This is a genomic window from Spirosoma agri (assembly GCF_010747415.1).
GTDB classification, from domain to species: domain Bacteria; phylum Bacteroidota; class Bacteroidia; order Cytophagales; family Spirosomataceae; genus Spirosoma; species Spirosoma agri.
Genome location: NZ_JAAGNZ010000001.1, coordinates 3,229,598 through 3,287,268 on the forward strand (window position 1 = coordinate 3,229,598; position 57,671 = coordinate 3,287,268).

52 protein-coding genes and 1 tRNA gene (2 of these 53 running past the window's edge) are annotated in these 57,671 nt (G+C 50.0%); 26 read left to right on the forward strand and 27 right to left on the reverse strand.

Annotated elements, in window-relative coordinates; genetic code table 11:
• A protein-coding gene (locus tag GK091_RS13430) for an ABC transporter ATP-binding protein (protein ID WP_164038751.1) crosses the window boundary here: on the forward strand, positions 1-1,640 show its 3' portion. 199 nt of this gene lie to the left of the window's left edge; the window shows 1,640 of its 1,839 coding nt (coding positions 200-1,839); its start codon lies beyond the left edge, outside the window; the stop codon is at positions 1,638-1,640.
• Positions 1,641-1,657: 17 nt separating this feature from the next.
• Here the strand turns inward: GK091_RS13430 and GK091_RS13435 are convergent, their stop codons facing one another.
• Together GK091_RS13435 and GK091_RS13440 are read right to left on the reverse strand one after the other, a co-directional pair.
• Positions 1,658-2,902, reverse strand: a complete 1,245-nt coding sequence (locus GK091_RS13435) for a glycosyltransferase family 4 protein (RefSeq protein ID WP_164038754.1) — start codon at positions 2,900-2,902, stop codon at positions 1,658-1,660.
• A gap of 88 nt (positions 2,903-2,990) precedes the next feature.
• Positions 2,991-5,273, reverse strand: a complete 2,283-nt coding sequence (locus GK091_RS13440) for a mechanosensitive ion channel family protein (protein WP_317166315.1) — start codon at positions 5,271-5,273, stop codon at positions 2,991-2,993.
• Positions 5,274-5,484: 211 nt separating this feature from the next.
• On the opposite strand from GK091_RS13440, the gene GK091_RS13445 reads away from it, so the two are divergent.
• Complete coding sequence (locus GK091_RS13445; RefSeq protein WP_164038763.1) at positions 5,485-5,796, forward strand: hypothetical protein; 312 nt, start codon at positions 5,485-5,487, stop codon at positions 5,794-5,796.
• A gap of 65 nt (positions 5,797-5,861) precedes the next feature.
• Here GK091_RS13445 and GK091_RS13450 read toward each other — a convergent pair whose 3' ends face one another.
• Complete coding sequence (locus tag GK091_RS13450) at positions 5,862-6,863, reverse strand: LacI family DNA-binding transcriptional regulator (protein ID WP_164040797.1); 1,002 nt, start codon at positions 6,861-6,863, stop codon at positions 5,862-5,864.
• A 329-nt stretch (positions 6,864-7,192) separates the two neighbouring features.
• Between GK091_RS13450 and GK091_RS13455 the strand changes: the two genes are divergently transcribed.
• The 4 genes from GK091_RS13455 (at position 7,193) to GK091_RS13470 (ending at position 13,081) form a co-directional block, all read left to right on the forward strand.
• Complete coding sequence (locus GK091_RS13455) at positions 7,193-8,722, forward strand: tagaturonate reductase (protein ID WP_164038766.1); 1,530 nt, start codon at positions 7,193-7,195, stop codon at positions 8,720-8,722.
• Positions 8,719-10,380, forward strand: a complete 1,662-nt coding sequence (locus GK091_RS13460) for a UxaA family hydrolase (RefSeq protein ID WP_164038770.1) — start codon at positions 8,719-8,721, stop codon at positions 10,378-10,380. The genes GK091_RS13455 and GK091_RS13460 overlap by 4 nt, the downstream gene beginning before the upstream one ends.
• Positions 10,381-10,700: 320 nt before the next feature.
• Positions 10,701-11,990 (forward strand): nucleoside hydrolase-like domain-containing protein, encoded by a 1,290-nt coding sequence (locus GK091_RS13465; protein WP_164038772.1) that lies wholly within the window; start codon positions 10,701-10,703, stop codon positions 11,988-11,990.
• Positions 11,991-12,097: 107 nt separating this feature from the next.
• Positions 12,098-13,081: an alpha/beta hydrolase gene (locus GK091_RS13470; RefSeq protein WP_164038774.1), complete on the forward strand. Its 984-nt coding sequence runs from the start codon at positions 12,098-12,100 to the stop codon at positions 13,079-13,081.
• 35 nt (positions 13,082-13,116) lie between these two features.
• Here GK091_RS13470 and GK091_RS13475 read toward each other — a convergent pair whose 3' ends face one another.
• The 11 genes from GK091_RS13475 to GK091_RS13525 all read right to left on the reverse strand — a co-directional run bounded on the left by GK091_RS13475 (position 13,117) and on the right by GK091_RS13525 (position 29,122).
• Entirely contained in the window at positions 13,117-14,121 is a 1,005-nt protein-coding gene (locus tag GK091_RS13475) for a hypothetical protein (RefSeq protein WP_246202229.1), read from the reverse strand.
• A 15-nt stretch (positions 14,122-14,136) separates the two neighbouring features.
• Entirely contained in the window at positions 14,137-15,348 is a 1,212-nt protein-coding gene (locus tag GK091_RS13480; protein ID WP_170312653.1) for a glycoside hydrolase family 88/105 protein, read from the reverse strand.
• A gap of 38 nt (positions 15,349-15,386) precedes the next feature.
• Entirely contained in the window at positions 15,387-17,114 is a 1,728-nt protein-coding gene (locus GK091_RS13485) for a glycoside hydrolase family 43 protein (RefSeq protein WP_164038778.1), read from the reverse strand.
• Between the two features lie 10 nt (positions 17,115-17,124).
• A complete protein-coding gene (locus GK091_RS13490; protein ID WP_164038784.1) occupies positions 17,125-18,132 on the reverse strand; it encodes a pectinesterase family protein in 1,008 nt (335 codons plus the stop codon).
• A 4-nt stretch (positions 18,133-18,136) separates the two neighbouring features.
• Positions 18,137-18,892 carry a rhamnogalacturonan acetylesterase gene (locus tag GK091_RS13495; RefSeq protein ID WP_164038787.1) on the reverse strand — a complete coding sequence of 252 codons (756 nt, stop codon included), beginning with the start codon at positions 18,890-18,892 and terminating at the stop codon, positions 18,137-18,139.
• Between the two features lie 10 nt (positions 18,893-18,902).
• Complete coding sequence (locus GK091_RS13500; RefSeq protein ID WP_164038793.1) at positions 18,903-20,558, reverse strand: glycoside hydrolase family 28 protein; 1,656 nt, start codon at positions 20,556-20,558, stop codon at positions 18,903-18,905.
• A gap of 181 nt (positions 20,559-20,739) precedes the next feature.
• On the reverse strand, positions 20,740-22,383 hold the full coding sequence (locus GK091_RS13505) for a RagB/SusD family nutrient uptake outer membrane protein (protein ID WP_164038796.1): 1,644 nt from the start codon (positions 22,381-22,383) through the stop codon (positions 20,740-20,742).
• A gap of 21 nt (positions 22,384-22,404) precedes the next feature.
• The gene (locus GK091_RS13510; protein WP_246202230.1) at positions 22,405-25,722 is read right to left on the reverse strand and encodes a TonB-dependent receptor; all 3,318 of its coding nucleotides are present in this window, start codon (positions 25,720-25,722) and stop codon (positions 22,405-22,407) included.
• Positions 25,723-25,935: 213 nt separating this feature from the next.
• Complete coding sequence (locus GK091_RS13515) at positions 25,936-26,964, reverse strand: FecR family protein (RefSeq protein WP_164038799.1); 1,029 nt, start codon at positions 26,962-26,964, stop codon at positions 25,936-25,938.
• A gap of 166 nt (positions 26,965-27,130) precedes the next feature.
• Positions 27,131-27,709, reverse strand: a complete 579-nt coding sequence (locus GK091_RS13520) for an RNA polymerase sigma factor (RefSeq protein ID WP_164038802.1) — start codon at positions 27,707-27,709, stop codon at positions 27,131-27,133.
• A 378-nt stretch (positions 27,710-28,087) separates the two neighbouring features.
• Entirely contained in the window at positions 28,088-29,122 is a 1,035-nt protein-coding gene (locus GK091_RS13525) for a LacI family DNA-binding transcriptional regulator (protein ID WP_164038804.1), read from the reverse strand.
• A 354-nt stretch (positions 29,123-29,476) separates the two neighbouring features.
• On the opposite strand from GK091_RS13525, the gene GK091_RS13530 reads away from it, so the two are divergent.
• The 5 genes from GK091_RS13530 (at position 29,477) to GK091_RS13550 (ending at position 32,782) form a co-directional block, all read left to right on the forward strand.
• Entirely contained in the window at positions 29,477-29,848 is a 372-nt protein-coding gene (locus tag GK091_RS13530; RefSeq protein ID WP_164038809.1) for a hypothetical protein, read from the forward strand.
• 55 nt (positions 29,849-29,903) lie between these two features.
• Positions 29,904-30,215, forward strand: a complete 312-nt coding sequence (locus tag GK091_RS13535) for a hypothetical protein (RefSeq protein ID WP_164038813.1) — start codon at positions 29,904-29,906, stop codon at positions 30,213-30,215.
• A 104-nt stretch (positions 30,216-30,319) separates the two neighbouring features.
• Entirely contained in the window at positions 30,320-30,586 is a 267-nt protein-coding gene (locus GK091_RS13540; protein WP_164038817.1) for a SemiSWEET family sugar transporter, read from the forward strand.
• Between the two features lie 742 nt (positions 30,587-31,328).
• Positions 31,329-31,748, forward strand: coding sequence for a hypothetical protein (locus GK091_RS13545; RefSeq protein ID WP_164038823.1), 420 nt, complete (start codon positions 31,329-31,331; stop codon positions 31,746-31,748).
• Positions 31,749-32,032: 284 nt separating this feature from the next.
• Positions 32,033-32,782 carry an acyl-CoA desaturase gene (locus GK091_RS13550; protein ID WP_164038828.1) on the forward strand — a complete coding sequence of 250 codons (750 nt, stop codon included), beginning with the start codon at positions 32,033-32,035 and terminating at the stop codon, positions 32,780-32,782.
• 36 nt (positions 32,783-32,818) lie between these two features.
• On the opposite strand, the gene GK091_RS13555 is transcribed toward GK091_RS13550, so the two are convergent.
• From GK091_RS13555 to GK091_RS13570, 4 genes are all read right to left on the reverse strand, one after another.
• Complete coding sequence (locus GK091_RS13555; RefSeq protein WP_164038832.1) at positions 32,819-33,991, reverse strand: MFS transporter; 1,173 nt, start codon at positions 33,989-33,991, stop codon at positions 32,819-32,821.
• A gap of 267 nt (positions 33,992-34,258) precedes the next feature.
• Positions 34,259-35,323, reverse strand: a complete 1,065-nt coding sequence (locus GK091_RS13560; protein WP_164038836.1) for a response regulator — start codon at positions 35,321-35,323, stop codon at positions 34,259-34,261.
• The gene (locus GK091_RS13565; RefSeq protein WP_164038839.1) at positions 35,301-36,914 is read right to left on the reverse strand and encodes a sensor histidine kinase; all 1,614 of its coding nucleotides are present in this window, start codon (positions 36,912-36,914) and stop codon (positions 35,301-35,303) included. Before GK091_RS13565 ends, GK091_RS13560 begins: the two co-directional genes overlap by 23 nt.
• A gap of 366 nt (positions 36,915-37,280) precedes the next feature.
• On the reverse strand, positions 37,281-37,889 hold the full coding sequence (locus GK091_RS13570; protein WP_164038841.1) for a hypothetical protein: 609 nt from the start codon (positions 37,887-37,889) through the stop codon (positions 37,281-37,283).
• 459 nt (positions 37,890-38,348) lie between these two features.
• On the opposite strand from GK091_RS13570, the gene GK091_RS13575 reads away from it, so the two are divergent.
• Entirely contained in the window at positions 38,349-39,038 is a 690-nt protein-coding gene (locus GK091_RS13575; RefSeq protein WP_164038846.1) for a TlpA family protein disulfide reductase, read from the forward strand.
• 92 nt (positions 39,039-39,130) lie between these two features.
• Here GK091_RS13575 and GK091_RS13580 read toward each other — a convergent pair whose 3' ends face one another.
• The 8 genes from GK091_RS13580 to GK091_RS13615 form a co-directional block, all read right to left on the reverse strand.
• Positions 39,131-39,799, reverse strand: a complete 669-nt coding sequence (locus tag GK091_RS13580; RefSeq protein WP_164038849.1) for a porin family protein — start codon at positions 39,797-39,799, stop codon at positions 39,131-39,133.
• 172 nt (positions 39,800-39,971) lie between these two features.
• Complete coding sequence (locus tag GK091_RS13585; protein WP_164038850.1) at positions 39,972-42,083, reverse strand: FG-GAP-like repeat-containing protein; 2,112 nt, start codon at positions 42,081-42,083, stop codon at positions 39,972-39,974.
• A gap of 587 nt (positions 42,084-42,670) precedes the next feature.
• Positions 42,671-42,757: transfer RNA gene (locus GK091_RS13590), tRNA-Ser, on the reverse strand.
• 539 nt (positions 42,758-43,296) lie between these two features.
• Complete coding sequence (locus GK091_RS13595) at positions 43,297-44,046, reverse strand: hypothetical protein (protein WP_164038853.1); 750 nt, start codon at positions 44,044-44,046, stop codon at positions 43,297-43,299.
• 6 nt (positions 44,047-44,052) lie between these two features.
• The gene (locus GK091_RS13600; RefSeq protein WP_164038856.1) at positions 44,053-44,967 is read right to left on the reverse strand and encodes a hypothetical protein; all 915 of its coding nucleotides are present in this window, start codon (positions 44,965-44,967) and stop codon (positions 44,053-44,055) included.
• 69 nt (positions 44,968-45,036) lie between these two features.
• A complete protein-coding gene (locus GK091_RS13605; RefSeq protein WP_164038858.1) occupies positions 45,037-45,678 on the reverse strand; it encodes a hypothetical protein in 642 nt (213 codons plus the stop codon).
• Positions 45,679-45,760: 82 nt separating this feature from the next.
• Positions 45,761-46,747 (reverse strand): DUF2806 domain-containing protein, encoded by a 987-nt coding sequence (locus tag GK091_RS13610; RefSeq protein WP_164038860.1) that lies wholly within the window; start codon positions 46,745-46,747, stop codon positions 45,761-45,763.
• 37 nt (positions 46,748-46,784) lie between these two features.
• Positions 46,785-47,603: a S24 family peptidase gene (locus tag GK091_RS13615; RefSeq protein ID WP_164038862.1), complete on the reverse strand. Its 819-nt coding sequence runs from the start codon at positions 47,601-47,603 to the stop codon at positions 46,785-46,787.
• Between the two features lie 354 nt (positions 47,604-47,957).
• Here GK091_RS13615 and GK091_RS13620 point away from each other — a divergent pair, with 354 nt between their 5' ends.
• The 14 genes from GK091_RS13620 to GK091_RS13685 all read left to right on the forward strand — a co-directional run bounded on the left by GK091_RS13620 (position 47,958) and on the right by GK091_RS13685 (position 56,374).
• Positions 47,958-48,131, forward strand: coding sequence for a hypothetical protein (locus GK091_RS13620; RefSeq protein ID WP_164038864.1), 174 nt, complete (start codon positions 47,958-47,960; stop codon positions 48,129-48,131).
• On the forward strand, positions 48,128-48,313 hold the full coding sequence (locus GK091_RS13625) for a hypothetical protein (RefSeq protein WP_164038867.1): 186 nt from the start codon (positions 48,128-48,130) through the stop codon (positions 48,311-48,313). The genes GK091_RS13620 and GK091_RS13625 overlap by 4 nt, the downstream gene beginning before the upstream one ends.
• A 213-nt stretch (positions 48,314-48,526) precedes the next feature.
• The gene (locus GK091_RS13630; protein WP_164038870.1) at positions 48,527-48,772 is read left to right on the forward strand and encodes a hypothetical protein; all 246 of its coding nucleotides are present in this window, start codon (positions 48,527-48,529) and stop codon (positions 48,770-48,772) included.
• A gap of 77 nt (positions 48,773-48,849) precedes the next feature.
• Positions 48,850-49,116, forward strand: a complete 267-nt coding sequence (locus GK091_RS13635; RefSeq protein ID WP_164038872.1) for a hypothetical protein — start codon at positions 48,850-48,852, stop codon at positions 49,114-49,116.
• Positions 49,117-49,118: 2 nt separating this feature from the next.
• Positions 49,119-49,619, forward strand: a complete 501-nt coding sequence (locus GK091_RS13640) for a YopX family protein (protein WP_164038875.1) — start codon at positions 49,119-49,121, stop codon at positions 49,617-49,619.
• Positions 49,616-50,248: a hypothetical protein gene (locus tag GK091_RS13645; RefSeq protein WP_164038878.1), complete on the forward strand. Its 633-nt coding sequence runs from the start codon at positions 49,616-49,618 to the stop codon at positions 50,246-50,248. The genes GK091_RS13640 and GK091_RS13645 overlap by 4 nt, the downstream gene beginning before the upstream one ends.
• A complete protein-coding gene (locus GK091_RS13650) occupies positions 50,245-50,691 on the forward strand; it encodes a hypothetical protein (RefSeq protein ID WP_164038882.1) in 447 nt (148 codons plus the stop codon). The genes GK091_RS13645 and GK091_RS13650 overlap by 4 nt, the downstream gene beginning before the upstream one ends.
• Positions 50,692-50,757: 66 nt before the next feature.
• Complete coding sequence (locus GK091_RS13655) at positions 50,758-51,432, forward strand: hypothetical protein (RefSeq protein WP_164038885.1); 675 nt, start codon at positions 50,758-50,760, stop codon at positions 51,430-51,432.
• Positions 51,429-52,193: a hypothetical protein gene (locus GK091_RS13660; protein WP_164038887.1), complete on the forward strand. Its 765-nt coding sequence runs from the start codon at positions 51,429-51,431 to the stop codon at positions 52,191-52,193. Before GK091_RS13655 ends, GK091_RS13660 begins: the two co-directional genes overlap by 4 nt.
• Positions 52,190-53,590, forward strand: coding sequence for a replicative DNA helicase (locus tag GK091_RS13665; protein WP_164038890.1), 1,401 nt, complete (start codon positions 52,190-52,192; stop codon positions 53,588-53,590). Before GK091_RS13660 ends, GK091_RS13665 begins: the two co-directional genes overlap by 4 nt.
• 86 nt (positions 53,591-53,676) lie before the next feature.
• The gene (locus GK091_RS13670; RefSeq protein WP_164038893.1) at positions 53,677-54,156 is read left to right on the forward strand and encodes a hypothetical protein; all 480 of its coding nucleotides are present in this window, start codon (positions 53,677-53,679) and stop codon (positions 54,154-54,156) included.
• A 13-nt stretch (positions 54,157-54,169) separates the two neighbouring features.
• Positions 54,170-54,718 (forward strand): terminase small subunit, encoded by a 549-nt coding sequence (locus tag GK091_RS13675; RefSeq protein WP_164038896.1) that lies wholly within the window; start codon positions 54,170-54,172, stop codon positions 54,716-54,718.
• Between the two features lie 12 nt (positions 54,719-54,730).
• Entirely contained in the window at positions 54,731-54,874 is a 144-nt protein-coding gene (locus GK091_RS13680) for a hypothetical protein (RefSeq protein WP_164038900.1), read from the forward strand.
• A gap of 9 nt (positions 54,875-54,883) precedes the next feature.
• The gene (locus GK091_RS13685; protein ID WP_164038904.1) at positions 54,884-56,374 is read left to right on the forward strand and encodes a terminase large subunit domain-containing protein; all 1,491 of its coding nucleotides are present in this window, start codon (positions 54,884-54,886) and stop codon (positions 56,372-56,374) included.
• A gap of 1,230 nt (positions 56,375-57,604) precedes the next feature.
• Here GK091_RS13685 and GK091_RS13690 read toward each other — a convergent pair.
• Positions 57,605-57,671: the 3' end of a hypothetical protein gene (locus tag GK091_RS13690; protein ID WP_164038905.1), read on the reverse strand. Its footprint extends 143 nt past the window's final position; only the last 67 of its 210 coding nucleotides appear in the window; the start codon falls outside the window, past its right edge; it ends in the stop codon at positions 57,605-57,607.

Below are 57,671 nucleotides of genomic sequence, written 5' to 3' on the forward strand. Positions count from 1 at the left end.
CGCCATCGTACTTTAAGGATCTGTTTTACAGCCAGATTTACCAGTTCAAAACCACGAAGCCGATCTACGCGCTTTACTTTCTGGCGGGCATGATCGTGGTGGCCGTTATTCTCACCAACCTGTTCCGGTTTCTGGCTCAGCAGTGTCTGCTCAGGGCGCGAACCTTGCTGGTCAAACGACTCCGGGAGGCTTTGTTTGCCAAGATCAACCACCTGCACCTGGGCTATTTTACCAAAGAGCACAAGGGCGATCTACTGTCCCGGCTCAATGGGGATGTCTATGCCATTGAGAGTGTAGCCGGGAGTTCCATTGAAGTTGTGTTCAAGGAGCCCTACGTATTCATCGGCTACTTCATTGCCCTTTTCGCAATATCGGTCAAGCTGACGCTGTTCACCCTCATCATCATTCCGATCTCGGCGGTTGGCATTGCAGCCGTAACGAAAAAGCTCAAGAAAGAGGCTCAGGACGTACAATCATCAATGGGCCGAATGCTGACCATCATGGACGAAACGCTGCTCGGGATGCGTATTCTACGGTCGTTCAACGCCACTGATTTTGTGCTTAAACGCTTCAGCCGGGAAAACGATTTTTACCGGCAGGCGAGTCTGGAGAGTTTCAAACGACGCGAATTGGCCCCCGCTTTTTCAGAGGCATCGGGTGTGTTCATCGTGGCCTGTATTCTGGTCTACGGGGGCGGTCTGGTGCTGACCAAGGATAATAATTTGCAGGCGGGGTCATTCATTACGTTCATCGCCATTTTTTCGCAGGTGATCCGGCCCGCGAAAGCGATCGTCGTTGCCCTGACAAACATTCAGCAGGGCCAGGCTGCGGGCGAACGCATTCTGGAACTACTGGATAAGCCCATCGAAATCGAAGACAAGCCGGACGCCAGGGTGCTGGACAGTTTCCGCCGGGATATTGTTTTTGAGAATGTAAGCTTCCAGTATGGCGATAAACCCGTCCTGAAGACCATCAACTTCCGGATAGCCAAAGGCAAGAAAATTGCCCTGGTGGGGCCTTCCGGCGTCGGAAAATCGACCATTGCTGACTTGATTCCTCGTTTTTATGAGGCCACGCAGGGCAGCGTCAAACTGGATGGTATCGATGTCCGGGATTATTCGATGGAGTCGTTGCGGAAACAGATGAGTTTTGTGACGCAGGAGATCATTCTGTTCCATGACACCATCTTTAACAATATCGCCCTCGGAAAGCCCGATGCCAGCATGGATGACGTGATCGAAGCGGCCAAAGTGGCCAATGCGCACGCCTTCATCATGGAAACCGAAGACGGTTATAATACCGTGATCGGCGACCGGGGTATTCGCCTGAGCGGTGGTCAGCGGCAACGGTTGAGCATTGCGCGGGCGGTGTTCAAAAGGCCCTCTATCCTTATTCTGGACGAGGCTACTTCGGCCTTGGATATCGAATCGGAGAAATCAGTGCAGGAAGCGCTGAACAACCTGATGGAAGGTCGCACGACGCTGGTGATTGCCCACCGTCTGAGCACCATCAAGGAAGCGGACGAGATCCTGATCATGGAGGGCGGAGAAATCATCGAACGGGGCAATCACTATGATCTGATCAACAGCGAGGACAGCGTATACAAACGCCTGAACATGATGCAGGAGTTAGTGCAGTAAGGTAGCTGACGAGTCGCTTAGGCCCGGTTCGACACATAATCAACGGCTTTGCTGAACCGGGCCAGCACCTTATCCCACGTGTAATTCTGCTCGACGTAGGACCGGGCATTCTCGGCCATTGGCTCCGGATTCTGGGCCAGGAGCTGCTGAACGTCGTTTTCAAAACTACCGTAATCCGAGAATAACAGACCGCCCTGACTAAGCTCAATGTGGTCTTTGAGCACTTCGCATTTTTCGTTGGCAATCACCGGGATGCCGTGAGCGAAACTTTCCAGCGTAACCATCGACAGGCTCTCATGCTGTGACGGGATGACCAGCGCCTTCGCCCCTTTCAGGAGCGAAACCTTCACGCCTTCGTCGACAAACCCGGCCGATACAAAATCGGGGTGATCAGGAATCGGCATGAATGTCTGCCCAACCAGCACCAGCTTCAGACTCGACGGGTGCATCTCCTTATACTGAATAAAATAATCGAACAGCATCTCACAGCCTTTCGCTTTATCGATTCGACCGATGTAGATCAGGTACGGTTCATTGGCCGTCAGCTTCAGCACCGTATCGGCCGCATCGGCAGGGGCTTCGGTCGTGTCGATGCCGACACCCGCGATGTCGCTGTAGATGGGCTGGTTGTGAAACAGTTGCTGAACAAAGCGTTTTTCGGCGGATGTGAGGTATAAAATGGCACGTGGTTTGCGAAATAATGACCGGAATCCGGGCAGGTAAATCGGAATTTCGTCGTGCGCCGTCGGAATAAAAATCGACTTTCGGGGTGCTACGTTCATCCCGGCAATCGTCGGGTAATAGAGGTAAGTGATGAAGATAAGGGCGTCATACTGGCGGTGGTTCCGTTTCAGATACGTGATCAGATCGGGCGTGTAGGGGCCCTGGTGCTGCGCCCACATCAGACTGTATCGCCGAACCGTTTTGCCAACCAGCGCGCGTCCCCACATTTTCAGCCAGCCCATTCCCTGCCATTCTTCGGGTCGCGACCATTTCTTGATTTTCCGCTCCGTTTCATACTGCAAATGATCCTTCGCCTGCCGCTCATACTCTGTCGGGAACCGGTGCACGTTCACCCCATTGATCGTAGTAGTAGCCGCCGGATACCAGTTGGCCCAGGTGACGTACTCCAGCGCGCAACTGGTCAATACGTCGACTTCGTAGGTACCGGTCAGTCGTTCGGCCAGTATGCGGCAATAATACTCAGCGCCACCGTTAACTTCTTCGCCATACCGCTGAACAATAAAGGCTATTTTTTTCATGTACGTTAGTCCAATACTCGTGAGATGCGTATACAGGTCGTGTTCGCAAAGATAACGTAGCGGTCGTCGTCCGGAACCACATCCCGATCTACATAATTTTTACGTTTTCTTCTCTGAATTTCGCGAGCAGATGCTGCAACAGCTGACTTTTTATGCCAGCCTCTGCGTAAATGCTGCGGATGAACACCAGCACTTTCAGCTCGACGCTATCCGCGCTGATCGCCGTAAGCAGTATCTCAGGTGCTTTGTTGACAATGGCCGCTTCCAGCTTACTGACTTCATCGGTTATCAGCTGCCGGACAGCCTGAAGATCCGTATCCGCGCTCAGTTTCAGGGTAAGCTCGGTTTTCAGGTAGGTTTCCCCCGACGTCCAGTTGACCAGTCGATTCGACAACAGGTCGCTGTTGGGAATGATCACTTCGGAGCCCTGTATGGTTACCATTTTGCTGGAACGAATACCGATCGTCTGGATACGCCCTTTCCGGTCGGCCAGCTCGACATAATCGCCAATCTGGAACGGTTTCTCGAAAATCAGAATGATACCTGACACAAAGTTGCTGACGATGTTTTGCATACCCAGGCCAATACCTACGCTGAGCGCCCCCAGTACGACCGTAAATTTGTCGATCGAAACGCCCGAGGCCGCAATAGCCAGCAATAGTCCGGCAATGATGATGACCAGTCGAACCAGCGCCAGCACCGAACTGATCTGTCCCACCGACTCATTATCGTCCGCGTTTGGTAGCTGGCTTTCACCGAACAGCAACCCGATGTTCCGCTGTAACAGGCTCGACAGATAGATAATGACCGAAAAGGACAGCACGTTGCTCAAGGTAAAGCTGATGCTGCCGAATGAGCGCGGTCTGGACAGAAATTGATACGCCAGGTTGAATAAGCTATCGGCAACGCCCAGGTTTATAAAAAAGACGAGCAGCCACAAGCTGATAGCCACAAAAGCCAGACCTTTTTTGAACGACCGGCGTGTATGGTTTACGTTCACCCGGGAGAAAAGCCCTTCCGAACAGGCACTGATTTTTATCTGCAACTCCAGCGCTTCCAGTACAATCTCGATAAATACCCCCAGGCTGGTGAGTTGGATCAGGCCAACGACAGCGGTGATGGTGAACGTCTTCGCCAGCGTAATCCGGCCAAAAATGTTCAGCAGAATGGCCAGTACCTGCAACGCCAGGCACAGTTTACTGACTGGTCCGAGAATACGTTTGCTGATATGACGGTGGGGAAATTGATGGAAAAAGACAAACCCGACGTATAAAAAGGCCGCGTTGAGCGCCATCAGTCCAAGCCGCATGAAGACAGAAACGCTGACCGTTGCATTGATGACAATAAGGGTAATGAATAAGGCTGCCGTCAGTGACCACATCCATTTATCATGCCTGGAGAACCGCGTCCATAGTTGAACCGTTAGAATGGCCAGCAGCAAAAACTGGGTGATCTCGACATACAGCGACGGTGAGTTAGGCTCAAATAAGGGGGTTAAGTTGAGCAGTACCAGTAAAGAGGCAACCACCGGTACGGGTCTGAGGGCATCGACATGAATCGGTCCCAATTTCTGACGCAATACAGGTTCATTCGCTTTTTTGAGATTCGTAAATACCCACACGAAGAACAAACCCGCTACCAATAGCAATAGAAACCGGTCATCCCAGTTAGAGGTAAAAAAGTACCTGAGAATCTGATCCTGTCCCTGAAAACTCGACGTGAAAGCGGTGCCCAGCTGATTGACATTGAGGGAGGCCGGTGCATTCCACAGAAAGGGCGACTCACGCTGAAACGCGCTTTCCGTCGACTTTTGCAACCGCTCATTGATGTTCGCCTGTACGTTGCTGACCCGCAAATACGTACCAGAAACGTCAGCCAGTAAACGGCTCACGGAATCCAGTTGGGCACTGGTACGCGTACCAGCCTCCTGCAACTGTACTTTAAGATTGCCCAACTGATCGGCGTAAAGCTTTTTCTCCGTTGTATCGTTCCCGGCTACCGTCAGCAACGAATCAGAGCTCAGGGCCAACACCTGATTGAGCGTGTTTTGTAAATCGTTGTTCGATTTGGACAGAACCGTTCGCCAGTCGGTCAGCTTTCCGAGGGCGCCATTCAGTATCAAGCCGTAATTGGACAGGCTTTTGGCATCGATCGTTTTTCCATTCGTGAGCACATCGGCCGCAACAGGATCGACATTCGCCTTTACATCGGCCAACCCGGTGCGTATGCGCTCAATCCCAAACCGCTTTTTATTGGCCGATTTCAGTTCACTGATAACCGACTGCGCCTTTTGTATCTTAAAGAGTAATGTATCCGGTATACTTTCGGCTCTACTGACGATTCGGGCCGTATCCTGCGCCGTTGACAACACCGGCAAAACGAGTACTAAAAAACTAACTAGCAGAGCATTACGACATAATTTACCAACCATATAACCGCGCAAAGAGTGATCAACTAACCTGACAATAAACAATGGCTTTTCGGCCAGTGGATCAACCGAAATAGACTATGATCCTACTCTGTCAACGCCTGACTGGCGCTTATGTTATTTTACTTATCGAGTATACCCCCTATAGTTCTCCATGTTGAGAACGCCTGTCCACGCTGGTGAGCCGTGTTTTTTTACCACATTACCAGCTGTTTATACGGCCGCTATCCTGTCCCCAATCCGTCGTTTGTGCCGACTGCCAATACTGCCTGGCGGCCATGACAAGATCGCTCCTTTTCCCATTTCGGGCGCAAAGGCAGTCATCTCGTTAAGGCATGGAGGACTGATTTCGTGTCCGGGATTCCCGCATCGCATACCCATTGCCAAAGCAGCCACCAACGCAGACCTGCCGGCTTTTCGTAAGCCACAGTCGATCAATAGCCTCCTCCATTCGAGTGGTCAGTAGAACTCGCGACGGCCCGTTTACTGCGTTGACGGGTGAAAGCAGAACTTTTCTGGACAACCTGGCGATCAGGAAGACGCTCGCAGGATCAGTCGGGTCGGGATTCGGACCGTTTCCGAGTTGAGCTGGCCGGATTTGCCTTCAATCAGGTCGATGAGGTGTCCCGCAGCCGTCTGGCCAATCTCCAGCGCGGGCTGCTCGACCGTACTCATCGGCGGGGCCAGCAGGTCGGCCAGGGGCGTATTGGTAAACCCGATAAGGGATACAGCCTCAGGAATGGCAATGTTCCGCTTTTTCAGGGCAGCCAGACAGCCAATGGCTAACCGGTCGCTGGCGGCAAAAAAAGCGTCGGGTGACTGCGTTAGCAACTCGTCGATGATCGGCCCTATTTCACTCTCCCCAAAGCTGGCATACCGAACCAGCTGTTCATCGTAGGCAATGCCATACTTCTCCAGGGCGGCCCGATACCCGGCCAGGCGTTCCTGCGTGATGGAGATATAGGGTGGTATCGTTACGTGAGCAATGCGTCGTCGCCCGGTCAGGATCAGGTGTTCGGTAGCCGCAAAAGCACCCCCGAAATTATCGGCGGTTACGCTCGGAATAGCCAGTTCAGACGAGACACGGTCGAACAAAACGATGGGTAGCTTTTTCTCCTGTAAAAGCCGCAAATGCGACACGTCTGATGTACTGCTGGAAAGCGAAATCAGCAAACCGTCCGCTTTTCGATCAACGACCTGCTGCACCGTAGCAAGTTCCCGTTCGTAGGATTCGTGGCTTTGAAAGATAATGACGTAATAGCCCCGGCTGTAGGCGATGGCTTCGATGCCGTTGATCACGTTCGAGAAGAAATTATTGGCAATCTGCGGAACAATGACCCCGATAACCCGGCTGCGGTTTTCTTTCAGGCTAAGGGCAATCGGATTGGGTCGGTAATTGAGCCGCTCAGCATACTCGATCACCAGTCGCTTCGTCTCCGGATTGATTTCGTAGCTATCCCGCAGGGCGCGCGAGACAGTCGACGTCGAGAGATTTAGCGCACGGGCAATATCTTTTATCGTAATGGCCTCCAAAATCGTATCCCGGTAAAATGCAAAAAGCAAGCAAACGACTCAGCCGTTCTGATCATAAGAACAAACGACTGACAACTTACTCATTATACCAATCGGACTGGCTAAAGGTAAGGGTGGCAACGTTCCCGATAACGTTTGCGTGAATAAATAGCGGCAAACATTTCCCGATCAACCCCAAACGCCCTAAACTTAATCAGGCAACACACCAGTGAACGCAATCGCCGGGGAATGGACTCTCCGTGAAAAAGACAATTCGGGCAACATCCAGTCTACGATTCTATTCGATTGACGGCCCAGCAGGGCTTGCCTGATTAACGTACGTATAGCCAATGAATTCTTTATCCAGACAAACGTTACCGCTCATCGACTCGCGGGCAATGATACGCATCCCGACCTTGCCGCTGGCCCATCTGCCGGAGCGGGTACTCCAGTTTGGAACGAGTGTTCTGCTGCGCGGCCTCCCCGATTATCTGATCGACAAGGCAAACCGGCAGGGGATTTTCAACGGTCGGATTGTTGTCGTGAAATCGACGGACGGGGGTGATATGAATGCGTTTCACCAACAGGACAATCTGTATACGCTCTGCATTCGGGGGGTAGAAGACCAGCAGCTTGTCGAGGAAACTATAGTCTGTTCGGCCATCAGCCGGGTCTTATCCGCCAAACAGGATTGGGAAGACATCCTGACGCTTGCCGCCAGTCCTGATCTTCAGATCGTGATTTCAAATACGACCGAAGTGGGTATTCAACTGGTGCAGGATGACATTCGGCAGGCCCCACCCCTATCCTATCCCGGCAAGTTACTGGCCGTACTCTACGCGCGGTATCTGGCCTTCGATGGTGACCCCGGCAAGGGACTCGTGATCGTACCCACCGAGCTTATTCCTGACAATGGCACCAGACTGGAAGCCATTCTACTCGAACTGGCGCACCGGAATGCGCTGGAAAGCGAGTTTATCGACTGGATCGAAACAGCCAATACCTGCTGTAATTCCCTGGTCGATCGTATCGTACCCGGTCGTCCGGACCCGGCCACACAGCGCGCCCTGAGCGAACAGCTTGGCTATACCGATGAGTTGCTGACGGTTTCGGAAGTGTATAGTCTGTGGGCCATCGAAGGCGATGAGCGTGTGCAACAGGTACTATCCTTCGAGCAGGCTGACGAAAGCGTAGTGATCCGCCCCAACATTGATCTTTTCCGCGAGTTGAAACTGCGCCTGCTCAACGGTACGCATACGCTCAGCTGCGGGCTGGCTTTTTTGAGTGGCTTCGATACGGTGCGGGAAGCAATGGACGACAATCGACTGGCTGCGTTCATTCAAACGATGATGCTGGCCGAACTGATTCCCGGTATACCGTACGCAGTCGACGTAAAAACGGCACAGCGCTTTGGTTTTCAGGTACTGGACCGCTTCCGAAATCCGTTCGTCGAACACCGCTGGCTGGCCATCACGATGCACTATTCCATGAAAATGCAGATGCGGAATGTCTCGGTACTGCTTCGCTACTACGAGACATTACAGGCTACACCTCGTTACATCGCCCTTGGTTTTGCCGCTTACCTGCTGTTCATGCGCGCTACGGTGCGGCAGGATGGAATTTGGTACGGCGACCGCAATGGAGAGACATATCCGATTCACGATGATCAGGCGGGGTATTTCGCTGACCTATGGGCGCGGCTGACTCCTTCGGAAGTGACTCAGACAGTTCTTCAGAATACGACGCTCTGGGGGCACGATTTAAGCCAGTTGCCGGGCTTTTCGGCGGCTGTTGCGACCTACCTAACTCACCTGATCGAACAGGGGGCACTGTCCACCATTCGTTCCCAGTTCGAGCCGTATCAAGTCGTTGCCAGATGAAACAGACCGTCTTAAAAATACATCCCGACGATTCCGTACTGGTCGCGCTTATAGATTTAGAACCGGGTGATCGGGTCTACTACGATGAGGCAACACTGCTCGTAACGGAAGCCATTCCGGCCAAGCACAAACTCGCTATTCACGATTTGGCCAGTGGGGACGCGATCACTATGTACGGGGTGCTAGTTGGCCAGGCAAAGCAGCTCATACCGGCAGGCGGTCGTTTGACTACGTTCAATGTCATACACGCCACCAACCGCTTCGATGTGCATCGGTCCACGTATTCGTGGACGCCACCCGCCGTTGATCAATGGCAGCACCGATCGTTTATGGGCTACCATCGGTCGGATGGGCGGGTCGGAACGGCTAACTACTGGCTCGTGGTACCGCTTGTCTTCTGCGAGAACAGAAATATCGAGGTATTGCAGACGGCACTGATCGATGATCTTGGCTACGGACGACACCGTTCGTATCAGCACCAAACGCGGGAATTGATGGCGATGGTACAGGCAGGGCGCACCGTAGAAGACGTGCTACGGGCGGATCTGGAACCTACCGAACAATCGTCCGATAGTCGAAGGCCACTGCGTCTGTTTCCAAACGTCGATGGGGTGAAGTTCCTCACGCATGAAGGCGGTTGCGGGGGTACCCGGCAGGATGCTCAGGCACTCTGCGGACTGCTGGCGGGCTACATAACCCACCCGAACGTAGCGGGTGCCACGGTGTTGAGCCTTGGGTGTCAGAACGCTCAGGTGGGCCTGTTGCAGGACGCGATTGGCGAGCGAGATCCGCACTTCGATAAGCCCTTGTTTGTGCTGGAGCAGCAAACCATCGGCACCGAAGAATCCCTGATCAGTCAGGCCTTACGGCAAACCTTCGCCGGGCTGATGCAGGCCAACGCCTGTGTGCGGCAGCCCGCTCCACTGAGCAAGTTGACCATCGGCCTGGAATGTGGGGGGTCGGATGGGTTTTCGGGTATTTCGGCGAATCCCGCACTGGGCCACGCGTCGGATTTGCTGGTTGCGCTGGGCGGCACCGTGATCCTGGCCGAATTCCCCGAACTATGCGGAGTGGAGCAGGAACTGTGCGACCGTAGCGTCGATGCGGAAACGGCGGGCCGATTCCGGGATTTGATGACTACCTATGCGCAGCGCGCCCGAGAAGCCGGCTCGGGTTTTGACATGAATCCCTCGCCGGGTAATATCCGCGACGGCCTTATAACCGACGCCATGAAGTCAGCCGGTGCTTCGAAGAAAGGTGGTACGTCACCCGTCGTAGCGGTGCTCGATTATCCGGAACTGGTCACTAAACCTGGTCTGAATCTGCTTTGTACGCCGGGCAATGACGTTGAATCGACAACGGCGGAAGTGGCGTCGGGGGCGACCGTGGTTTTGTTCACAACGGGACTCGGCACCCCCACGGGCAACCCCATTGCCCCCGTCGTAAAAATTGCCAGTAACACGACCCTGGCCAATCGAATGCCCGATATTATCGACATCAATACGGGAACCATCATCGACGGCGACGAAACCATTCAGCAGGCGGGCGAACGACTCCTCGAACAGATCATCGGCGTAGCAAGTGGTATTATCGACGTGGCCGCCGTCCGGCATGGTCAGGACGATTTTATTCCCTGGAAACGGGGTGTCTCGCTGTAAGCAGCGAGCGAACGGGTGGATGGATAGTAGCCCGTTGACTGTCAGACTTTTCTAGGTGCTTTTTTCATCATTGAGCGGCAAAAAAAAGCTGAATTTCCTGACATCCTGTTGGCCGCTACTTTTTATGATTGTCTGATTTGATTATAATGGCAAGCCGATAACAATGAGAAAAAACGCCTGTTGCCCCGCTGAATCAGCGAAGTCCTTACCAATCATGAGAATCAGTATCCGCCGTAGTTATCGGCAAATCACCAGCTGTTTTGTAAAGGATCTTTTCTGACAATCAGCCCTAGAATCAACCAAACCCTAGTCAGGCCGTTATGAAAACCGTGTTTTTGAGTTACCTGCTGGCCCTGCTTCCCGTTACGCTCATGGCGCAGAAACCGGTACCGGTCAAACCGCGCATCCTCATCAGCACCGATATCGGGGGCACGGACCCGGATGATAATCAGTCGATGACCCATTTCCTGATGTATAGCAATCTGTTCGAGACGGAGGGTCTTGTCTCATCGCCGTCGTACGGCTACGGTACCAAACGGCACCTGCTGGACATGATTGACCTCTACGAGAAAGACCTCCCCAAACTGAGCCAACACCTGACAGGCTATCCCACCCCGGATGCATTACGGACTGTGTGCAAGCAGGGGCGTCAGGGCGCGGCACCGGTCAAGGGCTACACTACGGCCACCGAGGGATCGGACTGGATCATCAGCTGTGCGAAAAAGATAAGCGAACAGCCGCTCTGGGTACTGGTCTGGGGCGGCCTGGACGACCTGGCCCAGGCACTGCACGACGATCCCACGATTCAAACGAAGATCAGGGTGTACTGGATTGGAGGTCCCAATAAAAAGTGGAGCGCCAACAGCTATGCCTACATTGCTCAGAACTTCCCAAACCTGTGGATCATCGAAGCGAACGGCTCTTACAACGGCTTCTTTTCGGATAATGGCGTGCCCGACAGCCTCCGTAATCACACCTACCACGACCGCTATATTCGCGCTGCCGGACACCTGGGCAAAGACTTCAGGAACTATTACAAAGGCAACATTAAAATGGGCGATACGCCGGCCCTGCTCTATATGATGGATGGCGACCCCACTGATCCAGGCAAAGAAAGCTGGGGCGGCAGCTTCGAGAAAGTTGACCATAGCCCAAGGCGCATCTTTACCACCGGCACCACGCTTGCCGATACGGTAGGCGTCTATTCGGTCATGGAGTTTCACCTCAAAGGCCCCAAAGCAACCATTCCGGCAGATTCGGCTTGTTTTACCATGACCGTCCAAGCCCAGATTGGCGAGCAGAAATGGCCGGGCTATTACCTGGGCAATGGTAACTATGTGATCCTGTACATTCCCAAACAGACCGAAACGCTGACCTATACGATCCGTTCAGTGATTCCGGGATTCCCCCAACAGCACGGAAAATTCGTCGTGAACAACAACTGGCCGGGCAAACGGGGTGCTGCGGACTATAAACTGGGACCTAACTGGTACACCGACCGGGATAACCCATCGCTTTTTGATGGCAGACAGCAAGGTGGCAAAACAGTGCTCAAGTGGCGTAGTGCCGTGTTGCTGGATTGGGCCAAACGATGGGCATGGCTGTACTGAGCCGCTGATGCTTCTTATGTACAGCATAGACCGGAAACGTATCACGGTTTCAACCCGTTGGTCCACTCAACCGCCAGCGATTCTGAAGACTCCCGACCGAAATCACCATGCGCCAGCGCAGTAATCTTATTCTTGTGTTCGCCTTATCGGCAACCGTCACGTATGCCCAGTTGAAACCGACTGGCGGAAAGGATACGTCGTTCACAGTACAAGGGTCTTACCTGCGCGAGAAAAAATACCACCCCGACATTACGCTGGCCGATTCAACGTTGCCAGCCGGAGTCCGTATCGACAAAGCGATCACGTTCAGTACACCCAGTGCGGAGCGAAATCTTAAGCTGGATGTCTACGCTCGACCAGCCGCTTCCGGGAAAGCTCGTCCGGCGGTGATCATGGTTCACGGGGGAGGCTGGCGGTCGGGTGATCGATCCCATAACAACACACTGGCCGGACAACTGGCCGCCAACGGATTTGTGGCTATCCCGGTTGAGTATCGCTTATCGACCGAAGCCTTGTACCCAGCCGCCGTGCATGACGTTAAAGCGGCCATTCGCTGGATTCGGGCCAACGCAAAGCAATACGCCATCGACCCGAACCGGGTGGCGGTGCTGGGGTTTTCGGCGGGTGGCCAGTTGGCCGCGCTGGTGGGCACCACGAACCAGAACAAAGATTTTGACGGATCGGGTGGCAATTCCGGGGTTTCGAGTGCCGTTCAGGCCATTGTCGATATTGATGGGGTACTGGCCTTTATCCATCCCGAATCGGGGGAGGGTGACGACTCGAAGTCAACATCGGCGGCAACGTACTGGTTGGGCTATTCCAAAACGCAACGCCCCGACCTGTGGCAGGAAGCCTCGGCGCTCAACCACATCGACAAGCAGACACCCCCAGTTTTATTCCTGAACAGTTCGGTAGATCGGATGCACGGTGGGCGTGACGATCTGATCAAAAAACTAAATGAACTGGGCACCTACTCCGAAGTCCACACCTTTCCCGACGCGCCCCATACGTTCCTGTTTTTCAACCCGTGGTTTGCGCCAACGCTGACCTATATCACCGAATTCCTGAACCGGGTATTCCCCGCAAACTAAGACAGCGACCGCGCGCCAACCGGAACACATACCCGTCAATTCGGAACCAGTCGCCCCTGCGCGTCCTCTACGTGCAGCCGGTTCAGATCCAGCCCATCCAGAACTAGTACGCCCTGTATGGATGACTGCTTTTTAGGGTCCTGCTTCCACGACCACACCAGCTTGCCCGCCGGGGTGTACTCCAGCACCTGCGTCCCACTGGCCCCATGATCGGGACCGTGTCCCTGCCAGTTAGCGACGACCCAGTTCCCGCTCTTCAGTATCTGAAATCCAGCAAAAAAATGAGGGTTTACCATGGGCGGACCACTGATGCTATCTACCCAAACGCCTTTCCGGTCGAACCGCTGAAAATTAGCCGAGTAGCCGCCACTCACCAGCGTATAGCCGTTACCCAGTCGTTGGGCCTGCCACGCATGTTGTGCTTTTTTCTGGTTGGTAAGCTGAGCCTGCCACACGATGGAGCCGTCTGGTTTTCCTTCAAACACCTGATCGTTGGCGGTAAGCAGAAAGTTACCATCGACGGTTTCCCGAATCAGTCGGACGTAGGTAAAATCGGGATAATTGATGGTTCGTTGAACGGTCTGGTTCTGATCCAGTTCGAGCAGCACGATGCCTTTTTTCCCCTGCCAGTTCAACCCAACAAGCAGTACGCTTCCATTGCGCAAGCGTCGGGCGGCAATGGTTCCGTCGAATGTCGTTAGCTCGGCTACTTTGGCTCCCGTCTTAATGTCCCGCTCTTCATAGCCCTTGCCGGTACCGATCATCACCCGCCCCTGCCCTACCAGTTGCAGATCCCGACCAGCCGGAATAGCGACGACGTAATTTCGTTCGGGATGCGCCAGATCGACGAAGTTTAAGGTAGAGCGGCCCTCATCGCGCAACAACAACTGCCGGGATGGGTAGCTAGTGGATGAGGGTTGTGCAGTACTGTTCAGCTGAAGCAGCAACCCGAGGACCGTAACTAGACTACTGACGAGATTCCTGTTCATGCGTTTTGACACGTTGTTTTTATAGCGCGGTTGTGCATTGAGCTTGCTCATTCGACAAGCAGGTTTTTATTCTTTTTTTCGCTTCGTTTCTTCAAACTCAAGCGCCAGCATGATAAACGGCCCAACAGATTTGGGGTCGTTATCCCGTTTGGCTTCCTGGCAATAGTACTCGTATGTACCATCCCGGTAAGGCGTACCCCCCAAACCAGCACCGGCGCAGGCATCCGTAATGGTGACTTGCCCCGAAGGCTCCGTTTTGATAAAATGGGTCAAAATACCCTCGTATCCTTTTCGGGCTACAGTCGCGTATTTTTGGTCAATATAGCCCTTCTTAGCCGCTTTGATCAGGAAATAAACGAACATCGTGGAGGCTGACGATTCCAGGTAATTGCCATCCTGTTTGCCGACATCCATCACCTGATACCAGAGACCCGTTTTGGGGTCCTGATAGGTAGCCAGCGTTTGGGCCAGTTGATTCGTGATGGCGACAATCTGCTTTCGTTGCGGGTGGTCGGTCGGAAAATAATCGAGTACATCTACTAACGTCATGGCGTACCAGCCCATACCGCGCCCCCAGACGTGTGGCGATTTGCCGGTTTCCTTATTAGCCCACCGCTGCTCTTTGCTTTCGTCCCAACCGTGATAATACAAACCCGTTTTCGGGTCTTTGTTATGCTTGTCGATGAGCTGAATCTGATTGGCGACGTCGGCGAACAGCGCGGGCTCCTGGAAGATCTGCGCATACTGGGCCAGAAATGGCGAGGCCATGTACAACCCATCGAGCCACATCTGATGCGGATAATGCTTTTTGTGCCAGAAACCGCCTTCGCTGGTGCGCGGATGGGTCAGCATCTGGCTCCGCAGCAACCGGATGGCTTTCTCGTATTTCGGGTCATGTGTTTTCTCGTACAGGGCAAACAGGAACTTGCCGGAGTTGACCGCATCGATGTTATACTGCTCCAGCGTGTAGGTCTTTATCGTGCCGTCCGGATTGATCATATCGTCGGCATATTCCTTGATGTAGGCGTAGTAGGTCTCATCACTCGATTCTTTCCACACCTGTTCGAGCGCGCTGCATACCAGACCATGACAGTAATTCCAGCGGGGCGCTTTGGAAAAGTCGAGCATCCACCCTTTCGGATTGCGCATCCGATCCGAATCGGCCATCCGAACCGACCAGGGTTTGTCGGACATACCTGTTTTTTCGGCGGGTTGTGCCCAGGCAGCAGGCGTCAGTAGGGTCAGTAGAAGCGTCGCGGCACGTACGGTTCGTCTCATTCGATACATTGTTTTTGATCTGACTAAACGTGTGGTGATCAGGGCTGTGCATTGGCTACCGCTTCCACCCGGAACCAGTCGAAGTCGGCGTAGCCTGAGTCATTGATCTGCGTGGTGCGGGTGCAAAAGATGCCCATTTTAGCCCCAATCCAGCGGCCTACTTCGGCCTGAAATTCATCGCCAGTTTTGGTAAAACTCAGTCCGTCCAGGCTGTAACTGAACTGGCATTTTGCCCCGTTCGTCACGGTAACGCGCAGGTAAACCGGCGTACCCGGATTGATTCGGGTGATGACCGTTTCGGCTTCTGCTTTTCCGTCAGCGGCTTTTTTACAGACCCCATACACCAGCGCCAATCCTTCCTTATTACTTTTCAGGAACAGGTTGGCGTAGCTTAATCCCATGATAATCAGTCCCGCCTTTTCATTCTCCAGTTTTGGATTCGGCTTGAACAGCACCTTGGTGGTAGCCATGAAGGTTTCGGCGGGAAATTTCTGCATCAGCAGATTTGGCACCTCCCAATTATTTTTCGCGTCTTCCGGTGCTTTGTAGGAATACAATCGCAGAAACCCCGTATCACTCCCGGATCGCCGGCCGACCGTATGCCAGATGCCTTTTGGATTCGCCTGCCACTGCCATTGCAGGCCAAGTTTTAGGCTATTGAACTCATCGGATTCGGCGGGGGTAGCCATCGGATAGGATTTGCCAGCCTTCACCGGGCCACTAGTTGCCGGGCCAACGGTCGGTTTTTTGTACGTCAGCACCGGTTCTCCTTTACCATCGCCATCGGGGTCTGCGCCGATGACCGGCCAGTCGTTGACCCACTTCATGGGTTGCAGATGTACCACCCGACCGTAGGCCTCTTTGTCCTGAAAATGAAGAAACCAGTCTTCACCGGGTTTTCCGTTGACCGAGTTTGTGGTCACCCACGCGCCCTGATGCGGCCCGTTGATGGAGCTTTTCCCCTGATCCATCACGACTTTCCGCTCATAAGGGCCATAGATGTTTTTTGACCGTAACACCAGTTGCCAGCCCGTCGAAACACCACCCGCTGGCGCAAACAGGTAGTAGAACCCATTGCGCTTGTAGGCTTTTGGCCCCTCGATGGTTGGGTCCGTTTCGTGACCGTCATACACAACGACGCCTTCATCCAGCACCTTCGTACCGGCGGCATTCAGCTTTTTAACGGTGAGAATACTTTTGATACCAGCCCGGCTGCCAGCCCATCCGTGGACCAGATACACATCGCCATTGTCGTCCCAAAGTGGGCAGGGATCGATAAGTCCTTTCCCTCCTTCGACCAGGATCGGCTCCGACCACGGACCCGCCGGATCGGTCGCTTTGGTCAGGTAAATGCCAAAGTCAGGGTCAGGATAGTAAATATAAAACTCGTTGTTGTGATAGCGAATGGCCGGTGCCCATACCCCGTTGCCGTGCTGCGTTTTCTCGAAGTGTTCAATCGGCGGCTGTCGTTTCAGCGCGTGACCGATCAGAGTCCAGTTGACCAGATCGTTCGAGTGCAAAACAGGCAGGCCCGGAATGGCGTCGAAGCTGGACGACACCAGGTAAAAATCGTTGCCGGCGCGGCACACATCCGGGTCCGAATAATCGGCGTTCAGAACGGGGTTCTTGTACGTGCCATTGCCCTGATCGGAAACCCACACGGTCGACACCGACGGCGTTGGGGAAACAGGTTTCAACCGGGTAGTCTGTGCGACAACGGGCAGTATCGAAACGAAAAGAAGTCCAGCTAACGGAATCGAATTCATACAAACAAACTTAGTTGGCAGCAGGTGACCAGGCCGATTTTTCGGAGAAGATGGTTTTTACGGTGTAGCGTTGAGCCTCTTTGGCCGACAACTGTTTCGACCACGCGGCTCGCTTCGACGGATTTCCACCCGGTCCGGTGCTGCCCTGTTCGGCGTAGACTACCGTTTGCTCGTTCGCTGCATTACCCCAGTTGTCCCAACCGGCGGGCAGAACGTGACTTCCCATCTCGGTCCGGATAAAAATCGTTTTGGCTTTGTACCGCCAGGGTCGCCCCAGGTAGACTTTTTGAGCAGCGGAATCAGCAATCAGGTTGCAGTCCAGAAAAACAAATCCGTAGGTCTGGTAATCAGGCGTAGCAGCCGCTGTGATGAACGAGTCGGACAGGCTTTTGATCGTGCAGGACTGAAAAACAGCGATCGACTTACCAAAAATGAAATCGGTGGTTCCTTCGATAAAACAGTTTTCGTAATACTGCCGACTGCCTTCGGCGGCCGCATAGAGCGTATCCTGATTCCCCAGCAACTGGCAGTTTTTGCACACGAACCGGTCGCCATCGACGTGCAGCGCCACTGCTTGCCCTACGCGACCCGCCGTGTTTCGGATCGTCAGATTTTCCAGTATCGTATCCGGCGCATCCACGAACACCGTATACGATGTATACGTGCTGTATTTGCTCGCACCCGTCCAGTCTTTCCCGCCCGGAAACGCCTTGCCCGAATAATCGTCGCCCGTTATAATGACCCCTTCCTTGCTTTCGCCAATGATGTGGATGTTTGGTTTCCAGGACGGAATGACCAGCTTTTCGGCATACACACCGTTCCTGACGTAGAGCGTAACCCGCACCTGCATATGATCGCGAAAGCTGTTGACGGCCTCCTGAATCGTTTTGAAGTTACCACTCCCATCCTGGGCCACGGTTACCGAAGCGGGAGCCGTTGGAGAGGCAGGCGGAGGGGTCTGGGCAACGGCAATGAGTGCCACCAGAAACAGGCAACTCGTTATCACTAGTTTACGCATTGTCTTACTTGGTTTCACGCTTTACGATCCGATCGGCCAGTTCCAGTTTCAGGCTTCTTATGTTGGCCAGCACTACCTCGGCCATTTTTCGGGCACCGAGTTCATTGAAATGCGTGTTGTCCTCTTTACCTTCAGGATAGTTCGGGTGTTCGCCGGGAGTCAGTTGCAGATACAGAAGCTTGGACGTTTCAGCCCCAAGCGTTTGCAGGAGTTGCTGACTTTGCCGGTCCAAATCGATCAGTGGCGTTGCGTATTCCGTCGCTACAGTGCGCACCAGTTCAGCGTACACCGCATGGGTTTCCTCGATTTTTCCGGCGGCATCGAATTGTCGCCGGGCCACGGGTGTGATGAGTACGGGATTGGCTTTTCGGGCCCGGCTTTCGGTGATAAACCGGATCAGATTTTTTCGGAAGTCGTCTTCGGTCGTGTAGCTTTTCTTGGTCTTCACCTCGTCGTTGTGCCCGAACTGAATCAGCACGTAGTCGCCTTCGTGCAGGTTATCGGCCACCGGTTGCCAGCGATTTTCCTCGATAAACGTTCGGGTACTTCGTCCGTTCTGCGCCCGGTTATCGACGGTTACGCTTTCATCGAAGAAGTGGGCGAAGGGCATTCCCCAACCCGTTTCGGGGTAGGCTTTCACCTGCTTGATGGACATCGTCGAATCGCCGATCAGATACACAGTAATCTTGTTGGTGGGTGGGATAAAAGCGAAAAGCAGCAGCAGGCTAAACAATAACCCACCTCTTCCAAATACACGCATGATCAGTAGGTTAGTTAGTCGACGATAGAATCAGATTCTTTTCTAGTGCCCCCTTGCTAAACTCGGCTCTGGTTTTGGCCTTAGCCACATCGGTGTTCGTCACCTGAATAGCCTGACTGCGTTCACCGTTGATGGAGAAAAGTAGACTGGCCTGCGGATCGTACTGAATGGTGTCGAAGGTCAGGTTACTGCTGTTATCGACCAGAATAACGGGCTTCGTGCTTTTGGTGATGAGCCGGACATTGGTAAACCGAATGCCACTCGCATCGATCAGCTCCACCCCCTTATCGGCCTCCAGCACCATCTTTTCCATCGTGATATTTTTGACCGCCATTTCGGGCAGACCCCGAATGAACACGCCTTTCTTAGCACCGGTACAGACGATGTTTTCAAACTTCATATCCCGAAAAATCGGCGTTCCGTCGTTGACAACCGGGCGTTCGTCGCGCTGGCCGTCGGTCGCGAATTTGACGAAGTAATACAGGTCGAAGAAGATGGCTTCCCCGGCGATGTCTTTCATAAAAATATCTTTGGCGTAGATGTGCTCAACCACCCCACCCCGACCCCGTACGGATTTGAAGCGTAAGCCTTTGTCGGTGCCCATGAACGTACAGTTCGACACGAAAATGTAGCGGGCTCCCCCACTCATCTCACTCCCGACAACGAAACCTCCGTGCCCATTATAAACCGTATTATTCCGGATAATGCCGTTTTCGGTCGGCATGCCCCGCTTGCGTCCTTCTTCATCTTTGCCCGATTTTATGCAGATCGCATCATCGCCCACATCGAGCGTACAGCCTTCGATCAGGAAATTTTTGCAGGATTCGATGTCCATGCCATCACCGTTCTGGGCGTATTCCGGATTTTTCGTGGTCACATTCCGTATCGTCAGATCCTGACACATCAGAGGATGCATACACCAGGCGGCTGAATTCTGGAACGTAACGCCTTCCAGCAGCACCTTTTTGCAACCGGTCAGCACCACCAGATTTGGCCGAAGAAAGTCTTTCATGTCCTCAAAACTCGCCAGCGGCTTCTCGGATGACAGAAGCATACTCCGGCCCTCGGTGCTCACCTTTTTGAACTGCTCACTGGGATACCAAGTCGTGCCATCGTCTTTCAGCACCCCGCCCGAGGCCACTTTCGCCTTCCACTGGTTTTCGGTCAATTGCCCTTTGTTAACGGCCCGCCACACATCCCCGTTTCCATCCACGATTCCCTGTCCGGTGATGGCAACATTCTCCAGATTCGTACCCGAAACCGGCGATTGGTTACGGGCGGCCCGCTTTCCTTCATAGACGCCTTCCACCAGTACATACTGACTTTTGTCGGTGGTGAACAGCAACGTAGCCGCCTTTTTCAGATGCAGATTAACGTTACTTTTCAACTCGATCGGGCCGGTCAACCACAAACCGCTCGGCACCAGCACAACGCCCCCTCCTTTCTGGTTGCAGGCGGCTATAGCCGCGTTTATCGCTTTGGTATTCAAGGTGATGCCATCGGATTTTGCCCCGTGAGCGAGAATCGTTATCGTGTCTTTCCGAAACGTCGGCTGGGCAATTTTCGGGAGATTTGTCCAGCTGTACGTGGGAGTAGACTGGGCCTGAATAGCCAACGGAACCAGCGTGGTGAGCCAAAGGCTGAGAAATCGATACCATTTAATCATTGTCTTTTATGGACGGTTTTGTCGTGGGTAGTCGTGTTGAGTCAACAGGTTATTCGCGCATCACTAACTGGCCTTTACCTCCCCCCGTCCCCTTTCCTGTTTTCAGGAAAGGGGACGGGGGGAGGTAACAACCGCTCCCCTTGTTTCGGGGGAAGGATTGGGATGGGGTAAAGCCTATAGCCTACTGATAACCCTGGTTTTGCGTGAACTCCGTTTTGTTGCTGATGGCGTCCAGTTGGGTTTGCGGAATCGGGCGCAACACCTGAAAGTCCTGGAGGTTGACCGCGTTGTCGGGCGCGTTGGCCCGAATGCGTTCCAGCAGTTTGCCGGTACGTTTCAGGTCGAACCAGCGAAGTTGCTCGCCAGCCAGTTCACGGGCACGCTCATCCAGAATGTAGTCGAGTGTTACCTGAGCGGCTGTAATTTGCATAGCGGCTGCCTTACCCGCTTTGGCAGCACGGGTGCGGAGTACGTTAATGTAGTCAGCCGCAGCCTGCAAGTTGCCCAGTTTCATCTGAGCCTCAGCGGCAATCAGGTATACCTCGGCCAGCCGGATCACAAACACATCGCGGGCACTCTGGGCTTCGTTCAGGCTGGCGCGGGTGGGGTCCATGAACTTCGACAGAGTTGGATAGCGCAGGTTGTCTTTCACCGTTCCGTTGGCGTTATAAATCTTGCTCCGATCATACGTCTGGTATTTTCGCGTAGCCTCGAATGCATCCGGAATCTCCTTCCGGGTGCAATACACCGCCGTGTCACCCAGGTTCATGCCCGCGGGCCGGGAGGTTGAATTCGCCAGCCATACCTGCTGAAACGACCCTTCATAACGGGCATCGTCATCTGTGTATAAGTCCATGAGAAAACGCGTGGGCATGTACCGGTTGAACGGTCGTCCGTTGAGGATATCACGCGTCATGCCGGGCCGGTCGTCGTACTTCATCAGAAACAGCAGGTGCGCGTTGTTGCTGCCCCGACCGTGACCGTAGGGGTTGAAGGTGGTATTGACCAGGTCATTGAGCGCCAGATTCACGGAGTAATCCACCACGTAGATGGCTTCTCTGGTTTTCAGATTACTCATCTTCCACAGATCGGCGTAGTTGGCTTCCAGCTTGTAGTTCGTATTCGCCAGAACGGCCTGCGCCATCTCCAGCGCTTCTTTGTTCATGCCCCGCGTCAGGTACATACGGGCCAGAAACGCCTGAGCGGCCCCTTTCGTCACTCGTCCGTATTGCGGCTGTGTAGTGGGCAGATTCGCCACGGCTAGTTTCAAGTCCTCGAAAATCTGGTTGTAGAACGTTTCTACAGGCGTCCGGTTGGCCGTGGAAATAATACCGTTCGTTTCCTGCGTCGTAAAGTGAACGCCACCCCAGCTTTCGACAATATGCCAGTAATAAAACGCCCGCAGGAACCGCAGCTCCCCTTCACGGATGGGCCGTAACGTAGCCGACAACCCCGCTTTATCGATCCGACTAATGCCGCCATTGCATAGATTGATGGCCGCGTAAAACTCCCGCCATTCGCTGGTCAGCGCCGTATTGCTTCCCTGAAGGTTCAGGTATTGGGTCAGGTCGCGGAAAACCTCTCCCGATCCACTCGTCCAGATATCCGTGCCCGTTTCGGCGATGTTATAGCCTTCTTCTTTCCCGTACCACCAGCGCTGATACGAGTAAGCTGCATTGACCAGCGTTTCGAAGCCTTCGGGTGTGGTGTACACCGTTTCGGCGGTCAGCCCGCTGGGGTTGTATTCTTCCAGCGCATCGTTGCACGAGAAAAGGGTAAGCAGCGACAGTGTCAATACCCCCGTTTTTAAAAGAAATGCGTTCATGATCGATTCGATGCGTTTGGGTTATAGATTGACGTTCAGGCCAAATACGTAGAGTTTGGTCATCGGGAAGTTCTCCGAACCACCCCGCTCCGGGTCGTAGTTTAGTTTGGTGAACGTGAACAGATTCTTGCCCGTTACGTACAGCCGAACTCCGCGGATAGCCTTTGGCAATACCTTCACGGGCACGTTGTAGGCCAGGGTAATGTTCCGAATCCGGGCGAAGGTGCCATCCACGTACCCCAGGGTCGACAGGTATTTCAGCCCCCCGTTTCGGTTGGGCCGTGGATACGCGTTGGTCGGATTTTCGGGCGTCCAGTAGTCCAGACCGGCCGTACTGTTGCCAACGCCCTGCTGATCGAAACGGGCCGAACGGTCGGAGTTGATCATCTGGCCAATGCGGGCGTAGAGGAATACGTTCAGATCGAACCCTTTGAATTTGACGGTATTATCGAAACCACCACTCCACCTGGGACGGGGTGTTCCCAGAATGATCCGGTCGTTGACGGCATCGATCTTGCCATCGCCGTTCTGATCTCTGACTTTGATTTCGCCCGGTAGTTGCGTTGGCGACAGTTTTGCGGCTGCTTCCGCTTCGGACGTTTGCCAGATGCCCAGTTTTTCGTAATCGTAATACACGCTGATCGGCGAACCGACAAACCAGCCATTGCCAATATCGTTGCTACCCGTAACCAGTTCGGTAATCTCTTCCTTATTTTTTGTGAACGTGACGTTACTGGTCCAGCTCAGGTTTGGCGTCCGGATGTTGGTGCTTCCCAATGTGATCTCAAGGCCCCGGTTGCGCGTTTTGCCGATGTTCTGCTTTACCGTCGTTACGCCGGTCGTTGGCGGCAGACCCCGATCCAGTAACAGATCCTGCGTGCGGGTATCGTAGTAATCGACGGACGTATTGATCCGACCGTTGAACAAGCCAAAATCGAGCCCTATATTCTTCGTGTACGACAACTCCCAACCCAGGGCCGCGTTGCCCACGTTCCGGGAAAACGTGTAGGCGGGGGCGGCTGCTTCGTCGTAGCCAAAGGCGATCCGGGTCAGCGTTGTCTGGGTCGCGTAGGGGCCCGATGGGTCATTGCCCGCCACCCCGTAGCTGGCTCGTAGTTTCAGATCACTTAGCCCTTTGACATTCTGCATAAACTTCTCTTCGATAACGCGCCACGCCAGAGCCGCCGACGGGAAGAACGTCCATTTATTGCCCACGGCTAGCTTCGACGAACCGTCTTCGCGAGCCGTTACCGTTAACAGATACCGATCGCGGAAGGCGTAATTCAACCGACCGGCAAAGGACACCAGATTGTTCTGCGAGTAGGCCGAATTGATCTTGATTTCCTCGGTGGCGCTGCCGATGGAGTAAAACAGCTGCGACGGCAGTAACTGGTTGACACCCGACGCCGATGCATTGTCGGATGAATTGCTCAGGTAGCTGGCAATCCCGGTCAGCGTCAGGGCGTGCTGACCAATGGTTCGCTGGTAGGTGACTACGTTTTCCCAGTTAAGGCTCCGTCCACTGCTGGTGTTATAGGTCGCCAGCGATTTGCCGGTGAGTGACCGGTCGATGGATTTCGGCGATGAGTACGCGCCATCCCGTACAGAAGCCAGATTAACACCCAGCGTGCTCCGGATCATCAGGCCTTTCAGGGGTGTTAATTCCAGGTAGCCGTTCGTCAATACGCGGGTCGTCAACACGGTGTTATTGAATACATTCGGCTGCTCGTCGGAGAGTGGGTTCGCCGTTTGACCATCCAGCATGATGTAGTTAAAATTACCGTTGGCATCATACAGCGAACCGAGCGGGCTGATTTTGTTGGCCTGGTTCAGCGGATCTCTCCGCACGCTCTGGTTATAATACGTAAGCTGACTTTGCAGGCCGATTTTCATCCAGTCGTTGATCGTAAAATCGACATTGAGTCGTCCCGTATAGCGTTTCAGTTCATCCAGTTTCAGAATGCCTTTCTCATTAAAATAATCGACCGATACATATGACTTCAACCGATCGGTGCCGGCCCGAATACCAACCTGGTAATCCTGTTGCAGGCCATTGTGAATGAGCGCATCCTGAAAGTCGGTCCAGACGCCTTTCTGTAAGGCGTCGTATTCCGCCACGTTCGTAAAGATAGCTGCGTCATCGGCTGGACTTTTCCAGACACCACCCGCTCGCCAGGCTTCCCGTTTGAAATCCCGGAACGCGTTAATGTCCATCGCTTTCGGATACATCGTTGCCTGCGAAATACCGGAGTACGCATTGAAGGAGATATCCGGCTTGCCCGAACGACCTTTTTTCGTGGTGATCAGAATAACCCCGTTCGACCCGCGCGACCCGTAGATCGCGGTCGATGAGGCATCTTTCAACACATCCATCGTTTCAATATCGTTGGAATTGATATCCTCCAGATTGTTATACTGAATGCCATCCACGATGATCAGCGGGGAGTTGTTACCGCCAATGGAGCGATTACCGCGAATCGAGATGTTCACGCGGGCACCCGCCTGGCCGCTGCTTCGGGTAATATCGGCACCGGCAATTTTGCCCTGAGCCGCTTCCAGCACGTTGGCCGTCGGCACTTCCTTTAGTTGCTCACCTTTGAGTTGAACAACGGAGCCGGTCAGGTCTTTTTTCCGAACAGCGCCGTATCCGATCACTACCACTTCTTCCAGTGCGGAAACGTCGGGGACCATCGACACGTTGATACTCGACTGACTGCTTACGGGTACGTCCTGACTCTGGTAGCCGACAAACGAAAACGTCAGCACGACGCCATTGCCATCCGGTATCGTTAGTTTAAATTGCCCATTCGCGTCCGTTGTCGAACCGCGATTCGATCCTTTCACAACAACACTAACACCCGGCAATCCTGCTTTTTTCTCGTCGGTTACCGTACCCGATACCGCCCGGTCAGCGGCTTCGCTCCCTACGCCGATACTGGTGTGTGAGTCGGAATCGGCTTCCAGCACAATTTGTCCGCCGACCAGTCGATACGTTAGTTTCAGCGGTTTAAGCAGCTCGTTCAGGGCTTCGTTCAGGCGTTTCTCCGTAACGGCAATCGTGATGGGCTGATTGACGTTGATCGACTTCGAGCTGTAGACAAAGCGGGCAGCCGTTTGCTGTTCAATTTGGGACAGTACCGTCCGGAGTCGCTGGTTGTCGACTTTGAGCGTAACGGTTCGGTTCATCAATTCCTGCCCATGCCCATCGAAGGCGAACGAAAAACTCGTACAGGCTACCAGCAGAAAAAGTGGGGCAAGCGATCGATTCATGAGCCGCATCAGCCAATTAGCCGGGCGGCCCGGCGAGTAGCCTGCACATACAGGTTCTCTTTTTTTCATACCTTTAAGGGTTTTGTTAGATGGTCAATCGACAAAATAATCCGGTTTATCGGCGCACGATTCGCAGTCGGTCCGATAAGAGCTGGAGTAAATCAGCGCTGGTTCATGTTGGTCGCATGGCCAGCGTTTTTTAAAAAACGGGTGAATTGAAAACAGTCAGGTCATAGGCTAGCGGGGTAAGAGGATCGTTAAAACAGACGGGTACTAAATCGGTTACTGCACACATCCTTTTCCACTGATCAGGATTGTGGTTCCATGCACTTCGTAGGTAGATCGTAACGCTGCGCAGATAATATCCAGTTGTGTGTAAAGTGGCTGACTGGTCAGATTCGCCGTAAGCGGACAGTTTTTCTGCTGCTCGTTGTCAACGTCAATCTTGATTCCATACGCCTGTTCGAGCGTTTTCAGCACCTCGGCCAAGGGTGCATCATCGAACTGAAACGTCAATGGTGTCTGGTCACGAACGGCGGGCTGAATGAGTTGGGGTGCGTCGACAAGTCCCGTGACGAAGTGTTCCTCCTTACTGAAAAACGTGGCCATCTGATTGGGACTGAGCACCACCCCGTTGGGTGAGGATTGCTTCTCCTTCCCCCCTCCCTCTTTATAGACCGTAACGCGACCCGTAACGACCTCCACCCGTATTTGCCTATCAGCCAGTTGTGTTCGAACGAAGAAGCTTGTCCCTAACACCTTGGTCACAACCTTGTCGGTGTGGACATAGAACGGGCGGGACGACATCTTTTGAATCGAAAAAAACGCATCGCCCGTTAAATACACCGTTCGCTTTTCTGGGGCAAAGTGGTTAGGGAACCGAAGTGAACTGTGAGCCGCCAGCTGCACGGTACTCCCGTCTTCCAGGCGTATGACCAGGGGCTTGCCCGAAGGGTTCGATCGCTCGGTCCAGTCCGTTTGCGTATCGGCCGAGAGTGACTGCATAACTAGTAGATCAACAGGTGGCTTCACGTAAAACCAAATGCCGACCAGAAGAAGTGATGCTGCAATGCCAATCCACCGGTAGCTACGGGTTCGGATCGGAATAACCGGCGTTTCATCGGTCTCCATTTTTTGCTGGATCTGGTTCCAGAGACGGCCTTCTAATTCAGCCGGATCAAGTTCCTGCCTCGATTCACCCGTTTCCGTTTCCAGTAAGCCGTACCAATGTTCGACAAATTGCTTTTCCTGGGGGGTACATTCACCGCGTAGATACTTTTGTAAAAGTTGCCCAAATTTCTTCCGGCTCATGACCTGTAGTCCTAGTTTCTACCAGGTAAGTCAACGAAGTGGGCCGGGTGCCGCAAATAGTTTTATTGGATAGTCAAAAAATACAATATAATAACCCAAAAAGATAGCTATTCCCCGAAAAAATTATAGTATATATTGATATGGTTTGATGCTCAGCGAGGCTTCCTCACAGAAAAAGATTCATAAACAGGCCGGCCAGCAGGTAATCACGGAGGTAATGACGAAGGGTTTTGATCGCCTGGCTGATGTGGTATTCGACCGTCCGCTCCGGAACGTTCAACTGGGACGAGATTTCTTTGACGGTCTGGCATTCCAGCCGATTCAGGCGAAATATCTGGCGGGTCTTCTCGGGTAACTCATTCAGATGTTGCTCTACAGCGTTGATCAATTCGTCCAGGTCCAGTTGCTCGTCCGTGATGAACGACGCTTCGGTGTAGGCAGCAAACGCATGACCGGCGTATTTTTCCTGAACCAGCGTCGCTTTGTAGTGATTGATAATGGCATAGCGGACAGCCGTGGTCAGATAGGCATCCAATCGATCGATTCGCAGTGATTCCCGGCGTTCCCACAAGCGCAGGAAAATGTCCTGAACGAGCTCTTCTACAGACGCAAGGTCCTGAACCTTATGCCGGGCGATGCTGTACAGTTTTTTCCAATATCGCTGGTAAATTTCCCGAAAAGCACGTTGATCTCCGTTCCTGAGGTAGATGACCAATAATTCGTCGGGTAGCGATTTGTAATTCACAGCAGTAGAAGAAAAGAGGATGCCTAGATCAATTATATTCCTGGAATGGCACTTGAGAACGGTGTACTACTACCTTTTGTACTTTAGCAACAAATTGGTTGCTTCTCTATTGTTGGTAAACTAGTCTTGTGTCTATTAATATCGACCTATTTATTAAACTTAACAAACATTTTATTGGTTTTTTTCTTTGCAATCGTTACCGGGAACGTTGCCGACGATTCGATTGGATCGTTTTCAGTCTGCTATTGGGCCAAGCATCTACGAGAATATAGATTAAACACTGGCACGCAGTCCTGCTTTTTTGTTGTATTTTTTCAATATGCAATTTACCTTAACGCTTGATTCGTTGCGCTACGTTGATGGCACGTAGGACAGGGGTTAGCCATCTTTCCGAATCAGCCCGACTGATTGCGTTGAGGCCCGGATCACTAATTCGCTTTCCAGATTCACCTGGGTTGTAGTGCCAGTTTTCTGAATGGTATCCACTAAAATTCTCGTCGCCAGTTGACCCATTTCCAGTAAAGGCTGGCGAATATAGGTTAGGGGCGTATGGAACAGATCGTAAGCCTCAGCCTGGTCAAAACCAAGGACCGCTACGTCGTCCGGCACCCGTATCGATAGCGCATTGAGTTGTTTTAATCCATAGAGTGCCAGCGAATTCGACGCGAACAGAATCGCATCGACGGGTTGTGCCCCGCCCATCAGGGACCGGATGGCTTTGGCCATTTCCGTTTTGACCGTAGCCGGTTCGAGTTCTTTCAACCAACTTTTGACGAATGGGATGTCATTTTCCTGAAGCGCAGCCCGGTAACCCCGTTTGCGCTCGTTGATGTGAAACAGCTTTGTTTTGAAGCTGACCATACCGATCCGACGAAAACCGGAATCGACAAGATGCTGCACCCCTTCATAAATCGACTGGAAATTGTCTAGTGCGACATAATTGGTTTTTACGTCAGGGAAGTAGCGGTCGATCAGCACAAACGGTGTGCGCTGCTGCAAGGCGATGAGTTGCCGCTCCGCCCCTTCCGGCGCGGCAATGATCAACCCGTCGACCTGCCGGTTTAGTAGCGTATTGATTAGCTTTTCCAGTTTTTGCGGGTTCTCGTCGGAGCTGCCAAAGAGCACGGTGTACGCCTGTTTGTCCGCTTCGTCTTCGATAATACGCGCCACTGATGAGGAAAACGGATTCGATATATCGGCGACGATCAGACCAATTGTCGCGCTTTTATTCGTCTTCAGACTTTTAGCGATCTGGTTGGGCTGATAATTCAGTTGCTTGGCCACCTCCCGTATTTTTTGGGCTACCTCTTTACTGATCCGATTTTCTTTTTGATTATTCAGCACGTACGAAACCAGGGTTGTCGAAACGCCTACAACCTGCGCTATATCCTTCAGTGATGTCTTTTTTATCATACCGGCACAAACATAGAAAAAGTCAATAATATAACCAATCGTTCAAATAATCGCGCTGTGCTAAATCGATTGAACAACGGAAATTTGTCTCAGAAAATCAATAAAATTGTAAAATTTGTTGTACTATTTTTATAAACTTAGCACAATTTAAAAAGGAATATAGGCTAAATGAGGCCATTTTGTTGAAACGTTTAAACCAAATTAATCATATCGGCGTTCTTTTCTCGAAGCGCTTGCCAAGGTGAGCAAGAGGTTTATCGAAGCTGTCCCTTTAGCGGAGGGCATCGATTTTTTAACGAGCTACGTTGCTCGGCAGGCGGCTCGCGCAACCTGTTTAACGAACAATTATCTACCATGGAACTGACACATAATTATAAGCAACAGGCGACTTTCACCCGCCTTCGCACCCAGTATAAACACATTTTAGGCTCATTCATTAGCCAGCATTCGGAGGTGTTCGAAGCACTATCCCGGGGCGGAACTCCTCATGGTGGCAACTGGCTCCCAACGAACCGGCCCGAAACAACGACCAAATCCGTTGATTCGATTCGGGAAAAGATGGCGGCCGTACAGCAGCAGCTTGATGTGTTGACCCGCCAGCTCACGCGGCTCAGCAACGAAATGGGCGAACTGGAACGCGCATCGAAAAATCGTATGCCTACGCCAATAGCGGGCGAATCAAGTGAGATCGGCATCAACCGATTCCGGGCTACACCCGTAAACTAATCATCAACAAAAGCCTCGCCAGACTAGTCAGGCGAGGCATTAACTCCTTTACGCAATGAAACGGTACTCAGTAATTTATCTGCTCAGAGAGCAATACCAACACGTTGGCAGCGCCACGCTTTCGGAAGCAAAGACTGTCTTACAAAAACTATCGACCGATAAACGTCGGATTCCCATTGGCATCTATGATGCGAAAACCGAGTTATTCGAGTGGGAACCTAATCGCCAGCACGAATTGAACAACGCCAGTATCAGCGAGCAGGGCAATCGGGGTCACCACATCATTACCATTGCGGAGGCACTGCGCCGTCGTGACTCGGGCTGGCACCCGGCTGACGGTTTTCAACGACCGAGTTTTTTTGCTTAATACCGGTTGGCCGTATTACTGGCTTTGTTTACAACTGACAGAAAGCAGGCAGGCTAACTCCCTGTCTGCTTTTATAATGACTTTTTTCCGCTAAACCCGTTCGTATGAAAGCGTTTGAGATTCTTGGCTTAATAGCGACAGTCTTTACAACCGGGGCCTACCTTCCACAGGCGTACAAAATCATCAAAACGAAATCGACGCATAGTTTGTCCACGCCAACGTACACGATGATCGTGATTGGCAGCGCGTTATGGGTTGTGTATGCCTACGATCGTCAGGATGTGCCGGTTATTCTGGCAAATGGGATCACGGGGCTTTTGAGCGCGGCAATCCTGTTCATAAAGCTGACCGCCCGATCGAAAATGCACTAAGACTACTTTCGGTATAAACCTGACCTGGGAGCCGGTGGAACGGTATCCTGCTAGGCATTGATCCACAGCTTCCGATCACCGACCAGCCACCAACGAAACCGTCCAGCGAACTGATACGCTGGCCGGTTTGCCCATACTTTTTATTCCACTCAGGTTTAGATCAACTCCACTGGCCCAGTTCTCACTGGGCCAGAAATGATCAATCGGTAGTGCCAGTGCGCGAAAGAATTGGCGATAGAAGCCGTACAGATCAAGACCAATCTAGTTTGCGGCTATAATGCGGGGTCGCGGTATAAGTCTGAAAACCATGTCCGGCTGACGAAAATCAGTCCGAGGCCTAACATTCGTCACGGTTGCCAACAGCGGAATGAGCCACCTTTGCAGCCATCAACCGGCTTGTTATCATGGGACTCTATTCTTCATCACTGCGATCAGCATCTCTACCACCGATGTTATTGGTGTTCATTCCTGCTGAATCGAACCAACATGCTGATATAGAGCAGGTTTTGTTCAAAGCCCGCTCTGCACTGCCCCCCAGTGTACGCATCCTACGCATTCGTGAAGTAGCCTACCCAGCTATAGTCCGGAGTTTTTGTTTTACCTCATTACCCGCTTTCAGTCTACTTCAGCAGGGTCTTGAAATGTGGCGATACTCAGGCCCAATCGATATTCCTGATCTTGTCTTTCAACTAGGCAATCACCTGAATGCAATCGCCCAACAGAACCAATTAGCTCCGCCAGCATGAATCAGTCAACAGCATCCCATCGCTCCGAGTCATCACTAACGCCCGATTCCTGCCATCAGGCGTATCAACATTGGCAGCAAATTATTCGTCAGCAGGAAGAGGAAATCGGGCACCTCCGAACCTTACTGCTCGACGTAATGAACTTGTATAATTGCCGTAGCCTTCGCCACGATGTCCTCGATTATTACCAGGATTTGAACCAGCTTCAACTCAAAATCAATCGGTTACATCACGACTTACTCTGCGAAGGAGTCGATTGTGCGGTCATCAACGTAGAAAAAGCGTGCGTCAATAGTCGCTTTGGTCTTTCGGCAACGCTGGAACGTCATACCAATGCCTTAGTGGGTGAGTTTTCCCGCATTAAAGGCGGCTGTTTGCAATTCCTGTCGGGCATGATGAGTCTGAATTTATTATAGATATGGCGCTTCCTGCTGACCTGAACCAGTTCTATAACCAGCTTCATTTTGGAGGCAGTTCGTGACAAAGGGGAATAGTAGTGACCGAATTGGCCGAACCGCAGCCTGTAGGCTCCACCCGATATTGGGGTATTTATGGTTAAGGTTTCATCCAGAGCCAGATACTTAAAACTCACTTTTTTGGTGCTGGAATCGACTGATAAAGGTCAGCTTCCGGACTGATCGGGATCAGGCATCGCGTAAGCCGATGCCTACACCTTTGCGGCTGTTTTTATCGATTCATTATGATCATCCTCGCGTTCTTTTTAGCACACTGGTATCTGTCGGTGTTGATGCAGACCTTATTCTTACACCGCTACGCGGCCCATCAGATGTTTACGATGAGCCGACGCTGGGAGAAAATTTTTTACGTGCTGACTTTCGTTGGGCAGGGTTCTTCGTTTCTGAGTCCGCGCGCCTACGGTATCATGCACCGGTTGCACCACGCCCACGCCGATACGGAACACGACCCGCATTCCCCGCAGTATTCGAAGAACCTGTTCGACATGATGTGGAAGACGCGGCTCTTCTACAGCGAGATCAGGAACGATCGGGATACGATTCCGGCCAAATTCAAAAAAGGCGTACCCAACTGGACATGGATGGAGCATTTTGGCAGTCGGTGGTCGGTCCGGATAGCCTGGGGAACGGTCTACACGCTGGTGTATATCCAGTTTGCCACAACGCCCTGGCTTTTTCTGCTACTACCGATCCATTTTCTGATGGGGCCCATTCACGGAGCGATCATCAATTGGTACGCGCACCGGTATGGCTACACGAATTTTGCGGTCGATGATACGGCGAAAAACTTGCTCCCGTTCGATTTTCTGATGATGGGCGAATCCTATCACAACAACCACCACAAATATGGCGGACGCGCCAATTTCGGCGGTTTCCGCTGGCACGAATTCGACCCGGCATACCCGGTATTAAAAATGCTAGACGCCCTAAAAATCATTCGGTTACGCACCGGACGCGACGAAGCCTATATGTAACGATATAGGCAGAGAATCGGGTTAACAAGAAGCTGGCTATCGGCTGCGACGCATAGCCCAAAGTCCTGCAATTGGGCCGGGCAGCAGGCTATAAAACAGCCAGCCCGATATGCCGGCGGAAGCGGCCAACCCGGCCATCAGCTGGATCGACAGCACGGTCAGTAAAAAACCAAAGCAGGTAACCAGTGTCAGGACACTGCCCCGGTTTTCACTCGTGGCGCGACTGGCAACCAACGTCGAAAACTGGGGCGAATCGCCTGCGGCTGCCGCTCCCCACACCAGCAGGAACAAACCAAACAGAAAAGGCGGCAGGGCCAGCGAAAACGGAACCAGCAGAATACACAACGTTGAAGTCAGCAGCAAAGAACGAGCCACCCGCCCACTACCAATCCGCAAGGCAAGCAATCCGCCACCCACGCAGCCCACAGCCCCCGCAGCAATCGTACCGAACGTCCATAAGGGGTTCGACAGCGTAATGTCAGGATGTTGCTCATGGTAGTAACGGATCAGGATTGGCAGAAAAGCCCAGAACGTATACAGCTCCCACATGTGGCCGAAGTAGCCCAGCATGGCCGGTCGAAAAGCCGATGGTTTGCCCAATGCCACCAGTGCCTGAACCCGAAACCGATTACCCCGGACAAGCGTATGCGTTACGGGCACCAGGAGCGTCAGGAATACACCCCCACCGATCGCCAACAAACTAACTGACAGTAGCAACGTCCGATAGGGCACGCTACCGCCAAGTCCACGCAGCAGATAGGGAAAAGCCGTGCCCAACACCAGGGCCCCGACCAGAAACCCCATCGCTCTTCCCAGGCCAGTCTTGAATCGGTCGGCGGCAATCTTCATCCCAACGGGATAAACACCCGCCAGAAAGAAGCCGGTCATGAATCGGCTTGTCAGAACCGTTTCGGCGTTAAGCGGGAACACCAGCCAGATTAGGTTAACGGCAGCCGCCAGGGATACGGATACCAGAAAAACCGATGTCGACCGAAAGCGATCCGGAATAGCAAACAGCGCATAGAGAAACGTACCCGTGATGAAGCCCAGTTGCACCGCCGATGTAATCCAGCTCGTCAGTTCCGGCGCGTGTAGCACCGATTGAAGTTCGGGCAAAACGGCATTACCGGCAAACCAGAGGGACGTACCCGCAAACTGCGCGAATACAATAACCAGCAAATGAAAAGTCGTACGGGAGGTATCGGGCATTCCCAAAGGTAGCCCTCATTTCCCATCAGACGGTTATGCGGGTTTTTCGCTAAGGCACGTGTTGCCATACCACCGCATGCCTACCGTAGCGATCATCAGCCTCGTGGGACGCCCTTTCCTACGCAATATCTGCATGGCGTTCGACGCGCCTGAATGGTACGAAGCCGAACGTTGGGCCAGGCCAACCTCGGCTATTTTCGCAAACTGTATGGAGAGCGTTACTACCCGTTGACCAGCTTATGATTAACTGGCGTTCACACTAAAAAGCTACCAGTTAGCTCGTCGTAGCCTATCGGGTTGTAGCAGTCGAATACCGCCCGACGGTATTACCTCGATCAGTCCATCCTGTTTAAACTCACTCAACGTTCGTATGAGCGATTCGGTTGCGGTGCCGATGGTAGCGGCCAGATCGTCGCGCGAAAGCTGAATCACCTGATCGGGCTGTTGCTCATGGAGCCGGAGCAGCGTATTCGCCACCCGACGCCGGAGCGAACTGTAGGCCATTGCCAACAACTGCTTCTCCCGCTCGCCCACCTGTCCCGCCAGCAGCTTAATAAACTGTTGACCAACTGCCGGATTGGCCTGTATCAGTTGCTGAAAATCCTCCCTGGCGATGTATATCAATTCCGTTTCTTCCAGCGTCACGGCGGAATCGGTGTAGTTGCCATTCTCCAATAAGGCAAAATAACCGAAAAAATCTCCGGCATTATAAAGGCCCGTGATCAGCTCTTTCCCGTCGGTATTGGTGCGAACGGTCTTCACCTTGCCCGCTTTGAGAAAATACAGCCGCGTGGGTTCATCGCCCTCCGAATACACGTACTGCTTCTTGCGAACGGTGTGCGCTTTACGATTCGCCGACAGGCTTTGGAGCGTACCGACCTGCCTGGCCGCATCGACAAGAAACTGCGTCAGCCCCTCTTCCCGACGTTGCGTTTCAGCCTGGTTACGCTCAGGGTGAAGATGTTGAAACCGGTTCAGTCGTCCCTCGATGGCACTGAGCAGTTCCGACTCATCGAACGGTTTGGTCAGGTAGTCGTCGGCCCCCAGCTCCATGCCTTTCCGAAACTCAGACCGTTCGGTTTTGGCCGTCAAAAAAATGAACGGCACCCCCGATAATTGTGGATTTTTATTGAAAATGCGCAAGACACCATAGCCATCGAGCACCGGCATCATGATGTCGCAGATGACCAGATCGGGTTTCGTATCCAACGCTTTTTCGACGCCTAGTTTGCCGTTTTCAGCCGTTAGTACGGTATAACCGGTCAGTTCCAGGATCTCGGCGGTGTTGTCGCGAATATCGTCGTTGTCTTCAATCAGCAGGATGGTTTGCATACGGAAGGGTAATGAGAACGGTCGTTCCCTGGTTTAATTCGCTTGTTAAGGTGACATGCCCGCCCATCAGGTCAACATAACGCCTGACAATGTGCAGACCCAGGCCCGTACCGGCAATAGTCATAACGTTTTTAGCCCGAAAGAAGCGTTCAAACAGATGCTCCTGATCGTCCGGCGAGATGCCCACTCCCTGATCACGGATGCGAAGGGTCAACCAGTCAGCATCGTACTGCAACGCTACCGTCACGACGGAGCCCGGTCCGGAATATTTGATGGCATTGGACAGCAGATTGATCATAATTTTTCGCAACAGCGACGGATCGATCCACACCGACTCCGGGCTTTTAAGCACCGTTTGAATCGTTTGCCCGTCTTTCAGCATCGACTGCATATCGGCCACGGTTTCGTTCACCAGACGAGTTAGGTCAACGGCAACGGGGTTCGTTTCGATCCGGCCTTCTTCCAGCTTGCCCACCGACAGGAACTCTTCGAGAATGTCGTTGAGCTGATTGACCGACGAGCGTATCCGGTTGATGTGTTTCTGCCGCTTTTGCTGCTGCTCTTCGGCGGGGTATTTCTCGATGAGCGCGGCCGATGTCAGCACCGTTGTCAGGGGCGTGCGAAACTCGTGGGAAGCCATCGAAACGAAGCGTGATTTCAACTCCCCCAGCTCCCGCTCAGCCGCCAGTGCTTTGTTGAGTTCATCCTTCGATTGTTCCAGCTGGTCGAGGGTGTTCATCAGCGCGTGGGTGCGGTCTGCGACTTTCTGTTCCAGGTCGGCATTGAGCCGTTCAATGTGGTCGCGGTGCTCGATGAGCTGTCGTTCAGCGGCTTTTTTTACGGTAATGTCGATCACGTACGCCACCACATACAGTTCATCTTCCAGCCGAAAATAGCTCAGACTGATCTCGACGGGAAATATCGACCCGTCGTTGCGCTGGGCGTGCAGATCGCGGTTGTGCCCCATCGACCTCACCTGTGGATTCGCGTTGAAGGAATGCCTCAACTTTTCGTGGTAGGAACTAACGCTCGTTGGCACCAGCTGTTCGATGGTTTTCCCGTACAATTCGCCCGTTTCGTACCCGAACAGCTGATCGGCTAACTGATTGACGGACACAATCCGCCCGTGCTGATCACAAACGATGATACCGATGGTGGCATTCGAGAAAATGGCTTCATACCGACGGACGTTCTGCTCAAGATCCCGTTCGGCCTGACGCAGCCGATCCTGGTCGACAAGCCGAATGAGGGCATACGGTCTGCCGTGAGTGGTGAACGCGTGGATGGTGAGGTGGCCCCAAAATGGCTGTCCATTCTGTCGGTTAATTTCCAGATCTTCCTGGTGGTATCCGCTTTTGATCCGATCGATCAGGCTAGGTTGCGGTTCGTCTGCCAGCGACCTGATCCGAAGCGAATGAGAACGCAGGGTATCGGCCAGAAAAGCCTGTTCGGACAGATAGCCCAGCATCGCCACCCCCGCCCGATTGACGTGCGTATACCGCTCATCGACCAGATCAAAGATCCCATTGAAATCGTCGCTTTTCTCAAACAGCAGGTCTACTAACCCACTTGAATACAAATCGGTGAGCATAGGCGAATGGACATCCCCGTCAATGTTGACATTAGTTCACGCCAAACTTCGCCTAATTTTAAAGAAAGGCCAAACGGAAGGCGAACAAACGTTGAACTCCTCACAGCCCGAAACCCGCGGGTGATTTTCGTTCTCTGTCGTGTCCGCTGGTGCTGAATGGATTACCCTGTCAGGTGCTTTACGAGTATAAGTCGAAGTGGGCAGTCATTCACGAATCGGCTTATGTAGACGCCCCTGCCATTCATTTTGCAATGCTTTTAACGAACCAGAAACAGACAACAGTACGCCATCGTAGGCTTCTGTTGGTAACCGATAAAATTGACCGGTCATCTGAACGCATTGGTAGGCCAGCATTGAAACCCCGCCTTAGTTTACCCGGAGTGATACGTCATCATAATAAGCGGTCCCCGTCGTTTTGGGCAGGAAAAACAACAGGACGTACATACTGTACATATTGGCCGGGAAGCTGTCAAAAGTTAACGAATATTCCGTAAACTCCTGGGTTCCTACAATCGACGTTTTACCCTCGGTGGATGTATAAAAAGCCGGTGCATAATTGGCGCTGGCACCTAAATTGCCCCCTAGGGCTAGTGAGATTCCATTTCCCTGCACGTTGACAGTCTTGATTTTGACCTTCATGGTTAGTTTGGCCCCTGCCGGAATAGGTGTAGTGCCCATGTAGAGCACCTGCTGCATGAATTGGTAGGTGGTATCATCGGGAGCCGCCGAACAAATCACCTTAATGGAATGGGACGGCGAGGAAGCGGCTTCCGTTGAGTACGAGACGGAGTACGTATTTGGCTTGGTGGTTGAGGTTTTGCCCAGATTAGTTGTCCAGTCCTGGTAGGGCGTGGCCTCAAAATCTCCGTTCGTTAGTACATTAGCAATAGGCTGGCTTTGAGGCTCCTCCTTTTTGCAGGCGCTAAGTAGCACCACGGTGGTAAAGAGGGCAATCAATACGCTATAGGTCTTCATCGTAGTGAGTCATATGGTTTACCCATAAACTTTGATTATACCTATTTCTACTATGAATAAGCTAATTTAATGACAATTAACTCTTCTTTTTGACGTATTAGCCCCTTCTACTACCACTTAGACTCTTAGTGACGGCGGTTATAGCTGTCAGCTAATTTTCACTAAACAACTAGCCCTCCATTTGATATTGTCTCAATCAGTAAACTAGCTACTCTTTAGTCTGCTAGAGTGCTGGATTGATAGCGAAACCAGATAAGTGATTTGCTGATCGATCAGCCATACTGGGTATCGTCCTAGTTACGTAAGAGGCAGAACGGCCCCACTAACTGGCCTTCCATCAGACCCACACTAATTGCCTGTAACCGCTTACTAAACAATCGTTTGCTAATGTGATCTTACTTGACAGAAATACGCGATGGCTTCGTTATCGGCATACGAATTCACGTAAATCCCTATCCTATGCGTTCCTGCCTCTGCACTCCTGTACTGGTATCGGTATCTACATTGGTTTGCCTGCTTCTCGCAGGGAGCCCAATCTCGTATGCGCAAAACAACACCCTGAAACAATGCGGGGAAACCCTGCATAAAACCAGGCAAGCCTTGACGGCGAGCAAGACCTCCAATCAAGCCGGGCTTGTTCCGCTTTTCGACCCCAACGCTCAAAAGCTACAACAGAGTTATGACGAGTGGGCCAACTGTGTGAAAGGCCAGAAAGCACCCCTGTCCTCTTTTCAGACGCTACGTGGTGAATCGTACGACACCAACTCGTTAGCGGGGAAGATATTGGTGGTAAATTTTTGGTTTACAAGCTGTGCCCCCTGCATCGCTGAGATGCCAGCGATGAATAAGCTGGTGGAGGAATACAAGGGTAAAGACGTTCTCTTTCTCGGTTTTGCAACCGACAGAGTAGCCACGCTAAAGCCTGCGTTTTTTGAGCAGCATCCGTTCAGTTTCAAAATTATTGCCGAATCCAGTAGCATAGCTTCCTCCTTTCAGGTCATGGGCTATCCGACCACCTACATCATCGATCAGCAAGGAATTATCCGTCAAGCCTGGCTTGGGTTTGCCGGTAATGGAATGGACCAATTAGCGCCCTATCACAAAGCGAAAGAGTCGATCGATAGGCTATTGACAACGGCTAATAAGTAGACCAAAACCATACTTTAAAATCGTGTTTTGACCCGTTGACTCTTTACTGGATTTGGTGAAGTATCTGCCAGCTGTTTCTCCGAACAAATCAATCATAAGTGGGGCTTGGCCAACCAAAAACCAGCGGTTATTCCCAGGGTTCGATGGTACGATTTAATCAAAGCACTTCCTAGATCAACCAGGCCATAATTATAGTTAACCCCCACCGAGAGCCGCTTAAGTTCGATACCAGCTGCCGCGCTGGCCCCATAATCAACCCGTCTAAAGCTATTATTGCCTATATCGCCGGAACCAAAAACCACATCACGCTCAGCGATGGGGGCGTAGGAAGAGCTTAACCTACCCCCTAAACCAATCCCTACATACGGGCCAACTCCCCCATAGAAGCGAATTGACTGACTGATACGACCTCGAAATAACGCTAAAACCGGAATCTCAGCGTAAACCAGTTTGATTGAGTTGTTAATTGGACTAATGACCGATCCGGAATTGCCATCAATTAAGAGGGAGTTGACTTTACTGCCCTTTGTACTAATCAGCAGTGCCGGCTGTAACGAGAAGGACTTAGTCATTGGCATATCAAGGAGGACTCCCCCCTGAAAAGCGACTTGCGGCTCAACCGAGACACCTGACTCAAGTGCAGGTATATGGATAGTGGATGCGTTTATACCAGCTTTGATACCCAGGCGAACTTGGGCATAAGCTTCGTTACCGAGAACTAGCGCACTGGCTACTAAAACCGATTTGATTAGATTTTTCATGGTTGAGCTTGGTAAGGAATTTTGGTACTAATTGAAACCGTACTGTGGGTAACATTCCACCCGATGATAGCCCAAAGCGGCCCGACTTATGAGTCGGGCCGTTTTGGGCTATCATGTACTTTATTGATCAAACTATGTTCGTTGAGCAGCTTCCCGCTCGAATGATAGCTACTTAGTGCTTAACCAGTTTAAGCGTTTTGTGTTGCGTAGGCGTAGTAACGAGTAATAAATATATGCCAGCCTGGTTACCAAGAGCCAACCTATGTCGTTCTACTGCTCTCGCCTGCTGAATATGCAACTGACTTTGCTGTTGCCCCTGTTCACTGAGCACCTGAAACGATAACGGTTGCTGATCCGCTCCCTGCACCTCAATCTCGACCTGATCAATAACAGGATTACCCAATACGATTACGCGGAATGTGTCGGATGATTCACTGCCTTGACGGGCTCCGTTTTGACAACCAGCCAGCCAATTATACTGATAGGTAGCCGACTCGTTGCCCTGCTGAGCCCATAGCGTAACAACTGGATTGTCCGCATAAACGCGCAGGTTGTAAGGCCCCACTGCCGTAGTTACCATCAGCTCATTGGCCACCGAGAAGCTGATCGGCTCACTGCTCTGGGTACGGTACTGAGGAGTAAAACGAACCAGGTGTTCACTGGTAGAAACAGCCTGACAGCTCACCGGGGTGACCCCCGTGATGGCAAACCCGGTGGGTGGCAGTGGCGTAGTGCCACAACTGGCCAGCCACTCGAATCGGTAGGTAGTTGGCTGACCTCCCTGTTGAGCCATCAGGGTAATGGTAGGGTTATCCGTGTAGAGTTGCAGGCTATAGGGCCCCGGAGCTGTGGTGGACATCATCTCGTTGGCAACCCAGAAAGTAATCGGTTCCGCCTTCTGGCCACTATAGTACGGGGTGAAGATGAGTTGCCGTTTGGAGGCCGAGATCGTCAGACAGCTCACGCCGGTAACCCCAGCGATACTTAGGCCGGTAGTAGAAGCTGGGCTAGCGGTAATGCTAAAGCTAGTGCTGGCCGAGAGTCCGCCCGGATCCGTTGCTGTAATCGTGACGCTGCTCACGCCACTTGAAATGGGAGTACCTATTATGGTTCGAGTGGCAGCATCAAAGACGAAGCCGTTGGCGGGCTGGATGCTGGCGGTGTACGTTAAATGGTTCGGTGTCTGTTGGTCGATAAACGCATTGACCGTATAAGAAAAAGCAGTGTCTACTGTGGCTACCTGTGTCAGATTGACCACCGGTTGGGGTGGTGTATTGGTTACGCCCGTACAGTTGACTAACATCGTGACGCCGGACGTAGTCAGATCAGGGCGACCATCGGCATTCAGATCATACACCGATACGCTTCCTGCGGATGCCGGAATAAGGGTAGGCGTTTTAAAACCGCCCACACCATTGCCCAGTGCAACTGATACCGATTGTGTCCAGTATAGACCTACTGCCAGATCCTGCTTCCCATCAAGGTTGAAATCCCCTACACCAATGCTGATGGGGGCGCTGCCGATAAAATAGTTAGTAGCAGCACCGAACTGTCGAGCCCCCTTACCAAGCATAATCGAGACAAAAACCGAGTTTGTTCGCACGATTGCCAGATCCATCTCGCCATCAACGTTGAAGTCGCCTACGCTCACCGCACGCACTGGGCTAGTAGGATCATCCAAGTTAATCGAAGTCAACTCATTAAATCCACCCCGTCCATCACCCAGCATCATTGAAACGCGATTATATGCGTAATCAGCCATTACCAAGTCTAACTTGCCATCCTTGTTAAAATCAGTTACCGCTACCGAAGTCAAGGAAGCACCCACGGGGATGATTGTCGGTGTTCCAAACCCGCCCAAGCCGTCGCCAAGTAAGATAGACAACGAACCTGAATGAAAGCAGGCAACCGCAATGTCGAGTTTGCCATCCCCGTTGAAGTCACCTACGGCTTCCGCCCAAGTTGTGTAATGATCGCCTACACTATAAAAAGCAACCGCACCGAAACCACCATTTTGATTTCCTAGCTGAACAGCAATATGGTCTCCCCCTTGGCCACCGGCCAGATCAGGTATCCCATCCCCGTTAAAGTCACCAACGGTCACGGATGGGCCATAAATCCAGGGTTGGTTCGTCAAGGTAGTAAAACACTGGCTCCAGGCCAAGTTCGTCATACTAACTAATCCAATGATGAGCATTAACCGGATGTAGGGTTCCGAAATGAGTTGGAAAGGCGCAGTTTTACAGAGCTTTTTGCTGTCGGCAACTGGTAGATGATGTTTCATAATAACTAGGTGTTTATGAATTTATCTATAATTCTAACTGGCTAAGTGATTAGCTAACTGCTGTCGTAATGATTGATAAGCGGATATAGGTTAGAACTAAAATAATTATTATTAAATATAATAAACAATAAGTTAACATATTATGTATATAGACAACTTTATTAAATTAAATTTATTCATTGGCGAAATAGACTCGGCTCATAAAATGATCGGACAACCCATAACTAACCCTTAGGCCATTAATCTTGCACATGTGGCTATATTAATTGTTGGCATTTAGGCGCTGGAGCGTCTGGCTTAGAATCAGTTTTGTGTAAGGCTTCGCTGGTCCAATGAGGTGAGCTCAACTAGAAAAATGCGACTACTAAATGTAGTAGCCATAGCGTAGAATGAATTCAAAATCCGTTCAATGCACAAGGACAAAATCGGATATTGGTAATTTCAGCTATGAATTAAAGAAGTGTAACTAGCCCTTTACCATCCATCAGGCTAAAGATCGAAGCACTGCGATGTATACAATTTGTGTAACCATCACAAAAAAAAGCATTTTAATTAATTGACTATCAATTAATTAAAATGCTTTCATGCAGAGAGAAAGGGATTCGAACCCTTGATACGGTTGCCCGCATACACACTTTCCAGGCGTGCTCCTTCAACCACTCGGACACCTCTCTGTGTCTCTTTTTCATTTACTTGACTTACAAGTAGTTACGATTTGTTATTAGGGGTGCTTTTCTATATCAATGTCTCAGTTTATGTCTCAGATATTGTCTGACTGATCGGAGTGCAAAATAAGCGAATGTGCCGGTCTTGTGCAAGGTGTGTGCTGAATTTGTGCTGGATTTGTGCAGATTATTAAAATCTTCCTTAACCATTAATAAGGACTAAGCATTAATTCTACCATTACTTCAGCGTTTGGAATCCCACTATTCATTAGTCCGGTCTTATATAGTTTATTGTGGTGACATTGGCGATGAATTATAGCTTGCTTGGGTAATCCCAGACATTTGTCTAATCTTTACGGATAAATGGAAGGACAGACAGTAGCATCAGAATTTGACTATAAGTCCATACTAGCCCGGTATATACAAGTCGTGGCAAATACGGAAGGTGTTCATTTCATCGATGAATGCTCAACGAGTACGCGCGAACGATCCCTTCAGTTTAGCCAGGCTGAGATCGACGAGATGTTTCGTCTATTTGATGAATTTGATTACGATTTAGGAGCTATACGATAATAGAACTTGGCATTCGCTGCCCGCTCTGAAATCTCTTCAGGAATAACTATACCATACTGGCTGTAACCCCATCTTTTAAATGATTTGGAAACGGGGTCATAAAATTGGGTGATTTCAGTCCATGACGCGTACCCATCTGGAGAAACCGGTATGAGCGCATTCAATTCTATTTGATCGGCTTGCTGTGACGTTAATACTCGATCCCCTCTGTATTTATAAATGAATCGCTCTTTTGTGAGGTTTTCGCTCACTAGAAAGTCAGACCAAAAATTTATGACGTTAGTCTGTATTTCCAATAGATCCCGAATTGGAAGCGCTATATCCGTTGGTACAACCAAAACACGCCGATCTATGATACTGTAATATGGATTAGCTGGAGTAGCGTCTTCAGGGATGAAGCAGGTTCTGACAAGCGTTTCCTCAATTTGAGATACGTCATCGATTATTCGATCTTTACGACCAATGCTTCTATGCTTAAAGGCATTTGCGACATCCCCAATCCAGTGGTAGTCTGGGCATAAGGATGCAATATAATTCCTATCAAACTCTTCTTTCTTATAGGGGGGTATTAGCTGCTCTCTAAAATTGAAAAGCAAGTACGATGACTGACGAGCTAGACTAATTAACATCAACTTACTTTTAATTTCATTCGTAGCCAGTTTGACATACTGCTCATAGGCCGGCATTACTTCATTGAAGTAATGATTGACAGCATCTTTATACATTGTTGGCTACCGTTTTTTTGTATAGTACGGATTAGGCTTTAGCTCTACCGTAACATCAGCCCCAGATTTTCTAATAGAGAAGCGTAGCGAATCATTCTCCCATGTTGAAGCAGACTCCGATGAGTCCCGAGTTGGCCCGTATTTCGCATTGAGTAACTTCAATAAACGGGAGTATGCTTCCATATCACCCTGCTTGCTGAATTCAATTTCATCAATGCTACCTTCTTTAATTCCGTAAGCCATCTCCCCAATTTCACCCGCGTACATAGATTTAGGGTAGGTTATTCGCCAATCAGTAGTTAAATCGGGCTTATGCTTCTCTACCTTCTTGAGGCTGCTTATTGGCATGCCGATCGTAAGATTCTTTATCTGGAAGGGAGGCCGAACAAAACTATACTTCGTCGAGTCCGCCTTGAACTGCGGATAAGCCGAATACAGGAGCCAGCCAAAGATGAGCAGTTTCACAAAACCCTCGCCCCTACCAATGGCCAGTTCGTTTGGTTCTAGCTCATAGACGGCCGATTTATCTTTTACGTAGCTGGATCCGGTAACCCTTGACCCGCTTTTGTAACGACCATCCTGTTTGGTGGAGTAGACTTTTTTTTTGCCATAGACTTTTGTCCGGAACAATGGGCGTACTATGGCCGGAATAAAGAAAAATGGCACTAAGAATTTCCACTCTGGATTGAACAGAATGGCTAAGATCCAGCTGATAACAAGAATGCTAACTACGAAGATGACGATATTAATCACCGAATCCGTAATGGATGGGCGATCTGGAGCCGTGGTACCGCTGGCATGTGTATCCTTACTAGTATCAACTTTATACGATAAACCGGCTATGCCAGTACCGAAAGAAATTCCAGATTTACTTATTGTTGCATTGCCTATTTTGAAACGAGGTCGGTAGCGAAATCCCATATAGTTTAAGATTAAAAATTAATAGAACTAAAAGATTATCAATTATCACAAAAGATTTTTTCATTCAGTTTATTCATAAATAAATTTATTATTTATGTAATCATACGTCCTTATAATTAATAACAAATCCTCGGCTTTCTTGTACCTTGGCATTTCAGTTTTCATACCATCTAAACTTTTAGGAACTGATTGCCTTGATACTGGACTGTCGCCTTCAAAAGTGTAATAATCTACTTTTTCAAGAAGTCCTTTATCGTACATAAACTTTGTCCAAAAATTATAAACATTTGTTACAGGCTTTAGAAAATCAAACTCTTTCCCTTTTAAGGGTTTAATCAAGACCGCTGGTCTATGAACCTGATAGATCCCCATTTCATCCTTAAAACGGCTCACAAAAAATCCTTTAAGAATGCTAGTTGAACCTTGTATTAATCTTTCTTTTCTTGAAATTTCCTTATGCTTTGTAGAATTATATACATCACCTACTATGTCAAAGTCACTACACAATGATGCTACATATTTTCTACTAAAACTATCTCCATAAAGGCTCAATAGATGATCTCTAAAATGGAATAAACTACCTGCAGATTTCATTGCAGCATCAGGAAGTTGGTTACCTCCTACTTCATTTATTGTTTTTGACAACTCGAAATACTCTTCAAAATTTGGCTTTACGGCCTGATAATAATAATCTATGTGGTCTGAGAACATCTTTAAATACGAATCAAAAATTTACTTTTTAGCAAACTAATACTTATAGTACTTCAGCAATATTGATTTATTACTAATTATATTATTCCGCAACTTGTATTAATTTAAATCTACCTATAATCCATTCGATAAATTTTTCATTATAAATAGGATTGCTTGTAATATGTAATACTTTTCTTAGTTCAATTCCTACTTGTGAAAAATTTAAAATATTGAAGTTTAAAGTCTCTTCGGGTAGTTCTTCAGTAGTCTTAAATCTTAAATTTGTATTACCTACTATTATTGGCAGTTCTAAAGTCTTTAGTGGAAATTTTAGAGTTGAATCAAACTCGTACTGAACCACCCCATAATCCTGAAGTTGAGTTAAGTTTTCATAAGATAAACCTATTTCCTTTAAGCCATTCATACCGGGCTTATCAAATGGATCCCAGATAACAAATGTCATATTATCGCTTAAACTTGGTATATTGAAGCTGACATTACAAAATGCTTGAAATATTTCTGCCGTTTTACGGTCAAGGAGTGAAAGCGTCTGAATTGTCCTAGGGCTAAATGTTCCTGGATTTCTAATTTCGCCAGCGAGTATTTTTGACAGAAAAAGCTGAACGTCCTCATTAGACTTTGTCTCAGCGATCCGAGAAAACATATCAAGCCAATCAGAGTCAATCTCTTCCGTTGAATCTTTTTCGGGCGGATTTTCTGTTAACTCTTCGATTGCCTTTTTAGTGATACTTTCCCGGTTGATTTGCTCTTTCAGAAGCTTTGAACCATAATAATTAACAGACCGGTCAATAAGTCCCTTATCTTGGCCGAATTCATTGGCCACTGCCTGTGATGCCGTTTGTCTGATTAGGCTCAAGGCCGCCGTCTCTCCTCTTAATGCCTCTGTCTTTGCTTCTAAATAAGCTACTGGCCATTCTACCAAACCTGTTATTAAACTCCCAACTGATTTCCATAGGCTTTTCTTTATGGTCGGTGGCAAGGGTATGCCATCAAGTGTAGAAAGCACATCTGATGTGGTGATTTTCGATAAATCGAACGAAGAATCGTTGGGTATTTCCTCAGCCATTGACAAAGCGTTTAGGTGTGGTTAGGTATTGATAAAACTATCTGCGATTCCAGTCCCGATCTATTTTCCTAATGTAGTACAGCTCATACACTTCACTAAGACTTACCTGGAAATCTGGATATTCATTCTTATCAGGATTGACCGATGCACAGGTTATTATACCCTCCTGAATGTCGTGTTTTATAACCCGCTTAATGATCAGGCCATCATGGGTTACGATTACATAATCAGTTCCACCGTTTATAAATAGCTTGTGTCTCCAAAGATCAGGCTCGACAAACCGACCAATGGCTATATCTCCATGACAAATTGCGTCACGACTCCTATCATCCATACTATCTCCCCACACTTCAAATGCCCTGAATCTACCTTTTTCATTTTTCGGTAAAACGATATTATATCTGGGCAATTCAACTACATACTCAGGATCTTTCCATCCACGAGCGTAGCTAGCATACGCATACTCAGGAACCAAGGGCATGGACATCAAGACCATTCCATTATCTAAATCCCGATACTCATTGTCGGATTGATTTTTCGTTATCTCCGTTTCATCAACCAGATCAACCGGTATGGCCTCATTTCCGACTCTGGTTATATAATCACGTACAGCGTTGCCAGTACGAGGCACCGCGTCGTCATCTCTCGATAGTATTAAATCATTGGGATTTGAAAGGTATTCAGGCTTAAGCTTTAAGGCCTTTTGTATTCCTGTCCAGTGCTTAGTTCTATTAATGACTCCAAACTTCAATATAAGATCTAGGGTAACACGGCTCATCTGAGCCTCTTTAGCAAACCCACTCTTAGTCCATCCTAAGTCTATTATTTCCTGTAGTTTTTTCTCATCAATACGCATTGAATATCAAGACTTTATACATAATATGTACATATTGTAAATTTTTTTACAAAATAGATTTGTACAATATGTACAACTTGTACATATTTGTGGCATGATAACGGCACAAATCTAGCACGATATGAGCACAGAACAAGTAAAGGGCACACGAACGGGGGAAACATTGAACGAACGGTTAAAAAGAGCTTACAAAGGGGTTTCACCTAACCTACGACAAATTGCCAAAGCTGACTTTGCTGCCTTCCACCGGATACACCCTGACACCTTTATTAAAAAGTGTAATGGTGCCTGCGTTGCCACTGAACAGGAATGTGAATGGATGGAAGACTGGAGACCCAAGCCGGTTCAAGCATAATGTCACACCCCTTCACAATCATCAAGGGTGGTCAATCCGATCCTAAGCCACCACCCAAAAAGTTTGCCACCTTCGATAACCGGCGGGTTCTCATTGACCGCATTATGGCAAAGCACATGGCTGATCGGGATAAAGCAGTCCGAAAACTAAAAGCTAAACACGGAATCAAATGAGCGGTAAATCCACGAAGGCAGCCAAACGGGAGCTGGCCAAACATGCACTTCTTCCAAAGGGAGACGCGAATCATAACCGTCGAATACTCCGGTTAGCCAGAAACAAAGGCATTACCATTGAAAATGCCATCAGTATGTACGCAAACGGTTTGGGTTACAAGTCAACCGTCAATCCAAAATGAAAGCCCTACGCTACGGGCTGAAGGGCTGGTTTAACCGCTACCCTGGCCACTTCTTTTTGTTGGTCATATTACTCGGCACGCTCCTATTCTGGTCACCACTCTGGTGGTCATGGTTCAACTGACTTCATGGAAGGTCTTCTTTTTATTGTGTTTGTTTTGCTGCTCTTAGTCTGGGCTCTGAGCAAGCCTATCAATTCTAACCAATCCAGGTCTATGTTTAAGTTAGGTCAAAAGCTCCGTTGCAAGGTCACCGGCTTCGAAGGCATTGCCATTGTTAAATGTGAGTACATCAATGGCTGCGTGCAGTACTGTCTGAAACCTCCGGCAAAGGATGGTAAGATGCTGGAAGGGGAATACGTCGATCAGCAGCAGCTGGAGATAATCGACGAGGGCATCAGTAACGTGATCACCGCGAAAGAAACCGGCGGTATCATGCCCGATATGCCGAAGTACCGGTAAGACTCATTCGCCATAAAAGACAAAACCCCGAGCAAGGTGCCGGGGCTAGTGCAGTTCATATTTTACATCATAAAGGTATGTCAAATTCTGAAGTCATCAAAACGGATGGTATTCACTGGGATCCAAATTCTGTCCTGAACAGCCCACCATCAGCCATTAGTCAGTTTACTACCGAACTGTCAGCACTCATGAAACGCCACGGCATTGATCAGCACGTAGTGGTCTATACGCTCTTACCGAACGGATCAGTACTAAGCTTCACCAGCGACTATGCGCTCGTCGAAGCGCATAGTCTTATCACGGCGCGTGTTCATCAGATTAAATCCAGCCAAACCAATTCCTAGCCATGCGATCAATAAAGAAGTTTCGCGTTTGGCACGCTCCATCGCGTCGGATGTATTTTCATGAACTAGTCGCGCTGACGGCAGAATCAATAGCCCTACTGGACGGAACGGTATTGCCGATGTCGGAATGTGAGCTGGTTCAGAATACGGGTAAACGGGATCGTGAACAAACGGACTTGTATGAAGGCGATATCGTGCTGTATCACTATCAGAATGAGGATCACAGTGAAAGCTACGCCTGTTACTATGTAGCCGAATTTCAGGATGGTTCGTTTGGTTTGCGCTCCGGATTCGGTAAGGATGAAGACGATTTCAATCCCTTCAATGAGATCCGGGTTACTGAAATCATTGTTGGCAACTGCTTTCAACATCCGGACTTACTGGATCTGGTCAATCAGAGTAAAAACTTCTCCGGCCTCGATGAGATCAGGGCGTTGGGCCTACCCTACCAGTCGGTTAAAAATCAACAGATCCAAAAACTCCTTAGCCAGCCTGCGTTATGAAAAAAATAAAATGGACAGAAGAGCGCCTTACTTACCTGGTAGAAAATTATCAGCACCGTACCGACGTTCAGATAGCTACCGAAATCGGTCTCGCAAAAGGAGCAGTTAAGGCTAAACGGTACGCGTTAGGCTTGCACAGCTACCACAAGAACGGCCGGAAATCGTACAGATGGACTCCCGAGCAGGAAGCTTACCTGCTGGAGCAAAGTAAGACCCAGCCAATCAAATTGATTGCCAAGGAGCTAGGCTTTACATATGGTGCCACCGTCGAACGTTTGCTTAAACTTCGGCATGCCGACGATCGGGCGTTGGCAAAGGTCGGTTCGTACACGGCACAGGAAATAGCTTATATAAAAGCGAATTTCTATACCAAAACGCTTAACCAGATTGGCAAGGAGTTGGGCCGTACCAAAGTAAGTATATACCATAAAGCGCGTGGTCTGGGGTTACATCGAACCGACGAGAACCGATCTCAAATTACGCAAACCCCTACGAGCTTTACCGATCGGCAGATAGCCCGGTATCTGGCTTCTTCAAAGCTTGAGTTGCAGCAAGAGCTGTTAAGATACCCCGAGTTGATTGATCTGAAAAGAAAACAGTACGTATTAAACCGCACCCTAAAAGCATGAAAGCAGTAACCATTCGTCTCGAAGAACGCCTTCAATCCATGAAAGGCCAAACCTTCTTATACAAAACGTTCCCGACGGTTATAATCACCTATAACTTCGACGGAGACTACTGCACGGTCGCTACCGATCGGCAGTGGATCACCCGCCCCGTCTCCGAGTTAATTAAGTTGCTGGATGACTTTCTTCCCTGTGAAGAGGATGAGCAGGAAGTATACCCGGCCCGTATACCGCAGGAGACGTTCGAAGTACCAAAGATCGAAATGACGCAGCGGTTTACCAGTCTGGCCGATATCGTGATGGAGAACATTACCAAGGTCAAACAGGACAGTGCTTACGTTGCCCAGGCGCAGGTCATCAATAATTCAGTCAATATGATCATTAAAATGGCACAAACTGAAATTGAGGCTGTGAAAACCGTACACGAAATCATTCAACATCGATAAATCACCGGTCCGTAGTTCATTGCTACGGACCTTTTTACCTAAACCAATCAAATTTAACGGTGATCAATGAAGCATCTGCCTATCGTTTTGCCACCACATAAGCTTGAGTCGATTCTGGACGGGCGGGCTACGCAGTTACGCGTCCCACTCGATCCACAACCGGCTAAGCACCTGACGGATTTTTATCCACCCAGTCAATACCGTAAAGGTTTTGAGTTCTACGTATACCATCCACCGTTCGAGCAATCGACCAGTAAAGAGGCTGTTCGAAAGTATCCCGAAGTGCATTGTCCCTACGGCAAACGGGGTGACCTTTTATACGTTCAGGAAGAGTGGAGCACGATCGGTGCTACCAGTCAGGATCTGATTCTAAAGGCCACCACCATGCCTGGTATCTTCTCGGATCAGCATAAAAACAAACCCTGGCAGCCGCCGAATACAATGCCAAAGAAGGTCGCCCGTTTGTGGCTCAAGGTTACCGATGTCGGTATCGAGCGGGCCCAGTCGATCGATAAGCCCGGCGCTTTGTGTGAAGGGCCAACCCCATTACCGGCGTGTAATATTGCCGGGTTTGCTCCCGCGTACGTCAATCATTACGCGGATGGCAATTTCTTTTGTCTGGGCTCGACAGTTGCCTTTAAGCAATGGTTCATGGCTGTCTATGGCCGTGAGTTCTACGACCGCAACCCCTGGGTCTGGGTTGTCACGTTTACCCGTACTGACTCACCACTTAAATTATGACTGGCTACGAGCTAACAAAAGTCTTCTGGATGATAAGCGACGAAAATGAGGCTATGCAATTAAAATGCACAGGCAATCATCTAGCGCTTTATACATGGATATGCGAATTGAGGAATCAAGTTCAGACCTATTCGCCGAATCGCGAATTGATGGATTTGCCGACTAAGTATACGATGGACCGCTCCTTTATTGGCTCGGACAAGACACTTAAAAACTGTATTGATGACCTGGCTGAATGGGGTATCATTGAGATCATTTCCCGGTCTCAGGGAAGTGTAACCAAAATAAAGCTGGCTATCGCATATTTACGGAAGATGTACGGAAGTGATGCGGAAGATGAACGGATGTCGAACGGAAGTGCTACGGATGAAGTGCGGACAACTAAAACAGTAAAAACTATACAAACTAATAAAACAAAGAAAACAAATAAGGGTGTTGTTGATTTTTCCTTTCCATCCTTTGCTACCGATGCGTTCAAACTGGTCTGGTCACAGCTAATCGGTCAGCCGAAATGGAAAGGCAAGTCAGCCGAGGCACTTCAAAAGTCGCTTGACAAACTGGCCAAATACGATGAGGCATTTTGTGTCCAGCAGATGAATGAAGCCATCGAAAACAATTGGCAGGGTGTCGTTTTTCCCAAACGTGGTACGCTGCCGAGCACCGACGAACTGTGGCTGGAGTGGCAAGCTACCTTAACCGGACAGAAACAGGTCAAGCAATCAACGACTAAACGTCCCACTGCACCGGGTCAAACGCGATGAATCACGAATTAATGGCCAATCACCTGGTCAACGTCGACGAGCCACTGGAAGCCATGGTCCTGGGTTCAGTCATCAATTTTCCCAAGTTGGCCAGTACGATGGTTCAATACATCAAGAAACCGGTGGTATTTTACAACCGGCAGCATCAGGCCGTGTACCAAGCGATTGTATCGCTCTATCAGGAGGGGGAACCGATTGATCTGGTAATCATCAACCGGTGGCTTCGGGCCAACAAGGCAGAGGAAACAATCGATGCTGTATTTCTAACTGAATTAACCGGCCAGGGCAATCTTAATTCAATTTACAGGCATTGTAATTTATTATTCCAGCTGGCCATCAAACGGTACCTGGCATCATACGGTGCCGACTTACGGCGCTTGTCATTGGAGGCCGATACGGATCCGCTTAAGCTGCTCAGTACGCTGGCCGGGAATATTGATTCGATTTTGGGAAATCTTGCGTCGATGCAGGAAAAAACGGCGAACGACTACATGAATGAAGTCTTCACCGATATCATCGAAAAACAGGACGGCCGTAAAAAAGGGATTCTTTTCGACGTCAAAGAACTCGACGAACGAACGGGCGGGTTTGCTCCCGGCAATTATATCGTCCTGGCCGCTGGTACGGGCATGGGAAAAACCGGGTTTATGATTCACGCCATTCGTCATCAATGTCTGATCGAGAAGAACCCGATTGGAGTCGTTACGCTTGAAATGAGCGGAGCCGAGTACATGGCCCGGTTGATAGCCGCTGAAACGGATTACTCTAATTCGGAATTGAATCGAGCAATGTCAGTCGATGTGAGCACGCTTTATCAACGTACGGGTCGGTTAGTGGACATGCCCCTGCACATTCATGATAAGCCCGTTGAATCGATCGAGCTTCAGTATATCATCCGGGAATGGGTTCGGCGAAAAAAGGTCAAGATGGTTGTCATCGATTACATCCAGCTGGTTGAGGATCCACGGTATCCTAACGCGCGGGACCGGGTATCCGCTATGAGTCGAGCCTTGAAGAATTTAGCCCGGGAATTAGGTATCGTTATCGTTGCCGTTTCGCAAATGAGCCGTGATTGGGAAAAGCGAAAAGAATTCGACAAACGCCCCCAGTTGTCAGACCTGAAAGAAACCAGCCAGCTGGAGCAGGACGGGAACGCGGTTCTGTTTCTATTTCGTCCTTTCAAATATGGACTTCAATACGAAGATGGTTCAGCCGATGAACACACCATGGAACTGCACGCCCTGAAACTTCGGGGAGCCAGAGCAACGGATCGGGATGACCCCTGGCTTTTGGATTATGATGGAGCCTGTAATCGACTGGCTAGGTTCGCATCGTTGCGGTATGGAACGCTTACACCAATAGCTGATATCAACGAAAATCGAGAGCCCAATTTCTAAATTAAGAGAACAACCACTAAATCAATGCGTTTTGCCATTCCGTCGAATTAGCTACATTGTAGCCCTATTCTAAACCCTAATTAAACATGGAAGGACAAAGTTTACGAGTCGAATACACAATGAAGGTATCGGACATCCTACATAACAATCACCGGAGCCTACCTAATGGTTGGACTCTCTATGTTGAGATGACTGATAATGATCAGTACCATAAGGCAAAAGAAATTTATAAAGGATATGAACACTTTGATGATTTCGAGGGTGAAGTTGATAGCGTCCTTAATGCCTTGGAAGCTATAATTAATGTCTTTGGCTTGCCAAGTGCTGGTGATGGGTTCATGACCGACGATGTTATGAACTACTTTGTTCGTTCAAGGCGGTTCATTCCGACAGACAAGGCGATTTTTATTTGTTTCATGGCTGATGATGGCGCTTTTGAGATAACTATGGAGTTCGGTGAAGAGAATGAGCATCATACAGATGAAGAGTTTGAAGAGGACTTTGAGGACGATGATGATGAGTCAAATACGCTACCTCGTGCCCCTATTGATCCACGTTTAAATTAATTAACTTCGGGGCATGGCAGCTCCTTACGGAAACTTATACGGACTTGGCAATCATAGTGCCGGTCGACCACCCTTATACTCCGACCCCGCAGCTTTTCAAGCTAAGGTGCTGGAGTATTTTGTTTGGTGTGAAGGCGAATCACATATCGAATCAAAGACTGTTCGTCGAAAGCGGAAAGATCCCGAATCCGGAAAGAATAAAATGGTCGACGTCGAGGAAGATCAGCTGATCTGGGATCGTAATCCCGAACGGCCGACCTGGACTAGACTTGCCTTGTATCTTGGTTTCGAATCGCGTAAATCACTTCACGATTATTCGAAGAAGGAAGCATTTAGTTACCCGATAAAAAGGGCGCTAATGGTGATTGAATCGCTTTACGAAGAGGGTTTGTGGTCATCGTCTCCAGCTGGAGTCATCTTCGCATTGAAGAATCTGGGATGGGTTGATAAAACCGAAGTTGCGCATTCAGGTGAGGTGAAAACGAACGGTTTTATCGGTAAGACTGATGAAGAGTTACGAGCTGAACTGGCTAAATTGAAAAAGCAAAAAGGTAAACAGTAAGATCATTAACTAATGAACTACAGAGACTTACTAAAAAAGTACATGGAAGGCGTACTGAATGTTGAAGGGGTAGCTTTTATTGGGGAAGGGCCAGCTCTATCAGAAGCCGAAGAAGCGGCACTCAATGAAATACTAGATGAAATCTGTTCTGAATAAGCAAAATTGATGGACGTTGATCTATTCGAAGACGAAGAACTTGATATCGAGATTGAACTACGGGTTCGTGAGTTAGCCAGGCGCAACTACCTGGACTACATTCAATACGTAAACAATCGGTATGATGCGCAGGACTTTCACACTGTCATTGCGGATCATCTGCAACGATTCGCTGAAGGCAAGATCAAACGACTGATGGTCACGTGCCCCCCTCAGCATGGCAAATCTGAATTGTCGACCCGTAACCTGCCCCCCTACCTGTTTGGTCGAAATCCCAACTATCGGCTCGGTGTACTCTCTTTCTCGGCATCCAAGGCCCATAAGTTCAGTCGTGAGATCCAGCAGAATATCGAATCCGACAAATACAAAGTCTTATTCCCCGATTCCCGGCTGGCAACGCATAAAGATGTTTTAGCCAAACGCACCGAGCAGGAATTTGATATTGTCGGCAAGCGAGGTAACCTAAAGGCCGTTGGTCGCAATGGTCCACTGACTGGGGATCCGCTCGATATCATCATACTCGATGACTTGTTCAAGGGCGCTGATGAGGCCAAAGCACCCAAGATTCGGGAAAAGACATGGTCTGACTGGATCGTACCGGTTGTCGAATCCCGGATGCACAATAAGAGTCAAATGCTGTACGTGACCACCCGGTGGCACGAAGACGATCCGGCCGGCCGGTTCCTGCACCGTGACGGCATCTATTCCAAGAGCAATCCGAACGGGTGGGTACTGCTCAACTTTGCAGCACTTCGCACGAAGGATGTGCTCAGCTATGATAAACGTAAAGAAGGCGAAGCACTCTGGCCGGCGCAGCACAGTAAAGAACGAATGCTGACGATCAAGAAAGATAGCTCAGGTACGTTTGAAGCGTTGTACCAGGGTGATCCGAAACCATCGGAAGAATCAGTCATCTTTAATGATTGGATTGAGATCGATGAGTTTCCCGAAGTATATGACGAGCACTTCGTCGGACTTGACTTCGGTTACTCGAACGACCCGACAGCTGCTACTCACATTGCCATTACTGGTCGCATCATCTACCTCGATGAGCTCTTTTACGAAACGGATCTAACCAATCCGGACATACTTGATCTGTATCTACTCACTGGCATATCTCCCGAGGTGCAGGTTATCTGTGACGGTGCTGAACCCAAATCGATCGAAGAGCTGAAGCGTGGCCACTACAAACCGGGGGGTGTCAAAGTGCCAGGCATTAACGCCAAGGCCTGCGTTAAAGGACCAGGCTCGATCAATGCCGGCATCACGAAGCTAAAGGAGTATACGGTCTTCTACACCAAACGCAGCCTGAACATTAAGGCCGAAAAGAATAACTATGCCTGGGTGATGATGGGTGGTAAGGCAACCAATGAACCGATCGGTGAATGGAATCACGCCATCGATGGCATCCGATCGGCAGTCTTCACCCAGAAATCAAAGCCACAGGGCGGTACCAGTCGAGTTAAAACCTACCAAGCGAAGTCAGGACGGGCTTATTAACTAAAGTTTTTAAACCGGAGTCAAACCGTGGTACTGAGGAATCATATACCACTAAGTGTCAGAAAGTGCCGGAAAGTGTCACACCAATAGCTACCTACTTTTCATTGAGTTAGGTAGCTTTTACATTTGTTGAGGCTTCCACATTCTTATTCTTACAAACGATCCGTCCGCGATTGTGCAAATAGCTATACTGATTCAGAAGTGTTTTGGCCTATATAGTACACTCTATAATTGAGGCCATTACATTTACAATCAACCAACAAAATGAAAAAATGATCACTCATAAATAGCAAAACAAATGCTTATTCAAGCAGAAACTGAATAGCTCTACATGGAAATTATTTTCAGGAAAAAGTAACCTTAGTTAGGTTTTTCTGAAAATGATTGACCATATTTTTGATGGAGCAAACAAAACCATAGGGGATTATCAGCTACGGACCAAAAGGGGAGTCACAAACATATTTATGAATGGTAGCTTTGACCTAATGCTTAAGTCTGAACAGTATACAGGAGAATTTTTACTGGTAAGACCTAACAACGTTCCTGTTCTGGGTGGAACCAAGTGGCTAACTTTCCTGATGAAACGGGACTTTATTACTATTGATCGTCCGTTTTAATGACTAGTATCGGACAGATTTGGTCAATAATTACTATTTTTTTCAATCTTCTAACTATTCAACTTTGCCCAATAGGAAAAAGCAAATAGTTCCCAAACGGCTATAGCACGAGTTCACTCTTTGCGTAAACATAACAATTGACAGTAAGCATCAATTTACCTTTGTCTGTCCCCGAAGGACAGAGATGAAAACAAAAAATGAAAATAAAACGAAGAAGGCGAAGCTACGAGCTTCGCCCCCTCAGAAGCCGCCCTTCTGAGACGCCTTCCCGTAAGAATCGGAACCCGATCGACCTTGGACAGTTAGTAGGGTACGCGATTCAAATTCTGATCGTCTTTTTGGAGTATTGGTTAAACCACTAACTCATCAGGACAACCCTTGTTAAAGTAACGAAGTGGTATTCCAGTACTACTTCGTTACTTTTTCTCTTTCCAACTTATTACAAAGTACACCAATCTATCTTGAACTAGCAAATCTGCATTTTAAGCCATCATTCAGGACTATGGCCTTTTGAGGCACTGGTCGCATGAAATTCTAACAGTCTAAACCAAGACGATCCTATTAGAAAACTACGCATATAATTTGTTGTAGTATCGTCATGATTAATAATTTTTTATTCCAAGGTGAAAGGTGAGTTAGGAGCTTCTTTGGCCAGTTCTAATTCATCAACTGGCAACCAT

What these genes read in the sequence shown, in the direction of transcription:
- GK091_RS13625 (WP_164038867.1), top strand. Translation starts at nt 48,128, where the DNA reads ATGAGCGGTAAATCCACGAAGGCAGCCAAACGGGAGCTGGCCAAACAT.
- GK091_RS13555 (WP_164038832.1), bottom strand. Translation starts at nt 33,991, where the DNA reads ATGCCCGATACCTCCCGTACGACTTTTCATTTGCTGGTTATTGTATTC.
- GK091_RS13490 (WP_164038784.1), bottom strand. Translation starts at nt 18,132, where the DNA reads ATGCGTAAACTAGTGATAACGAGTTGCCTGTTTCTGGTGGCACTCATT.
- GK091_RS13585 (WP_164038850.1), bottom strand. Translation starts at nt 42,083, where the DNA reads ATGAAACATCATCTACCAGTTGCCGACAGCAAAAAGCTCTGTAAAACT.
- GK091_RS13570 (WP_164038841.1), bottom strand. Translation starts at nt 37,889, where the DNA reads ATGAAGACCTATAGCGTATTGATTGCCCTCTTTACCACCGTGGTGCTA.
- GK091_RS13445 (WP_164038763.1), top strand. Translation starts at nt 5,485, where the DNA reads ATGTTGAGAACGCCTGTCCACGCTGGTGAGCCGTGTTTTTTTACCACA.
- GK091_RS13455 (WP_164038766.1), top strand. Translation starts at nt 7,193, where the DNA reads ATGAATTCTTTATCCAGACAAACGTTACCGCTCATCGACTCGCGGGCA.
- GK091_RS13545 (WP_164038823.1), top strand. Translation starts at nt 31,329, where the DNA reads ATGAATCAGTCAACAGCATCCCATCGCTCCGAGTCATCACTAACGCCC.
- GK091_RS13650 (WP_164038882.1), top strand. Translation starts at nt 50,245, where the DNA reads ATGAAAGCAGTAACCATTCGTCTCGAAGAACGCCTTCAATCCATGAAA.
- GK091_RS13670 (WP_164038893.1), top strand. Translation starts at nt 53,677, where the DNA reads ATGGAAGGACAAAGTTTACGAGTCGAATACACAATGAAGGTATCGGAC.
- GK091_RS13510 (WP_246202230.1), bottom strand. Translation starts at nt 25,722, where the DNA reads ATGAAAAAAAGAGAACCTGTATGTGCAGGCTACTCGCCGGGCCGCCCG.
- GK091_RS13505 (WP_164038796.1), bottom strand. Translation starts at nt 22,383, where the DNA reads ATGAACGCATTTCTTTTAAAAACGGGGGTATTGACACTGTCGCTGCTT.
- GK091_RS13640 (WP_164038875.1), top strand. Translation starts at nt 49,119, where the DNA reads ATGCGATCAATAAAGAAGTTTCGCGTTTGGCACGCTCCATCGCGTCGG.
- GK091_RS13575 (WP_164038846.1), top strand. Translation starts at nt 38,349, where the DNA reads ATGCGTTCCTGCCTCTGCACTCCTGTACTGGTATCGGTATCTACATTG.
- GK091_RS13685 (WP_164038904.1), top strand. Translation starts at nt 54,884, where the DNA reads ATGGACGTTGATCTATTCGAAGACGAAGAACTTGATATCGAGATTGAA.
- GK091_RS13540 (WP_164038817.1), top strand. Translation starts at nt 30,320, where the DNA reads ATGAAAGCGTTTGAGATTCTTGGCTTAATAGCGACAGTCTTTACAACC.
- GK091_RS13535 (WP_164038813.1), top strand. Translation starts at nt 29,904, where the DNA reads ATGAAACGGTACTCAGTAATTTATCTGCTCAGAGAGCAATACCAACAC.
- GK091_RS13605 (WP_164038858.1), bottom strand. Translation starts at nt 45,678, where the DNA reads ATGTTCTCAGACCACATAGATTATTATTATCAGGCCGTAAAGCCAAAT.
- GK091_RS13660 (WP_164038887.1), top strand. Translation starts at nt 51,429, where the DNA reads ATGACTGGCTACGAGCTAACAAAAGTCTTCTGGATGATAAGCGACGAA.
- GK091_RS13580 (WP_164038849.1), bottom strand. Translation starts at nt 39,799, where the DNA reads ATGAAAAATCTAATCAAATCGGTTTTAGTAGCCAGTGCGCTAGTTCTC.
- GK091_RS13480 (WP_170312653.1), bottom strand. Translation starts at nt 15,348, where the DNA reads ATGAGACGAACCGTACGTGCCGCGACGCTTCTACTGACCCTACTGACG.
- GK091_RS13500 (WP_164038793.1), bottom strand. Translation starts at nt 20,558, where the DNA reads ATGATTAAATGGTATCGATTTCTCAGCCTTTGGCTCACCACGCTGGTT.
- GK091_RS13565 (WP_164038839.1), bottom strand. Translation starts at nt 36,914, where the DNA reads ATGCTCACCGATTTGTATTCAAGTGGGTTAGTAGACCTGCTGTTTGAG.
- GK091_RS13630 (WP_164038870.1), top strand. Translation starts at nt 48,527, where the DNA reads ATGTTTAAGTTAGGTCAAAAGCTCCGTTGCAAGGTCACCGGCTTCGAA.
- GK091_RS13595 (WP_164038853.1), bottom strand. Translation starts at nt 44,046, where the DNA reads ATGTATAAAGATGCTGTCAATCATTACTTCAATGAAGTAATGCCGGCC.
- GK091_RS13610 (WP_164038860.1), bottom strand. Translation starts at nt 46,747, where the DNA reads ATGGCTGAGGAAATACCCAACGATTCTTCGTTCGATTTATCGAAAATC.
- GK091_RS13485 (WP_164038778.1), bottom strand. Translation starts at nt 17,114, where the DNA reads ATGAATTCGATTCCGTTAGCTGGACTTCTTTTCGTTTCGATACTGCCC.
- GK091_RS13525 (WP_164038804.1), bottom strand. Translation starts at nt 29,122, where the DNA reads ATGATAAAAAAGACATCACTGAAGGATATAGCGCAGGTTGTAGGCGTT.
- GK091_RS13550 (WP_164038828.1), top strand. Translation starts at nt 32,033, where the DNA reads ATGATCATCCTCGCGTTCTTTTTAGCACACTGGTATCTGTCGGTGTTG.
- GK091_RS13680 (WP_164038900.1), top strand. Translation starts at nt 54,731, where the DNA reads ATGAACTACAGAGACTTACTAAAAAAGTACATGGAAGGCGTACTGAAT.
- GK091_RS13665 (WP_164038890.1), top strand. Translation starts at nt 52,190, where the DNA reads ATGAATCACGAATTAATGGCCAATCACCTGGTCAACGTCGACGAGCCA.
- GK091_RS13615 (WP_164038862.1), bottom strand. Translation starts at nt 47,603, where the DNA reads ATGCGTATTGATGAGAAAAAACTACAGGAAATAATAGACTTAGGATGG.
- GK091_RS13635 (WP_164038872.1), top strand. Translation starts at nt 48,850, where the DNA reads ATGTCAAATTCTGAAGTCATCAAAACGGATGGTATTCACTGGGATCCA.
- GK091_RS13600 (WP_164038856.1), bottom strand. Translation starts at nt 44,967, where the DNA reads ATGGGATTTCGCTACCGACCTCGTTTCAAAATAGGCAATGCAACAATA.
- GK091_RS13655 (WP_164038885.1), top strand. Translation starts at nt 50,758, where the DNA reads ATGAAGCATCTGCCTATCGTTTTGCCACCACATAAGCTTGAGTCGATT.
- GK091_RS13495 (WP_164038787.1), bottom strand. Translation starts at nt 18,892, where the DNA reads ATGCGTGTATTTGGAAGAGGTGGGTTATTGTTTAGCCTGCTGCTGCTT.
- GK091_RS13645 (WP_164038878.1), top strand. Translation starts at nt 49,616, where the DNA reads ATGAAAAAAATAAAATGGACAGAAGAGCGCCTTACTTACCTGGTAGAA.
- GK091_RS13470 (WP_164038774.1), top strand. Translation starts at nt 12,098, where the DNA reads ATGCGCCAGCGCAGTAATCTTATTCTTGTGTTCGCCTTATCGGCAACC.
- GK091_RS13460 (WP_164038770.1), top strand. Translation starts at nt 8,719, where the DNA reads ATGAAACAGACCGTCTTAAAAATACATCCCGACGATTCCGTACTGGTC.
- GK091_RS13530 (WP_164038809.1), top strand. Translation starts at nt 29,477, where the DNA reads ATGGAACTGACACATAATTATAAGCAACAGGCGACTTTCACCCGCCTT.
- GK091_RS13675 (WP_164038896.1), top strand. Translation starts at nt 54,170, where the DNA reads ATGGCAGCTCCTTACGGAAACTTATACGGACTTGGCAATCATAGTGCC.
- GK091_RS13475 (WP_246202229.1), bottom strand. Translation starts at nt 14,121, where the DNA reads ATGAGCAAGCTCAATGCACAACCGCGCTATAAAAACAACGTGTCAAAA.
- GK091_RS13435 (WP_164038754.1), bottom strand. Translation starts at nt 2,902, where the DNA reads ATGAAAAAAATAGCCTTTATTGTTCAGCGGTATGGCGAAGAAGTTAAC.
- GK091_RS13515 (WP_164038799.1), bottom strand. Translation starts at nt 26,964, where the DNA reads ATGAGCCGGAAGAAATTTGGGCAACTTTTACAAAAGTATCTACGCGGT.
- GK091_RS13560 (WP_164038836.1), bottom strand. Translation starts at nt 35,323, where the DNA reads ATGCAAACCATCCTGCTGATTGAAGACAACGACGATATTCGCGACAAC.
- GK091_RS13465 (WP_164038772.1), top strand. Translation starts at nt 10,701, where the DNA reads ATGAAAACCGTGTTTTTGAGTTACCTGCTGGCCCTGCTTCCCGTTACG.
- GK091_RS13620 (WP_164038864.1), top strand. Translation starts at nt 47,958, where the DNA reads ATGTCACACCCCTTCACAATCATCAAGGGTGGTCAATCCGATCCTAAG.